At 42.6% G+C, this 57,671-nt stretch carries 41 protein-coding genes and 1 pseudogene (1 of these 42 running past the window's edge); 13 read left to right on the top strand and 29 right to left on the bottom strand.

All coding sequences use genetic code 11. From position 1 onward, the window contains the following. The 24 genes from AB4407_RS03170 to AB4407_RS03055 form a co-directional block, all read right to left on the bottom strand. Window positions 1-217, bottom strand: the 5' end (the start) of a protein-coding gene (locus AB4407_RS03170) for a tripartite tricarboxylate transporter substrate binding protein (RefSeq protein WP_017069360.1). The gene continues 755 nt to the left of window position 1, outside the view; 217 of the gene's 972 nt are visible here — the first part of the coding sequence; its start codon is at window positions 215-217; the stop codon falls past the left edge of the window. 291 nt (window positions 218-508) lie between these two features. Then, the gene (locus AB4407_RS03165) at window positions 509-4,183 is read right to left on the bottom strand and encodes a response regulator (RefSeq protein WP_372118548.1); all 3,675 of its coding nucleotides are present in this window, start codon (window positions 4,181-4,183) and stop codon (window positions 509-511) included. Window positions 4,184-4,215: 32 nt separating this feature from the next. Beyond that, window positions 4,216-5,259 (bottom strand): HD domain-containing phosphohydrolase, encoded by a 1,044-nt coding sequence (locus AB4407_RS03160; protein ID WP_372118545.1) that lies wholly within the window; start codon window positions 5,257-5,259, stop codon window positions 4,216-4,218. Window positions 5,260-5,442: 183 nt separating this feature from the next. Next, entirely contained in the window at window positions 5,443-6,147 is a 705-nt protein-coding gene (locus AB4407_RS03155; RefSeq protein WP_372118542.1) for a protein kinase domain-containing protein, read from the bottom strand. A gap of 114 nt (window positions 6,148-6,261) precedes the next feature. Beyond that, window positions 6,262-9,654, bottom strand: coding sequence for a type VI secretion system membrane subunit TssM (tssM, locus tag AB4407_RS03150; protein WP_372118539.1), 3,393 nt, complete (start codon window positions 9,652-9,654; stop codon window positions 6,262-6,264). A gap of 2 nt (window positions 9,655-9,656) precedes the next feature. Beyond that, complete coding sequence (gene icmH / locus AB4407_RS03145) at window positions 9,657-10,859, bottom strand: type IVB secretion system protein IcmH/DotU (protein WP_372118536.1); 1,203 nt, start codon at window positions 10,857-10,859, stop codon at window positions 9,657-9,659. Next, complete coding sequence (gene tssK / locus AB4407_RS03140) at window positions 10,859-12,190, bottom strand: type VI secretion system baseplate subunit TssK (protein WP_372118534.1); 1,332 nt, start codon at window positions 12,188-12,190, stop codon at window positions 10,859-10,861. The genes icmH and tssK overlap by 1 nt, the downstream gene beginning before the upstream one ends. Window positions 12,191-12,240: 50 nt before the next feature. Further along, a complete protein-coding gene (tssJ, locus tag AB4407_RS03135) occupies window positions 12,241-12,720 on the bottom strand; it encodes a type VI secretion system lipoprotein TssJ (RefSeq protein WP_372118531.1) in 480 nt (159 codons plus the stop codon). Then, window positions 12,717-13,667 carry an FHA domain-containing protein gene (locus AB4407_RS03130; RefSeq protein ID WP_372118529.1) on the bottom strand — a complete coding sequence of 317 codons (951 nt, stop codon included), beginning with the start codon at window positions 13,665-13,667 and terminating at the stop codon, window positions 12,717-12,719. Before AB4407_RS03130 ends, tssJ begins: the two co-directional genes overlap by 4 nt. Before the next feature lie 3 nt (window positions 13,668-13,670). Continuing rightward, entirely contained in the window at window positions 13,671-14,399 is a 729-nt protein-coding gene (locus AB4407_RS03125; RefSeq protein WP_372118565.1) for an ABC transporter substrate-binding protein, read from the bottom strand. Then, entirely contained in the window at window positions 14,386-15,384 is a 999-nt protein-coding gene (locus tag AB4407_RS03120) for an ABC transporter substrate-binding protein (protein WP_372118527.1), read from the bottom strand. Before AB4407_RS03120 ends, AB4407_RS03125 begins: the two co-directional genes overlap by 14 nt. After that, window positions 15,381-17,981 carry an MFS transporter gene (locus tag AB4407_RS03115; RefSeq protein ID WP_372118525.1) on the bottom strand — a complete coding sequence of 867 codons (2,601 nt, stop codon included), beginning with the start codon at window positions 17,979-17,981 and terminating at the stop codon, window positions 15,381-15,383. Before AB4407_RS03115 ends, AB4407_RS03120 begins: the two co-directional genes overlap by 4 nt. 10 nt (window positions 17,982-17,991) lie before the next feature. Beyond that, complete coding sequence (tssH, locus tag AB4407_RS03110) at window positions 17,992-20,604, bottom strand: type VI secretion system ATPase TssH (protein ID WP_372118523.1); 2,613 nt, start codon at window positions 20,602-20,604, stop codon at window positions 17,992-17,994. A gap of 46 nt (window positions 20,605-20,650) precedes the next feature. Then, entirely contained in the window at window positions 20,651-21,583 is a 933-nt protein-coding gene (locus AB4407_RS03105; RefSeq protein WP_372118520.1) for a type VI secretion system baseplate subunit TssG, read from the bottom strand. A gap of 46 nt (window positions 21,584-21,629) precedes the next feature. Continuing rightward, window positions 21,630-23,381 carry a type VI secretion system baseplate subunit TssF gene (tssF, locus tag AB4407_RS03100; RefSeq protein ID WP_372118518.1) on the bottom strand — a complete coding sequence of 584 codons (1,752 nt, stop codon included), beginning with the start codon at window positions 23,379-23,381 and terminating at the stop codon, window positions 21,630-21,632. Then, entirely contained in the window at window positions 23,374-23,796 is a 423-nt protein-coding gene (gene tssE / locus AB4407_RS03095) for a type VI secretion system baseplate subunit TssE (RefSeq protein ID WP_372118516.1), read from the bottom strand. Before tssE ends, tssF begins: the two co-directional genes overlap by 8 nt. Beyond that, window positions 23,793-25,190 carry a type VI secretion system contractile sheath large subunit gene (locus AB4407_RS03090; RefSeq protein WP_372118514.1) on the bottom strand — a complete coding sequence of 466 codons (1,398 nt, stop codon included), beginning with the start codon at window positions 25,188-25,190 and terminating at the stop codon, window positions 23,793-23,795. Before AB4407_RS03090 ends, tssE begins: the two co-directional genes overlap by 4 nt. 37 nt (window positions 25,191-25,227) lie before the next feature. Then, on the bottom strand, window positions 25,228-26,706 hold the full coding sequence (gene tssC, locus AB4407_RS03085) for a type VI secretion system contractile sheath large subunit (RefSeq protein WP_009846606.1): 1,479 nt from the start codon (window positions 26,704-26,706) through the stop codon (window positions 25,228-25,230). Continuing rightward, the gene (gene tssB, locus AB4407_RS03080) at window positions 26,706-27,209 is read right to left on the bottom strand and encodes a type VI secretion system contractile sheath small subunit (protein WP_009846607.1); all 504 of its coding nucleotides are present in this window, start codon (window positions 27,207-27,209) and stop codon (window positions 26,706-26,708) included. The genes tssC and tssB overlap by 1 nt, the downstream gene beginning before the upstream one ends. 19 nt (window positions 27,210-27,228) lie before the next feature. After that, the gene (locus tag AB4407_RS03075) at window positions 27,229-27,750 is read right to left on the bottom strand and encodes a type VI secretion system tube protein Hcp (protein WP_009846608.1); all 522 of its coding nucleotides are present in this window, start codon (window positions 27,748-27,750) and stop codon (window positions 27,229-27,231) included. A 34-nt stretch (window positions 27,751-27,784) separates the two neighbouring features. Beyond that, on the bottom strand, window positions 27,785-29,245 hold the full coding sequence (locus tag AB4407_RS03070; RefSeq protein ID WP_372118512.1) for an ImpA family type VI secretion system protein: 1,461 nt from the start codon (window positions 29,243-29,245) through the stop codon (window positions 27,785-27,787). Window positions 29,246-29,463: 218 nt separating this feature from the next. Beyond that, window positions 29,464-29,763, bottom strand: coding sequence for a PAAR domain-containing protein (locus tag AB4407_RS03065; RefSeq protein WP_372118510.1), 300 nt, complete (start codon window positions 29,761-29,763; stop codon window positions 29,464-29,466). A gap of 27 nt (window positions 29,764-29,790) precedes the next feature. Next, window positions 29,791-30,348 (bottom strand): DUF6931 family protein, encoded by a 558-nt coding sequence (locus tag AB4407_RS03060; RefSeq protein WP_372118507.1) that lies wholly within the window; start codon window positions 30,346-30,348, stop codon window positions 29,791-29,793. Between the two features lie 59 nt (window positions 30,349-30,407). Further along, window positions 30,408-32,390 (bottom strand): type VI secretion system Vgr family protein, encoded by a 1,983-nt coding sequence (locus tag AB4407_RS03055; protein WP_372118505.1) that lies wholly within the window; start codon window positions 32,388-32,390, stop codon window positions 30,408-30,410. A 500-nt stretch (window positions 32,391-32,890) separates the two neighbouring features. On the opposite strand from AB4407_RS03055, the gene AB4407_RS03050 reads away from it, so the two are divergent. The 10 genes from AB4407_RS03050 (at window position 32,891) to AB4407_RS03005 (ending at window position 49,583) form a co-directional block, all read left to right on the top strand. Then, the gene (locus AB4407_RS03050) at window positions 32,891-34,168 is read left to right on the top strand and encodes a hypothetical protein (protein ID WP_372118503.1); all 1,278 of its coding nucleotides are present in this window, start codon (window positions 32,891-32,893) and stop codon (window positions 34,166-34,168) included. Between the two features lie 593 nt (window positions 34,169-34,761). Continuing rightward, window positions 34,762-37,935 carry an HD domain-containing phosphohydrolase gene (locus AB4407_RS03045; protein WP_372118501.1) on the top strand — a complete coding sequence of 1,058 codons (3,174 nt, stop codon included), beginning with the start codon at window positions 34,762-34,764 and terminating at the stop codon, window positions 37,933-37,935. Between the two features lie 425 nt (window positions 37,936-38,360). Then, the gene (locus tag AB4407_RS03040) at window positions 38,361-39,080 is read left to right on the top strand and encodes a GntR family transcriptional regulator (RefSeq protein WP_372118499.1); all 720 of its coding nucleotides are present in this window, start codon (window positions 38,361-38,363) and stop codon (window positions 39,078-39,080) included. A 96-nt stretch (window positions 39,081-39,176) separates the two neighbouring features. Beyond that, window positions 39,177-40,073, top strand: a complete 897-nt coding sequence (prpB, locus tag AB4407_RS03035) for a methylisocitrate lyase (RefSeq protein ID WP_372118496.1) — start codon at window positions 39,177-39,179, stop codon at window positions 40,071-40,073. 147 nt (window positions 40,074-40,220) lie between these two features. After that, complete coding sequence (gene prpC / locus AB4407_RS03030) at window positions 40,221-41,432, top strand: 2-methylcitrate synthase (protein WP_132982493.1); 1,212 nt, start codon at window positions 40,221-40,223, stop codon at window positions 41,430-41,432. 101 nt (window positions 41,433-41,533) lie between these two features. Then, entirely contained in the window at window positions 41,534-44,170 is a 2,637-nt protein-coding gene (acnD, locus tag AB4407_RS03025) for a Fe/S-dependent 2-methylisocitrate dehydratase AcnD (RefSeq protein WP_372118494.1), read from the top strand. Between the two features lie 9 nt (window positions 44,171-44,179). Continuing rightward, window positions 44,180-45,352, top strand: coding sequence for a 2-methylaconitate cis-trans isomerase PrpF (gene prpF / locus AB4407_RS03020; RefSeq protein ID WP_372118492.1), 1,173 nt, complete (start codon window positions 44,180-44,182; stop codon window positions 45,350-45,352). 116 nt (window positions 45,353-45,468) lie between these two features. Then, window positions 45,469-47,373, top strand: a complete 1,905-nt coding sequence (locus AB4407_RS03015) for a propionyl-CoA synthetase (RefSeq protein ID WP_372118490.1) — start codon at window positions 45,469-45,471, stop codon at window positions 47,371-47,373. A gap of 245 nt (window positions 47,374-47,618) precedes the next feature. Continuing rightward, the gene (locus tag AB4407_RS03010; protein ID WP_372118488.1) at window positions 47,619-48,098 is read left to right on the top strand and encodes an N-acetyltransferase family protein; all 480 of its coding nucleotides are present in this window, start codon (window positions 47,619-47,621) and stop codon (window positions 48,096-48,098) included. A gap of 72 nt (window positions 48,099-48,170) precedes the next feature. Then, a complete protein-coding gene (locus AB4407_RS03005; RefSeq protein WP_372118486.1) occupies window positions 48,171-49,583 on the top strand; it encodes an NUDIX domain-containing protein in 1,413 nt (470 codons plus the stop codon). Window positions 49,584-49,688: 105 nt separating this feature from the next. On the opposite strand, the gene AB4407_RS03000 is transcribed toward AB4407_RS03005, so the two are convergent. Next, window positions 49,689-50,498 (bottom strand): Cof-type HAD-IIB family hydrolase, encoded by an 810-nt coding sequence (locus AB4407_RS03000; RefSeq protein ID WP_372118484.1) that lies wholly within the window; start codon window positions 50,496-50,498, stop codon window positions 49,689-49,691. A 184-nt stretch (window positions 50,499-50,682) separates the two neighbouring features. Between AB4407_RS03000 and queE the strand changes: the two genes are divergently transcribed. Then, window positions 50,683-51,351, top strand: coding sequence for a 7-carboxy-7-deazaguanine synthase QueE (queE, locus tag AB4407_RS02995; protein WP_372118481.1), 669 nt, complete (start codon window positions 50,683-50,685; stop codon window positions 51,349-51,351). Between the two features lie 60 nt (window positions 51,352-51,411). Continuing rightward, the gene (queC, locus tag AB4407_RS02990) at window positions 51,412-52,107 is read left to right on the top strand and encodes a 7-cyano-7-deazaguanine synthase QueC (RefSeq protein ID WP_372118479.1); all 696 of its coding nucleotides are present in this window, start codon (window positions 51,412-51,414) and stop codon (window positions 52,105-52,107) included. Here the strand turns inward: queC and AB4407_RS02985 are convergent. The 4 genes from AB4407_RS02985 to AB4407_RS02970 all read right to left on the bottom strand — a co-directional run bounded on the left by AB4407_RS02985 (window position 52,067) and on the right by AB4407_RS02970 (window position 56,666). Then, on the bottom strand, window positions 52,067-54,100 hold the full coding sequence (locus tag AB4407_RS02985) for a diguanylate cyclase (protein WP_372118476.1): 2,034 nt from the start codon (window positions 54,098-54,100) through the stop codon (window positions 52,067-52,069). The two genes, queC and AB4407_RS02985, sit on opposite strands and share 41 nt — an antisense overlap. Before the next feature lie 162 nt (window positions 54,101-54,262). Next, the gene (locus AB4407_RS02980; protein ID WP_017100235.1) at window positions 54,263-54,613 is read right to left on the bottom strand and encodes a DUF2750 domain-containing protein; all 351 of its coding nucleotides are present in this window, start codon (window positions 54,611-54,613) and stop codon (window positions 54,263-54,265) included. Window positions 54,614-54,744: 131 nt separating this feature from the next. Further along, a complete protein-coding gene (locus AB4407_RS02975; RefSeq protein ID WP_372118474.1) occupies window positions 54,745-55,359 on the bottom strand; it encodes an OmpA family protein in 615 nt (204 codons plus the stop codon). Continuing rightward, window positions 55,359-56,666: a TolC family outer membrane protein gene (locus AB4407_RS02970; RefSeq protein ID WP_372118472.1), complete on the bottom strand. Its 1,308-nt coding sequence runs from the start codon at window positions 56,664-56,666 to the stop codon at window positions 55,359-55,361. Before AB4407_RS02970 ends, AB4407_RS02975 begins: the two co-directional genes overlap by 1 nt. Window positions 56,667-57,066: 400 nt before the next feature. On the opposite strand from AB4407_RS02970, the pseudogene AB4407_RS02965 reads away from it, so the two are divergent. After that, window positions 57,067-57,671, top strand: a pseudogene (locus AB4407_RS02965) (hemolysin); the annotation flags it as partial.

Here is a 57,671-nt window from a genome sequence, read left to right as displayed (position 1 = left end):
CGCCGCCACCACCAGATAGGTTTTGGAAAGAGACATTTTCTACGATGTCTGATTTCACCAGTACATCACCAGTACCACGAGCTGTCATATCCCACCCGCCACCCGCACCGCCAGGGATTAAGAAGTGGATTTTCTCTACGTCAGCAGCAAAAGTGTTGAAAGAAAAGGTTGCTGCGATGATAGAAGCCGCAAGAGTAGGTTTCAGTGCCTTGAACATGGTTCACGTTCCTTATGTAGGGGATCTCTTCAATGGAGAGAAACTTATGTTTATATCCAGCTACTAAACACACGAGTAGGGTATTGCTTAGTAGATGAAGCTAAAGTTAACGGTGTGTTAACGAATTGTCTGCAATGCGGCGATATTGAGGATAAAGAACATTGGGTGAATAAAGTTCATAAAGTTCACGGCGCGGTGATGGTGGCGCTACTGTCAGAGGTAGATAAAAAAGAGAGCTACTTGGGCTCTCTTTAACAGTTTGTAATTTATGACATATTTAGTATTTAAGGCTCATGATGATTTGGCTAGTGTTGATCTCTCTAGGAGTTCAGTCGCGGTATCGAAGTCAAATTCCTCTAGCGAGCTTTCCAACCTCTTAAACTCAGAAGGTGTTAATCCAACCACCCCACCGTCCTCAATGTTAAGAATGATGTTGAGTGCTTCAGTGTCATCATTGGCAACGGCTTCTAACAACTGATGGTACAAATCGGTATCTGGCTGATTTGTTGCTGAGCCAGTACCCATAACTTGTTCATTGGAGTTTTCGGTTGTGGTTGCTGTTTGGAATACTGCGTTTGAGATCCCCTGACTGATCTCAACCGTGGTTTTAATAACGTTCTGTTTTAGTTCGTCATCGGTAAATTCGGACTCCAATTTTTCACACAAGCTATGTAAATCGCTCGCACCTAGATTACCAGCCACACCTTTAAGAGCGTGTAAGTAACGCTGCTGAGCACTGCTTGATAGCTCAGCAGTTAAGGTATCTTCGTCAGAATATGCTTCGACAAATCGCTTCAATAACTTCATGTAGAGTTTGTGATTGTTACTTGCTCGCATCAATCCCATATTGCTATCCAGACCATTAATGACAGGCAACGCCTCTGGTTCACTCTCTGAACGGTTGTTATCTTGTGGAGTTGTACTCGACTCTTGCAACAAAACATTGAATTGCACGGGGTTAGATGGTGAAACCCAATTAGCTAAGGTTGCGAACATAGAGCCGACATCAATCGGTTTCGCGATGATGTCACTCATCCCACAGTTGAGTGCTTTCTCTTTATCTCGCTCCATCACATTTGCGGTCATTGCAATGATAGGGGTTTGACTGTCCTTTATTTCGTTACGAATATGCTCTGTTGCCTCATATCCATCCATAATGGGCATTTGGCAGTCCATCAAAATACCATCGAAAGGAATATCGTCAGCGATCGCTTGCTGATAAAGCTCTATGGCTTGTTGTCCGTTCTCAGCAATGGTGACTTTAATCTGTTGTCCCTCTAATAGCTCAGTAGCTAGCTCTTGGTTTATCTCGTTGTCTTCAACCAACAAGATGTTAGCACCAGCCAGTTGTTGAACATTTGCAAGTTGGTTCTGTTGTTCCAATTCGCTGCGAGATACTCGGTCTGAGTCCAGTCCATAAAGGGATACGATAGAGTCATACAGGTGAGATGAAGTAATCGGCTTGTCCAAAATACTTGGAACTTCAAATCCTCTTTGGGTAATGGCTTCGGCTAACTCTTCACGACCATAAGCGGTGAGCATCATTATTTTTGGCTCTTTACTCAATGATAAACCATGATTGAGCGCTTCTAATAGGTCAACACCATCGCGTTTAGGCATTTTCCAATCTGAGATAATCAGATCAAAGGGCTTGTTGTTAGCATCTGCGGTGTGCAGTTCCACTAAAGCTTCATCAACAGAGGCGCTTAACGTTGGAGTCAGATTGAGAGACTCGAGAATATCGCCAACGATCAAGCGCGCACTGGAATTGTCATCAACAACAAGCACTTTCAAATGATTAATCGAAGCAGGAACCACAACTCGGTTTTGAGTAATAGAGTGGCTGACGCGAGTCGTAATCGTAAATGAGAAGGTTGAGCCTTTACCAAGCTCAGTCGTCACTTGGATATCTCCACCCATTAGTTGACTTAGTTCTTTACTGATTGCTAAACCTAAGCCAGTACCACCATATTTACGAGTAGTTGAGCTGTCGGCTTGAGTGAATTTGTTGAACAACTTAGCGGCTTGTTCTTGTGTCATACCAATACCACTGTCTGAAACAGCAAAGTTTAGCTTGATGTCATCGCCATTTCTTTCTTCGACAGAGATTGAAATTTTCACTTCGCCTTTCTCTGTGAACTTAACGGCGTTGTTACTTAGGTTGATCAGGATTTGACCGAGTCTTAATGGGTCTCCAATCAGATTGGTCGGTACGTCTCGGTCTACTTGGATAAGCAACTCTAAGCCACGCTCAGAAGCTCGCAGGCCAACTAGATTGGTAATGTTGTCGAGTACATTCTCTAGATGGAAGTCGACGTTCTCGATGTCTAATTTACCAGCTTCGATTTTAGAGAAGTCGAGAATGTCGTTTATAAGCCCGAGGAGGGTGTCTGAAGAGAGTTTTACTTTGTGTATGTAGTTACGCTGCGCTTTAGTCAAATCAGTCTTCAGTGCCAAGTAGCTCATGCCGATGATGGCGTTCATTGGCGTACGAATTTCATGGCTCATGTTCGCCAAGAAATCAGATTTAGCATGGTTGGCCGCATCGGCTTCGTCACGTGCAACAGCTAAGTTTCTAGCAAAATGCTCAAGGGCTGAGATGGTTTTATTGGCGAATAAGCCCATCAACATAATAATAAAGAAGAAGATCAAGCCACCAATAGCTAAATGAAAAGAGACACTTGAAGAGTCTTTTACGCTGTCACTTTCCGCCATGTAAGCACTGGCAACTAAGTCATGCAGTTGAGAGAAATTAGCGTTCATTTCTTTCAATATTTGATGGCTCAGCAGTTGAGCTCTGGATAGGTTAGAAAACTCAGCTTCATAAAATTTCACGTGTTGATCAAACGCGGTGATTTTCATTTCAGGTGCGTATAACGTCAGTATGTCAGCTGCTCCGAGTGACACAGATTGCATTTCACCGATCAAAGTAAAGACTTGTTCTGATATCGACGATTGATCAGATGATTTCGCTAACGAAAAATCACGATTAAGCTGCTCTGATTGGCTTAACAGCGTTTGAATTACCAACAGGTTTTCACCTATTGAAAGCTGAGATGAAAGGCGAGCTTGAGCATCTCCAATCTGTTCGTTTAGATCAGTTAATAACCCTTGTTGTTGTTCATTAAGTGCTGTTGAAGCGCGCGATAGTTCTATGCCACTGCGAGAAACTTGTTTAGTGATGGATGTTTTGAGTTGTACTGCAGAGCTCGACAAGCCTTGTAGCTGAACTAGGTTAGTGTAGTAACGGTTCTGAGCTTGTTGGACGGTTTGAAGTAATTCAGCGCCTTTAGGATCTTTGACTTCATTTGAAAGCTGCGAGATTAACGAAGCGACCTTCTGAATCTCAATCTTAGTTAAGGTGTATATTTTTGGCGATCCGGTTAGAAGAAACTCTTTTTCTAAGTTTTGTACAGTGGCACTGAGTGTTGTCAGTCCGCCGATTTCCATCACTCGGTTAGCTAGTCCTTCACTTAATACTCTAAGCTGCTTTACGTCTTGGCTAACGGTATTGATTGTGTCTTTGTGAGAGCTTTGCATCTCAGTGAGAAGATCGGTCGCCGCCAGCGATTTTCGATTCATGCGGTCGCGAGCTGTGTCACTTAATTCAATTAGTTCAGTGTATTGACTGAATTGGTCTAGATATTTATCGAGTGACAGTTGTGCATGCTGATCGTCATTATGCACAGAAAAGGTTTTGACTAACTGTTTCGTCAGCTTGGCTTCTTTGTTAAAGAGTAGCGCTGACTGAGGCTTACGCTCGTTACTAAAAGAGAGTTCGTGGACTCGAAGTTTATCAAGAGAGGTCAGCAGCTGAGTACTTACGGCGTAATCCTCAATACCAACAAAACGATTGTTTAGGTTAACCCACGCAGCAACAGCCACCGAAAACAGCACTATGGTGGCGAGGATAAAAGAGATTAGGATCTTTTTAGAATCAGAGGCGAACCTAGAAACAGTATTCATAAAGCACCTGTGTTTATAAAGTACTAGCGTACTTAGTGTTGTTGTTCATCAGCAAAAGAATTTTTGATGGTGAGCATTTCGTCTAGCTTTCTAATGAAGATAGGGACCAAGTTAGGGTCGAAGTGTTGGCCAGCTTGTTCTTGTATTAACTCAATCGCTTTTTCAACTGGCCAAGCTTCTTTGTATGGGCGTTCACTGGTTAAGGCATCGAAAACATCGGCAATAGCAACAATACGAGCACTTAGAGGGATATCTTCGCCTGACAGCTTATGAGGGTAGCCACTGCCATCCCACTTTTCATGGTGGTAAAGGGCGATTTCTTGGGCGAGTTTCAGTAATTTAGAGTCATTGTCTCCGATAATATCCCCGCCAATGGTGACGTGTGTTTGCATGATTGCCCATTCATCTGCATCAAGTTTACCGGGTTTACCTAATATGCAATCGGGGATGCCAATTTTTCCAATGTCATGCATCGGTGCTGCTTGGAACAGTAACTCAACCCAATCTTCGTTCACGTCTAACTGCTGAGCTAGAATCTTTGAGTAATAACTCATTCTAACGACGTGCATTCCGGTTTCATTGTCTTTGTATTCAGCGGCTCGGCCAAGCTTGCGAATGATCTCAAGTCGGCTCATTTCGAGCGCTTCTGTTCTTTGTCTGACTTTACGTGACAGCGCAAGATTTTGGTCGTACAAAGAAATATGGGTCGCGACACGAGCTTTCACTATCGGTGGGCTAACGGGTTTGGTTATGTAGTCCACCGCACCTAACTCAAAGCCTCTCTGTTCATCGATCATATCGGTTTTTGCGGTAACAAAAATCACAGGGATACTGGCGGTGACTGGGTCATTTTTAAGTCGGTGACACACTTCATAACCATCCATTTCTGGCATCATTATGTCGAGCAGGATCAGGTGTGGTTTTGGATGTGAAGAGGCAATCTTTAACGCTTTTTGACCTGATGTCGCAGCTTTGATTTTAAAGTCTTGATTGAGGATGCCTGACAGGGTGTGGATATTATCCGGAATGTCATCAACAACCAAAATAATAGGTTTTTCTGTGGAAATTTGATTCATTTTTGTCCCTAAAAGATTTAAGCCAATGGCGATACCACATAATTAAAGCGTAGTGGGTATAAATGGAAATTCATGGTTCTGAGGGGGAACTTTTGGCTTTGAATCTAGAATGTAAAGTGCAGTTATATAGGTAATATGAATAGAGATTTTATCTGATTAACCATTACATAACAAAGAATAACTTTATATATGCCTTAGTCTTGGGCTCCTACATTTACTTAACAGCATGTGATACCTGCTAGGTAGACTCGTGTATTGTAAGGATTGTTTTGAGCTACTTTTGTTATCAAATTGGTCAAAGTACTCTTCTAGTATCACTGCAAGAGCGAACCAGTCATCGAATTTGCCTAAGATTGAACTAGGTGTTGAATACCTTGGTGTATAGCTTTCAAAACGCAGCTCGGAACGTAGAGTTCCGTTCTTTATGGCTGAGCCGAAGTCAATCAGATGCACTTGCCCTTGAGGAGTCAATACGATGTTAGATGGCTTAATGTCACCATGAACAAACCCAAGTTTGTGGATTTGATGAATCGAACGCTCTAGCAAGGTAATCCAGTTGGCAGGGAAGTTGTTTGACTTTGTCGGTTCGGTTTGGATTTGTAATAGTGTTTTTCCACTAATGTGGGAAAGGACTAGGTAGTCACTCTGCTGGTTAGAGAAATAATCGCAATATTCTGGCCAGTTATAATTGGAGTTGGAATAGAGAAACTCAGCCTCTTGTTTGAGAAAGTGACGGTGCTTTACTGTTTGAGCATACTTTATAGTAACGACGCCCCAGCTAGGGTGCTGAGCTTGAAGTACACGTCTACTTAATCGAGAGAGATTAGTATAGCCACGGTTAGTTAGCTCCTGCTTGAGCTTTGCATCGTCCGAAATTTTTCTCTTCAAAGTAACTCTGCCAGAGTGTTGGAACCAAAGGAGTAGCAACTTATCGACAGAGAATAATTGTTATAAGGTTGAGCTCGCTTTGATGTACAAAGCGAGCTGCTTAAGGGGGCTTTACTAAATATCACTTGGTAACGAGAATCCAGAGAAGAATCCGGGAACAAACGGGTTCGACTGACCCTGAGTTTTGATGGTCAGTTTTACTTTACTCTCACCATACACAAACTCAACTTGTGTATCTTGAGCGGATGAAAAACTCACGTTTGGACCGAATAATCGGAACCAACTCCATGTACCTTTGACTGTACTTTGGCCAATTGTAGAGTCTTGTGTGTTCAATTGGACTCCTAGTTTCTCGATGAACTCGGAGTCTCCTTGCCATGATTGCTGACTCCATAAGGTCGGCCCGTGACGGTAAGTGAAGATCGGTTTGTCCGAAATGATTGAAAAATCGGTAATATTTGGTGTCATATCAATAGCTTTTACTTGAAAGTCGATCTGAATGTTTGATGGATCAGCTAAGAAAAGAGCATTTTTAATATCCGAAGCTTTGTCCATCATTGTCCATACATCTGGCGTGATAGATAGCGCAGTACCAGGCAGCAGCCCTGGTAAGTACGGTGCATCTTCATTGTTTTTAACGAATCCATTGAGGCGATTTTGAGAGAACTTATCAACTATACCGTTTGTTACGAAGAAGGCCTTGAGATCAGCAACGCTCGCATCCAGTTTGGACTGTCGGTTAAATGGATAAAAAGACGCCAATCGTTGTTGGTATGGTTGATAAACTTCGTTTGACCATGCTGTATTAAGGTGTTCATGAGCTAATGACATCACCATTTCGTTACTTTGATGAACAATCTTACTTATCACTTCTTCAGCTACAGCTAAATGATCGTTTGATAAGCTAGATAATGAAGCAATAGGGTTACCAGCTTGCAAAGTCACAGATAAAGTATCGAAGGCTACTTTTTGAGGTTCTTTGGTTTCGTAAAACTTGTCTGCCCATTTATTTGCGGTAATAACCGCATTCAGCAGATTGTCTATTGGCTTCTTCCCTTGATCGTTGGCAGATACCTGCTTCTTGTATGCTTGAAAGCTTAAACTTATCTGGCGTGCAGATTCTTTTTTATCTTGGTCTTGAATTGGTATGATCGCAGGATCTGGCGATTTACCTTCCTTATCTGGTATTGCGAGTTCTACATAGGTGTACTTAGCAACTGTTGAGTACAGGCTGACCAGTGGGTTATTGTTTGCACTTGATAGACTAGCGAATGCTTTTTTTAGTTGTGCAGGATCCGCTATTTCATTGACTTTTACATTGCTAATGAGATCTCGCCAATAATTTATGTAGTCATTTTGATAAGTTTGCTTTAGTTCACGGCTGATTCTGTGCATTTCGAGTGCACTCGGATAGGCCCCTGCAACCCCTTCATATGATTGTAAGGCTGCTTTTAGAGTAGGTGAGTTGACGGATAAGTCGAGCTCATTAAACCCCGCTGGTGTATAGATATATGGAACCAGGTAGCCCACATAACTTGTTGGGAATTGTAGAACTGAACCCCAATCATCGCCTAAATCACTTCGAATATCGACGCGCTTTGAGTAGGTTTCTGAACTTTGAATGTGTTCATACAATAGAGTTCCGATACCTGTTTGAGTAATGACTTTTTTCGCTAGATTCTCTAAATCGTGATTTGATTTCATTGGTGTTAGGTTACGCGCGAAGATGTCATTCAGTAGTACCTCTAGTTGAGCAATATTGACACTATCTGCTTCACCTTGGTCTTGGAATGTACGCATGTAATAGTTTTTAAGCTCATGAAGGTTAGTCCTATTTTTACTGAACAATAAACGGTAGTTATTCAGCAAAGTCAGAGTTTTAGATTGATCTTCGAGATTAACGTACACAAATAGATCTTTCTCTAGGGTGTTTTCCATAGAAGGAATCAGTACTTTCTGTAACGCTGAAAAATATGCCTCTTCGACCTCTCCTTTGATACTAGAGTTAGGCATAAATGGCAGCGTATACCATGGCTCAGGCTCATTATAGAGGTTATAAATTCGCTGTAATGAAAACAGATTAGGTATGTTTTCAGCCATGTTTTCGATGTCGTAAGGAGATGCTGATATCGCTTCTTTATAGCGCTCAAGCATTACATCGGCTTCAGTTTCTCGTTGATTCTGGAAATCAAAGTCAAACTTAATCACAAGTAATACGGCGGTTAGTAAGCTAGCCCAAGATAGCGTGAAAATCACTTGGTTAACTAACAATGCGTTTTCTTTACGCTTGTTTACCCCAACCAGTTCGTGTTCGGATAAAATCACGTGTGTCATAAGGTATTGAGCAAAAAGGGTCTGGTTAACCGGAATCTGCTCATTGTGTTGATAATGCTCATGACCTACCGAATAAGATACAGTGCTCGCCAACAAGTCAGACTGAGCTGAGCTTTGACCATCATGAGTAAAGTAAAATCCGCGGAATTGAAGAGCGTCACTAAGCTGCTCTCCACGGTACAAGCGGTTGAGGAACAACCAAAGGTTTTGTTTCAATAATCCAAACTGGAAAGGGGCGCTAGCAATTGAGTTTCGATAATCCTGGTTGAGTTGACCTGCAAGCGCGTTGCTCATGTTGGCTATCAACTCACTGATTAAATGGTCGTATTCATCATTAAACCAGTCTGCGTCGATACCACCGTGTTTAGAATAAGGAGCCGTGGCACCGAATACTTCGTCTCTTTTTGATTCGTCAAATGCTGAGAAAAACTGACAAAAATCGCTGATGCTACCCATGTTAGAGATAACGTTATAAATAGGTAAGCTGACCCCAAAAGCCTGATTAAACGTTTTTATTGTCGATTTTAGTTCATCAGCTTTTTGTGTTATTTGTTCGTTATTTTCCAACAATGAAGCTACGTCAGTCGTGAGTAATAAACCATTCGCGGCCTGCCTCGGGCGCCATGCTGTTAGGGACTGACAGAGTGTTTTTAGGTATTCTGGGTGTTGATCTTCGCCAGTGCTTACCGAAATTAAAATGGAATGCTCGCTGACCCAAAATAGGATTGGAAATTCAATATCACTACCAAAATGGTCGAGCTTATATGACTCATAACCCATTTGAGTGATGATACTTTTGTCTTTATTCGGATTTTGACTCAATAGTAGGTAGATTGGCAGGTCGTAACGACTTGTTAAGCGAGCTTTTGGTCGCTGTTTGCTGACCATACGTTTGAAATGGTATGCCAGTTGCTTTTGTCTTTTCTGAATCAGCGATTTGTCGAATGACTCTTTTTGTGATGGTTCACTGCGGTTGATAAGAACCCAGTAACATACTAAGCCTACAAGCGTCGATATAATAGCGGTGGTAGCTAAAGCCCACGTCAAATATGCGTTGAGAGGTGTTAGTAGAATTATGCTAGAGACGACGGTAAAAAGGGCAAAAGATACTAGGATCGAGATACCTACTGTTTTTTTTGTATTGCCCGATTTGTTTGATTTAGTTTTCGGCATAATCAGTTTGATTCTTCCTTGTTTAAGTCAGGCGCAGAAGTACGAACAATAATGGCGTTTATTTGGTCGTTTTCTACGTACCATTCTTTTGTACTTCTTGCTTCTTCTTTTGTGTTTACTCTTAATATCACGCGGTAATATTTTTCATAAGGAGAAGAAATAGGCTGATAAACTGATGGTGACAGGTTATCAATAAAAGCGTCAGCGCTTTGCTTACTAGAGAAAGTCGCAAGTTGCACCAACCAATGTGATGAACTTGGTGTTAACTTGTTGCTTTGCAATACTTCTACAGCATCAACTTTACTTGCGTAACGAGGAAGAGTCGCTAAGTCTTTATCTTCGCTTATAAAGACAATATCTTTTACTTCGCCGGAGACGATGTAACGCTGACTGAAATTAGGCAAATACGTGAAGTCACGAGCTCGTTGAGCGTGGGTGTTGGTATACCAGAAATCGGTTAAGCCAATGCTCGTTGCGATTAAACAAAAGAAGAAAAGGCTAGTGATTAAGTAACGTTTGCGCCTTGTTGGCTTCCTTACTTCCGGGAGCTTCACTTTGATACGGCAATGAACGCCACTAGTATTGCGATATTGGCTGATGGTTTGCTCTAACTGATAGGTGAATGCTTTCAATTGGTCAGCATTACCTTCACGATATTGGCCTTTGAATCCAATATTTATGAAGAGGTAAATTATCTCTAGAAGGTCAATCAGTTTGTGAGGCTGTCGTGCTGCTTTCTCTGCAACAGAGAAAAACAACTCACCACCATTGCGCATGCCGAAGAGCTCGCTAAGTAGTGTTTTGTTTTCCCAACCGTTTTTTTCTCCCCACTCGGAGTAGATGATGAATTCATCAATGACCACTGCATACAAAAAGCAGAGTTTATCGATAACAGCAATAGGGTAGGTAAGCTCGGTTGCTTGAGCTTTTATGTCGTTTATACCCTGTATCAACTGTTCTCTAAAAATTGTTAAATCTTCAGGTTCAGATAAAGTTGAGAGCTTGAGCGTTTTGGTTAGCAAATCGCTACTGATATTGAATAATTGATTTTCTGCCTTATCAAAGTGACGCAGAAACTCTTCTTGGGCGCTGGTGGAATGCACAGCGACCAATTTAGAGGCTACCTGATCAGTTTCGGTATCCGTAGAGCCTTTTGGCGCTTTGTCGATAATGAGTGTTTCTTCATCTAAGTAATCCATAACCATTATCTCAACGCATATAATACGACTTCAAGGGTTGGTATACGAGCATCGACATGCAAAGCGATGGCATCGCGAGTATCGAGCATATCCAACCAATTTCTATCTTTGGTATCGACTTCAAAATAAGCCACACCTTGCATTGGCTTAAGCTCACTTGGCGCAATAGGTAAGGGTTTCAAAGAGATACCCGACAGAGAGCTTCTTACTAATTCGACAATTTTATTATTACTGCTTAGCTTAGCGGAAATCGGAAATAGTTCATTGAGCTCAGTGCTACTGATATCAGATTTAACGCTTAGAACGAAACGTCGGTTATAGACGCTACTAGGATCTTTGATCAACGTACGCAGTAACCTACGCTTTTCAAACAGTGATATATCCCACTTGAACTCGATAACAGAGTCTTGTTGAACCAATGTTAGCAAGTTTCTAAGACTCGAAAACAGCGGATTAAAGTTGTCATATAATTTGTCATACTTTAAAGGCGGGCATTCATCAGGAATCGCCGGTGTTAGTGCCATGACCTGAGCCTCAAACTGCTTCAATTTAGAGTACAGTTCGTGAGTCGGGTATTTGGTGTTGCTGATGGTTAATTCGAACCACGGTAACCATGAGCTCAGAGTTTGAAGCCATAAAAAGTCTTGCATCATAGATTGAGGACTTTTTTGGTCTTGTCCGGCTTCAAGACGTTTCAAAAGGTTTTGAGCTCGGTTACTGACGAGTGCGTGAATCTCTTTAACTCGTTCGACAAGCAGAGTTGAAGCTCCGTAATGTAGACATGCGGGAATAAAAGATCTGTCATAGATCACTTCGTCTGAATCACTGACTTCTAATATCTTAGCAACAGGAATCAGAGTAAAGCCAGACGTATCTTCACCGGCGAATTTTAGCCCGATATTAAGCTGTGCGACATCGACTTCAACGGTCGAGTTTTCGGATGTTGATGTGTCAAATACATTGATTGATTGGGTGATATAGCGACTTTGCTCTTGTCCATCTTCACAATAATCATTGTTACCTTGTAAAGAAATCGGTAAGGCGAGGTAAACGATGGTTTCTATGGTGCCTTGAGGTATATCGACAACGATTTCTTGCTTAAGGTTGAACTGAGTTCCATCGGGAAAGACACCGGAGCAGCTCGGTATAGACAGTTTACCAATCTTCAATAGATCGTGATTAAGTACTAATTCGGTGATGCCATAAAAAGGAGAGAAACCAGCTAGTGTCTCGATATTCTGACGAATGTAGTTCTGCACATAGCGATCTTGTTGCTGAAAGTGCTGAGGTGCTATAAACATTCCTTCTTGCCACACTACTTTTTTGAAAGCGTCCACGTAATGTCCTTTTCTATTATTTTCATATATTGGCTTGTGCATTTAAAGATTTACCACCAGCTAGAGTCTGGCTGAATTGCGGTTAACTCCGCTTTCTTACCAGTAATCGTTAACTCTAAAGTTTGCTCTGGATCTGCTGGCATAATTAAAACAGTTTTCGCTGTGCTGTTTTGGTAATCGGCGAATTCAATCAATGCAGCAATATATTGTGTGTTCTTGTTAATATCTAACGCGAGTTGTTGCTCTGAATTCGGTAGTACAATAGGCAATACTTGTTTTGATACTAAGTTTGCAGCCAACAACTGTAGATCATTATTGTATAAATCAATAAAAGGCAATTGTTTAAACAGTTGCTGATCTGTGAGTTGGTAAAGCCTAACGACAACGGGGTTGGCTTGGGCGTTATTGTATTGGTTGACTGTCGTATCCGCTTTAACTGTCAGTGAGTACTGAGTAACAACCGGGGCGGGGTCTGACGATGAGCACGCCGTTATCATTAAACAAAGAGACAATAGCATTAAACGTTTCATTCTTGCCTCTCACTTTGCTTTTGCATATTCTCCATAAATAATGCTTTGAACTGACGTCTGAAATCACCATTATCTTGACGGTGTTGGAAGTGCTTTCGATAGATCTTCCAATATTTTTTATCCTTGTTAGAAAAAATGCCGTCACTTACATATTCGCTAAACTGGTTTTCAAGTTGCTTTGGTGCAAATTCGTTTAGAAATTGGTCTACCGTTTGTTCTAATGCCTCAAAAAGAGCTTTTTGTTGTAGTTGTGGGTTCTGTAAGTATTGTTGGTTTTTTTCCGTCAGTGTGATGAGTTTGTCTATCGACTCTTCAATTCGTGTATTGTTCTCGGCATTGACAGGAAAATATTCCAACTCAGGAGAGGGCAGGGAGCCACCTCTGTTGTTAACGACTTCATCTACTTCAATGTTGGGAACGACTTTATCGCTATCTAAATCTTCAAAGGGGTCTGACGAAAACGGATCGTCACTCAGAACATTCGTTGAAGAGAAGTTTGAGGCTTTCTTAACTATCGTGACCTCAGGCGTAGTATCCAAAAAGTCTGTGTCATTGTCGTTAAGCTTTAAGTTGAAAGGTTCTATAAAAAGATCATCCGGCTTGGTGTTATTCGTAGCATCCACTTTAGGTGCGCTTAACAGGCTAACTAACAGTGTGTAGTGACCTAATTTTATAATATCGCCATCGGAAAGTATGTATTCTTTCTCTTTTATCAATGATTTATCGTTTAACGTAGCCCCATTGTTACTAACGTCTTTGATGACGTACCCGCGTTCAGTGGGGTAGATTTGGCAATGAGTTCTTGAGACCCATTTGGTTTGGTCAGGTAGCGCAATATCACATGATGGCGAACGACCTAAGCTTCCGCCATTTTCAGGCAGGTAAACGACTCTAGAGGTAACGACCTCTTCAGCAGGTATGGAAATCATGTGGACACTGATAGACAATGGTTACTCCTTGCACTTGGATATAGCTGAGTTAAAACTATCTAAAAACCCGGAATAGGTTTTAAGGAATCGATTTGAAAAGTAGACCCCCATATTTTTGGTATCTAAGTTCATCGAGTTGAAGTAATCGAGTGGCAATGAGGCCTTCTCAAGTTCTCTTTCGAAGACTAACCCATCTTCTAGAACAACATCAATTTCCCTTTGCTTTAAAAGCTTTAGTAGTACTTTAGCATCTCGTGGCTGCATTACGACGTTAAACCCGTTTCGTTTGAGCCAAAACCATTTACTAGAGCCAAATTTTGCAGAAAAATTCAGATTTAACTTTGATAGTTCATCAATATCAGGCTTTACTCCTGGGCCAAAATACCAATTTAAAGTCTGTTGTGCGATTGGTTCGGAGAGTGTTGCATACTCGTCACGTTCAGAGGTTTGGGTCGCAACGAAGAAACCGTGTTGTCCGCCACCATGAACACGTAGTTGTGCGTCAGACCAAGTTGTCATGGTCAACTGATAAGGTTGGCCCATTACGCCTAATGCACATTTAACCTTGTCTAAAGCAATTCCTTGCATCTCAGAATTTTCATAGGTTTGGTAGGGAGGCCAATCTTGCGTCGTGAGCATTAATCGAGATGGTCCAATTTGAACTTGAGCAAAAGTATTCATTGACCAAACGGTAGCAATGAGCAGAGTTGCCAACGGTAATTTAATTGCAGAGGCTCTAATTAACATCAGTAGAGTGTCCTATTAGCTCAGAGATTTTCAAGATAGAGACTGGCGGGTAATAATCGAGCTTATGTGCAGCCTCGATATTAACAATATATGAATATTGGCTTAGTGATTCTATTGGAATGTCCGAAGCTTTTTGGGTTCCTTTTAGTATGTTTTTCGCTTTGTATCCGGCGAATTGGCCAACATTGTAGTAACGGCTAACAATACCAAATAAGGCTTTATGGCTTCTTATTGGGCTTTCGGTTGCTGAGAATGTGGGGATACCTTTTGAATGTAGCCTTGATACTACCTCGCCTCCTTGTGCAATGATGTATGAATCAGGCGGCAAATATGCCATATCAATACCTTCTTGTTTCATATTATCAATTGTGAGGCTAATTAGGTTGCTGTTTGACCTGATTTTATCAATATTTAGCGGGTACAAGATAACACGCTTGTTATGAATTTCCGATAACTTAAGCATCTTATTTGCTGTGATAATCGAATTATTTTCTTCGGCGTTATATATCACCCCAATACTTGAAACGTTAGTCAGCTTTTCAATCGCTTTAAATTGTATTTCATGAGGTACGATATGGGATACCCCGGTAAAGTTTCTTTCTTTTGAAGATAAATCAGTTACCAATTTAGAACCAACAGGGTCGGTAACAATACTGAAAACCACCGGTGTAGAGTTCGTCTTTCTAAATTCGCTTGGTTCATTATAAGTACCTAGTAGCTCAAGGGTGATAGTAGTACCGAATGAATAAATAAGGTCAGCGTTCTCATATTTTAAATCTCTAATATTTTGTTTAAGTTGATCCTTATCGCTGTTTGCATCGAGAACCGTGAATCGCACATCAACGTGTTGTGTTAAATAGTCCATAAAACCTTGCTCTGCATCAGTTACTCCTCGCCACAATAAAAGGACAACGTGTTTATCATCACTTTTGGCAAAGCTGAAGGGAGTCATTAAAATAAAGGTGATAACTAAGACTAAAAATCTCATGATTGAACCCCTAATTTCTGTTTATCGGATTCTAGAAATAATGAAAAGAACAGAATTAGACTGAATGAACTTAGGAGTAATGAAGCCCCAAATATAAGGATGGTATTATCGTAACCAAAAATACTCAAGCATACGCCTGCTAGCATAGGTCCCGTAATATTTCCGATGCGCTCGGTGAGCCTGAAGATACCGATAATTTTTCCTTTTTCAATTCCTTGGCCGGAGAGTAGTTCGATGACCAGCGGTATTTGAGGCGAAACACAAATGCCATGTGCAATACCGATAATGATGACGATCAATAACACTCCCAATGTTCCTTGGAAGAAGTAGAAGTTGAGTAATGCAAGAGAAGAAAGTAGCCCACCAATAAAAATGAACGCCATTTTATTTTTGAGTTTGTCGACTAGAATTGCGCTCAATGGTGAAATGACGATGATTGCAAGACCGTAAGCCATAATTACGCGGCCAGAAACTGAGCTACTTTCGCCCAAGAATTGAAGATAAACCGGGCAAATATAATAGAGGAAACCAGTAAGTACAATCTTCGCTGGTATCGCACTGAATAGCGTAATTAACGCAAAATATTTGTTGCTTAACAAGAGTTTAAAATCTTTTAAGTTGAGGGGTTTACTTGAGTTGGTTGTGCTCGATTTATCAAAAAACACATAGACAAGTAAGACACTGAGCGTTGCGATTAATCCTGCGAGCATAAACGTCTCTGAGTATCCAAGCTTCTCCGCAAGGATTCCCCCAATCGCGGCTCCACATAGAGAGCCAGAGAAAAATGATGACAAGAAAGTCGCCATTCCTTTAGTACGATTAGAATCGTTGGTGGTATCTGACACATAGCCCTGTGCGGAAATAAAAACGATACCATAGCCAACCGCAGTGAATGCACGTGCTATCAATAAGAATTCGAGGGATTGAACGAAAGCAGTAGCGATTAGCCCTATGCTTGTAATTAGCCCTCCTGTCATCAACGAATGTCTTCTGCCTACTTTGTCTGACCAGTATCCCGCAAATGGGAGTGAGATCGCCCAACACAACATGAACAGTGAAATTGGCAGGCTAGTCACTAGGTTTTCAGGAATCCAACCCGTTATGTTGTCCAGTGAAGACACGAACCTAGGAAAAAAGGCTAGTGAGGACGCTTCCGAGAGTACCAATAAAAATAGTGGTAAGCGAATGAATCGAAAGTCTTGTTTATCAATATCTTGTGAAGGCTGAGCTGGCTTTAGCTTAATAATTGCTTGGTTAGCTAGATGAAGCAGTTTGCCAAACTCGTCTCGAGAAGAGGTTTTTGCCAAGTGATTTACTATGTCTCGGTTCACAAGCATGAATAGTTTCTTTACTTGGTTCCAAGGGGAAATAATCATGAAGTTACACATGAACAGAATTATTTCGGAGACGACAAGGCAAGAGGCGACCAAAACGGTGATCATATCCATGACGCTTTCTTTCAGCATATTCATGATCAAGTTGTTGTCGGTTGTCACCTTCAGCTGCATTGTGTGACTTCTGCTATTATTGTTGTTGTTGCTATTATCGAGGTTGTCGCTATTAAACGTTGATACGCGTATAGACGCGTGTTTAACATTTCCCTCAGGATAATGATAAGAGCTACCAGACTCCCCGTTAAAAGTAATAGATAGAATCTCACTGTGGTTATCAACGAAGAAAGCAAATTCGTCTTCTAAGCCATGCAGTCTGTTGTCAGGAACGCCTTTATTGAGTAACCCTTTAATCATCTGATTTAGTGAGTCACCAATCAGGGTTGATTTCTGCTCGAGTTTAACTTCATAAATCTGCGAAAACTTGTCCAGAGATTGATAAGAAACACCTAAATTAGCAATAATCGTTAACAGGATAGCAAGAGAAATGATAAACACGGGAAAGTGTTTTGTTTTCAATTTCTCGAACTTGGACAGTGAATCGGGAGATTGCAGTGCCTTATGTGCTTGAGCTAACGTAGGAAGTAAATCGCTAGCTCCATCAGAAGTTTCGATTATCGCAGTTGCGCCTTTAACACGGTCTACAATCCCTTCTAACAGATATTTCAATGCTATAAAGGCAAATACGCAAGACAGCACTATCCATATGACTGAATACAAGAATTGATCCTTTAGCAAGGACGCTTTTTGTTGGTCTAATAGTGACGTAGAGTAATAGAGCTTTATTTGGCCTTCAACTAAGCCGAAAGAGTTGGTTATATTAAGTGATAGCTGACGATCGTTTGCTTGGTTGTGTACACCTGTGCCAAATAGTTGTTCACCAGAGGTAGACACCACCATTAATGCAGTAATGCCATCAACAAACTTTAGCCTACGATCCAGTATACCTTGTATGTTCGATATAGCTGGAAGCGGCAGGCCTAAACTGATCGCTTGATTGATATCATTATGTGTTTCTTCTAACACGATTCTATAGCTAGAATCGGAAGTTTCCGTCAGCCTTTTCTCGAAATTAAAATAGTTCAGCGTTGCATTTAACGTGATGGAAAACAGCAAAACCGCCATGATGGCGAACATCAATTTGACCCTAAGTGACAGGCTAAATGATGTCGGATTGGTGGAGGTTTGGCTGGTCTTGCTGTTCATTGGTTAAGGCCTACTTAATAGATAAATCGAAGTCAGCACTGTTGTTCGTTGCGCTAACTGTTACTTGAGTAATGGGTTCGCTGCGGCTTAATCGCCCGATACATTCTTCGGCCAATCTTGGCATCAGTGAACGGTTAATAATTTGTTCTACAGCACGACCGCCAGTAGTTGGGTCGGTATTACGGTCGACCACGAACTGGATGAAATTTGCATCCCAAGTGAATGAAGCCTTATATTGCTCCGCAAGTTTCTTTTTGATTCGATTTAGTGATATTTCTGTGATTTTCGCTAATTCTTCATCGTTAAGTGGGTAGTAGGGAACAATGGTAGTTCGGCCTAAAAATGCAGGTTTAAAGTATTGTTGCAGATCCGGACGTATTGATTCGAGTAGCTTGTCATTATCGATGCGATCGGTAGTCTGAGCACATACATCGCAGATAGCTTGGTCGGCAGCGTTCGATGTCATAATAATGATGGTGTTCTTGAAATCGACGGTTCGACCTTCGCTGTCTTTGATATGACCTTTATCGAAGATTTGATAAAACAGATCATGTACGCCAGGGTGAGCCTTCTCCATCTCATCCAATAGCAATACAGAATAAGGGTTGCGTCGAATCGCTTCCGTCAATACACCACCTTCGCCAAAGCCTACGTAACCTGCTGGTGAGCCGAGTAGCATGGAAATTTTATGCTCCTCTTTAAACTCGGTCATGTTAATAACGGTAAGATCGTTGCTTCCTCCGTACAGTTGCTCCGCAAGTGCCATGGCAGTTTCAGTTTTACCGACACCACTTGGACCACACATTAGGAACACACCAATCGGTTTTCGATTATCCGTTAAACCCGCTCGGGAAATACGAATTGCTTTTGCTAGTTCGTTCTTTGCGACATCTTGTCCTATTACTCGAGTATTAAGTTCATCTTCCAAGGTCAGCAGCTTAGCGATTTCATCGCTCATCATGTTACCAACCGGGATACCAGTCCAATTCGCAATCACCTGAGCGATAGTGTTATCGTCGACCATGGCATAGACGAGGGGCTCCTCACCTTGTACGTTTGCTAACTCGATACGCAGGCCGTCGAGTTGTTGCTGCTTGTTGGCGTCAACCGCATTTAGCTCTTGTGCTTCAGTTATCTCTTGCTGAATCACTTTAATTTGGTCTACTAATTCAATCTCTTTTTCCCAACGCGTGTAATACGCAGCCAACGTTTGTTGGTTCTCTTCTATCGATAGTGTGAGCTCTTTAATCAACTCAGCGCTGTTGGAGAACAGTGCCTCTTCTTTTTCTAATGCTGATTTTTCGTTTTCTTGATAACGAATCGTCTGTTCTAGTGTTTCCAATACTTCTGGCTTCGCGCCTTGTGTCAGTGCGATTCGTGCACTGGCAGTATCAAGTAGGCTAATGGCTTTGTCTGGCAGTTGGCGACTTGGAAGGTAACGGATCGATAAGTTGACAGCTGCTTCAATCGCGGATTCAGCAATAAAAGCGCCATGGTGAGCTTGCAATGAAGCAGCTACACCACGAAGCATTTGCATCGCATCTTCTGCGTTAGGCTCTTCAATGGTTACAACTTGGAATCGGCGTGTTAGAGCTGGATCTTTTTCGAAGTACTTTTTGTATTCCGCCCATGTTGTCGCAGCGATGGTTTTGAACTCACCACGCGCCAGGGCTGGTTTTAGAAGGTTTGCCGCGTCGTTTTGTCCAGCAGCGCCGCCAGCACCAATAAGGGTGTGAGCTTCATCGATAAATACAATGATGGGTACTTCTGAGCTTTTTACTTCATTGATGACGTCTTTTAAGCGGTTCTCAAACTCACCTTTAACGCTAGCACCGGCTTGCAGTAAGCCAAGGTCTAAAGAGTGGATTTGTACGCCTTGTAGAGCACTAGGGACTTCATCGGCTGCAATTCTTAACGCTAATCCTTCAACAACAGCGGTTTTACCTACGCCTGGTTCACCGACCATGATCGGGTTGTTTTGGCGCTTACGACACAAGATATCAATCGCTTTTCTTACTTCTGCATTACGGCCTGAAATTGGGTCGATGTTGCCATCAATAGCCTGCTGAGTAAGGTTTACCGTGTATTTGCTTAGAGCGGCGTTACCCGCGGGGGTACTATCGACCGCGCCATTAGCTGAAGGTGCTGAAGAGTTACGTGCAATAGGAGTTTTCTTGATGAGACCTTGCAGAGACTCAAGTGAAACATTGCTTAATGATTCAAGTTGTAAGGTCGTCACACCTAATACATTTTGCTGCATTAGAGCTTGAATAAGGTGTAGGCTGACGATCTCTCCATGCCCGTAGTTAACTGATGCAATCATCCAAGCGTCTTTGATTAATTCCGTTAAGCCGTGGCTTAACGTCGGTTGACCTTCATTGCCTTTTGGTAGCATTGAGATTTTCTTTGTCAATTCACTGACTAAGGCATCTATTGAAAGTTTCTGAGATTCACACAATGTCATTAGCATTGGGTCTTTCTGGGAGATAAGCTGAAGAATCCAGTGTTCAACCTCTATAGCTCCAACACCTTGATTCATTGCTGAACCAGCAGATGCTTCGAGCGCCTGCTTTAGGGCAGGTGCTAGCTTGCCTACTAAGTTAGTGAGCGTTACTTGTGTCATTGTTTATTCCTTATATTTCTATAATCTACACGAACCATATTGCGAACTATAAAAGCAAAATGTTTACAATTTTATCAGGACTATGCTGAGGGGCAAGATAATCAATCTCCCCTAGGCGAGCTGCAATAGAAACGTTGCTTGATAAACGGGGTTTGGTTAAATATGAACGCTTAACGTTCAAATAGATGGCAACTGGCGTGTTGTCTTTTAAGTAATGCTGAGTTAAAGACCACATGGATTTCGCTAATTGGTCATCTTGCTGAATTTCTAGGAATTCAATCCTGCTTTTTGGAGTAACAAAAATACTCAAATTGTTGAAATTAACGAGGCAGGTTCTTCCTACTAAGAAACCTTGGCCTAAACGGCTATTGAAATCCTGATTTGTACCTAGTCGTGTCAATGAACCTGTAGGCAATAGGCGACGTTCAAATGCCTTACATTCGACATCGATTGAGTAAGGAAAAAAATCATTAAGTATCTTTTTTAGCGTTGTAAGGCTACGGCTTTGTTGGCTAAGTAATAGTGAGTATTGCAGGTATTCTTTGTGTTCTTTCCCAAGTGCTGAAAAATGATTCAATAACGCCGATTTTTTGGAATTCTGTTCGTTTTCAACGAGTAACCAACGTTGCACATTAGTTCGATAGGTGATTTCAAAGTGGCGTTGATTAAACACATCCAGAAAGTCTTGAAGTGAATGATCGTCGTTGTGTATCGAGCTTAACAACTCTTCATAAATATAATTGGGAATTACCCCTTTTACACCAGAAAGCGCTTCTTTTGCCAATCTCAGCTTTGCCTTGTTTCCCTTTAGCGAAAAGTACTGAATTTCTTGAGGGTTTCCGGTTGGCATTGCCTCAGACTTCAATTGGATCTGTACCTGAGTAGAGCTGTGAGACTGGAGTCGTTCCAATAGTCTTATTGCTTGCGAGAAGTCGTACTTTTCGGGTTGAGTCGTTAGATCTTCGATGAAATGCTTCATATCGGCTTCCTATAACGATCGATCCAATTGTGCTTATTTTTTAGAGTTACAGGCACAATTGACTACCGTGAATCTTAGGGTATGTTTTTATGAAACCATCTCGCCCATAGAGACGAATCTTAAGTTGAATGTATCTATCAAAACTGCAAAATTGCTGGAAGAAGCGATTCAACACATCGGCAAATGCTAGGTAAGGTGAGGTGGCATCAAGCGTAAGTTCAATCTCGGTTCCGGGCGAGAACACATTCTTACCCAACACACGAATTGCAGACACTTGCGAATTGAATGTAATTGAGTGAATCATCTGAATTTCTGTGCTTGATACCTGGTCGCGACTGCACAAACTCAACATATGTTTGAGTTCAGCTACCGGGTTGCTAGATTGCACCAATGATGTGAAGTTGGTGTTCAATAAGCTAATAAATTCCCAGTGGATGTTTTGGTCGATTTCTTTTTTAATCGGCGCAGACGGCGGGTAAATAGGTGAGAAATCACCGGGTAAATCAATACTCTCTAAGCATTCCAAAGTGCCGATTACACCACAAGCTTGCTTCCCATTAGTACACAGTAACTTGGTACCAAGTAGCTTGCTAAATTCTGTATTTGTCGTGTCCGATAACGAAATCGCTATGCTTACTTCACCAAAGTGATCGTGTTTACTTTGCCAGTAGTCGTAACTTTGATTATGTGAATACTTTTCTTTAAACAGTGGAATTAAAGGAACTTCTCCGTTCGGAGTGATTTCATAGACGTTCTGAATTTCAATAATTTCTATATTGTTGTCACTATGAGCGTCGGCATTGACAGGAACGGATAGAGTTCGGTGGTCATAGGGGATCGGTTCGCCAGTTTGATCGAATAAATTAATCGCAGGCACGACATTGAGCTTGAATACGTCTCTATTAAATAGACGAATGAACTCCGATGGCAGTGATGACATAAACAAATTAATCACGATTTCAGACTCGTCAAATTTGTTCGCGTGTTCAGCAAAGTTTTTTAGTCTAAAGAACTGTCGCTTCTCTTTGAAAAAGAAGAATTCATTGATCAGTTGATAACCGGTGAATTGATTGCCGTGTTCAGGTAAAAACTTAAACTCGAGATCACTGATTCGATTTTTTAGTTGAAGATTATTAACTGTCGAGTGTTGGGCACACTCGGAGTCGGAAATGGAAATCGACAAGGTATTGTTGAGAAGCAAATCGACGAGAGAGTCTGCATTATTTTCGAAACCTTTGACAAAGAAATCGAGATCACCTAATTCCAAATGGCTGAAGTAAACATCCGGGTCACCAGTACTCAGAGATATCTGAACAACCGCGGAGCTTTGGTTAGCTGTTGAAGGTCTGTTGAAACTAAACGGCGCACTCAATGCTCTGGCATTGCTTAAATTAAATGGTGCTATATTGAGTTCATCAACGGTCTTAAATAAGCACTCGTTTTTCGTGTTTGTACTTGAAAAAAGTGAGCCTTTAGGCAAGCGGCTTGATTCAATAGGACCGTCTTCAGTATGAAGTTCAAGATAAGCAACACTAGGAACAGTTTGAATATAAGAAGGGTAGAGAACACTCAAAATACCTTCGATAACTTCAGGCAACTGTTCAGATAGTTTCTTTTCTACCTTTGCGTTCAATAGTGCTACACCGTCGAGTAAGCGAGCCATGCTGGGGTCTTCGATCTTACCTTGATGGATATTGAGGTTTTCGGCATGAGTAGGGTATTCCTGACCGAACTGACCTAACGAACGGCGCACAAAGGCCAGTTCTTGCTCGAAGTAACGCATAATGGGTTCAGTCATAGCTATCTTCTTCTATAGATGTAGTTAAATCGCTTAGTGCGATTCTTGAATCAAAGATTAGGTCTCGTTCACCATTATTGGTCTTCACTTTAGCTATGATGTTGAACGTTAGTGAATTGTCACCTTCTTTACGCTGCTCGAGCTCAACAGATATGTCGTGTAATCGAGGCTCGAAGCTTTTTATCCAAGCCTCGATACGTAAAGTGATCTGAGTGTTTTCTAAGGTTGCGCTCAGTAAATGAACATCTTCGATACCAAATTTAAAGTTCGATCGGTTTACTTCAACGAGCCTATTATCAATTTCTGCTAATGAAGCCTCTGCCTCTAAAAGCTTGGTGAGGTGGAACTTAATATCTTCAATCTCGGCGTCCTGATAGGGCTTTGCATCGCTGATAAAGGTTTTCCAAAAACTCATGATGCTACCTCGTTTAGATCGGTAGTCAGCACAACCTCGCCACTAAAGTAATCAAATTGGTATTGAGGAACGATACGCAGAGTGCAGGCAAAACTGCCAGCTTGAGAATGAGATTCCCTAACACTAACTTTGGCAAAGCTCAATGGATATTTGGACAAGGTTTCTTCATTTGCAAATGAGACATTGCTGGAAAACTTTTCGATCCAGTTTGTTAAAAATAGCTCACACTCGTTGGCACTGTTGAAACTACCGACCATCTCACGAACTTGCACTTTTAGATAATGGGCAATTCTGCAAGACATTAGCGTAGTCTGAATCTGAGTTAACACTTTGTCATTATCGCTCTGTCCACACTGCCAAATAGAGTTATTGCCATTGAAGTAAAACTTATCGGTTAACGGGCTTTTGGTTAATGGAATAAAGCCACTTTGCGCGTAAAAATTAGACAGTTGCCCGAATAAACTAACATCCGCTACTGGTTTTTGCAGGTGGCTGTCAAAATAGTGGCTCGTAGGGAGGTTAATAACAGAGCCTTGCAGCTTGTCATTCCAGCGAGATTTCAGAAAGCCGAACCAGTTCACACGATGAAATTCCCGCATGATTGTGGTCGCTAGTACCATATTGGCTAAGCCCCATGAGCCTTTGCCTTGTTCATTATAAACAAAGCCGACTCGTCGATTTTTGTATGCATCACGAAGACGAACCTGAGGTAGCGCCATGCCAATAAAGCGTGAGCTCGGCTTATTGCGTAGGTCTTGCCATGCTTTGAAATCAGGACCGGATAGAATTTTATTGATTCGCGTTATATCAGAGAGCCAGTCTGCACCATTTTCACCAAAAAAGGTTGGTACTGGAGAGAAAAGCATCGGGCAAAGCGTCGCTTCTCCTAATTTACCTAACAGTTCTACGGTAAATAGGTCGTCATAATTGGCATCAAAATCGATGTCCATCGAGATTGGGTGGCTAAATGTGATGCATCCAAAGGGGTGACCCCCTAAAGTATTTAGCTCGCTATTACCTATCTTGTTATACAAATCGCTGGATTTTGTTGAGTACGCTTGATTGACATCGCTGGATATCTCAGTCCAATTCATATCGAGTAATTTTACATGAGCTCTTTGGTAGCTTATGGGCAAAGATACAAGTTGCTGAAGACTTAACCAGTTGCGTTCTAACTTTTGAAAATCAGGCTCATGAATTATTGCATCGAGCTGTAAACTGAGTGCAGTATCAATCTTCGATATTAGTGTGGATATCAATGAAATCAATGAGGATTTAGAGCGTAAAGAGTGTTGGTCTAGCTCAGATAATAGAGATAAAGCCTCTTTTATAAAGGTATTATCTGTATTATCTAGTTGGTTAAATTTGTTTTGCCATTCCGTATCTAACTTCATAAAAAATTTTGGCCGGATTACTCCGGCCAAATCCCTATTAACCAGGAATCTTAGCAACCATTCGAACTGAGGTTGTCAGCTCTTCAAGTTGTAACCAAGGTCTTAGGTGAGCCACAGCTGAGTAGGCACCTGGCTTACCAGGTTGCTCAACCACTTCGATGCGAGATTCACAAAGAGGGGTTTTTGCGCGTTGCTCATTACCAATAGCACCGGCGTTGGTGTATTGGTCGATCCATAGTTGTAGCTCTCGTTTGATATCAGGAGCTTCAAGGTTTGAACCTAGCTTGTCTCGACCCATTACTTTCAGGTAGTGGGCGATACGGCTACTTGCCATAATGTAAGGTAGGCGAGCAGAGATAGCAGCATTCGCTGTTGCGTCTGGGTCTGTAAATGTTTTAGGTTTCTGAGTTGTTTGGCCACCGATGAACACAGCGTAGTTAGAACTTTTATAATGAACCAAAGGAAGGAAACCAAGGTCTGAAAGCTCTTTCTCGCGCTCGTCAGTTAGATTCACTTCTGTTGGACACTGCTGAAGTAGATCGCCAGCTTCAGACTTGTAAGTTAAGTTAGGTAGGTTTTCTACTTTACCACCGTTATCAAGTCCACGGATAGATGTACACCAACCCGAAGCAGTATATGCTTGAGTCATTTTAAGACCCAGTTCATATGCAGCATTCGACCAAACTAATTGGTCATTGCTGGTTGGCTTTGGACTGCCATCCATATCGGTTGCAAGCTCTTCGTATGCGAATACATCAGTACTTAGACCTTTATCACCATACGGTAGACGAGCAAGAGTGCGAGGCAGCGTTAGTGTTACGTAACGTGCATCGTCACTTTCACGGAATGAATTCCATGCTGCGTATGCAGGAGAGTCGAAGCCTGCTGCTACAGGTTTGCCTTCAGAGAAAGTTTGGAAGCTGTTGAACTCGAACATTTCAGCATTTGCAGCGGCAATGAACGGTGCATGACATGCTGCAGCAACTTCACCCATGTAGCGAAGTAGAGCAACGTCTTCATCTTTTGCGCTAAACTCGTAATCACCAATGAAAGTACCGTAAGGCTGACCACCAGCAGTACCAAACTCACCTTGATAAACCGCATTGAATAATGGGCTTCGGTCAATTGCTGGTGCGTCTTCAAATTGGTCAAGCAGCTCTTCTTGTGTGAAATCAACCATTTTAATCTTTAGATCACGGCCAAGTTCACTCTCTTTAACAAGCTTTTGTAGACCACGCCAAGAGCCTTCAAGTTTCTGCAAGTCTTTCTGCTGCATGACTTCAGATAACTGTTGAGATAGTTTCTTATCTATCTCAGAGATTGCATTCTCAATCGTCTTAGTAACGTTTTTATCCCACGTTACTGTTCCAGAAAGTGCTTGCTCTGTAAGTACAGAAAACAGTTCTTTCGTTGTATCTGCCGGAGTTTGAGTGGTTGCTTCAATCGCTCGGTCTAGAAAGCTGAGTGAGCCTTCTGTCGCTTCTGCTTGCGCTTGATTCTCTGTTTCAGTACTCATTACTCAGCTCCTTCTTCTTTTATACCTAGCTCATCAGAAAGCGCATTAATCGTGTCTGCACTTTGTAGAACTTCTTTAAGCAGTTTTTCTAGGTCACGAGAACGATCGGCTTTAGAAAGAAGTACTTTCAGTTGGTTGCGGGTTTCAACTAGTTTTTTTAGCGGTTCAACTTGCTCGATAATTGCTTCAGGTTCGAAATCTTTCATCGAGTCAAATTTAAGGCTTGCTTCAAACTGGCTGTCATCACCTGCAAGTACGTTGTCTACTTTTAGGGATAACTCAGGGCCAACGCGCTTCATTACAGTATCGAAGTTGTCTTTATCAACATTGTAGAAAGTACGGTCTTCTACTTCTTCTTTGTCTTGCTTATGGCCTGAGTAGTCACCAATAACCCCAACAACAAAAGGGAGCTCTTTGGTTTCTACAGCGCCATTAGTCTCAACGTCATAGGTAATACTTACGCGGTTCTTACTTACGCGTTTATGTTGGGAATTTAGTGCCACGTTAACTCTCCTTGATTAATTACTTAGCAGTTGAAGTGACTTTAGCTGTAGTCGCGTCGAAGCCAACTTCAGGGCCTTTCTCGATCTTACCGCCGTCAGCTTCAATGTAGTAAGCCTTAGAAATTTGAGTGTAGGTTAGGCTGAAAGATTCGCTAGGAAGTGAACCGTCTGTACCTGACATATTGTAGCTAGACATACGAGCCATTTTCATCGTTAGAATTAGGTATGGATCTGCACCAGAACCTTCACGGTTTGGTTTTGTCATAACGATTTCAACAGTGCGACCTTCTGGACCCGGAGCGTACAAGAAAGTAGTTAGATGTGGCGACGCACCATCACAGCCGCGAGAAATGTTAACTTCGCCAAGAGCAACCATGCCTTGGTCAGCATTGTTTGCGTTACCTACATCGATGCCAACACCACGGACAGCGCTCCAAGAAATACTATCGAGTGCGAAGAAACCATCTTTGCCCCCAATTTTTTCTACCGTTGCTGCACCTTTTGGTGTCGTACCTTCAATTCTCATAAAAATAGAAGCCATAATGTTTCTCCTTGCTAAATGCAATTAATGGGCTTTACCACTCAAAATCTTGCATGCTGCCTGATGATGAGTTGGAAGTAGATTCAGATGCTTGGTTGGTATCTGCTGTGCTATTTGGACTAATAGGAATTGGCGTTACTTTGGTTGGTTCCTCAATAGTCGGTTTCGACACCGGAGCGAGCTCTGGTGCTGAAGTTATTACTGGGACGGGCTTGCCTGATAAGTCCAACTTGTCTAGGTTATCCATCCCAGTCATTTGATTAATTTGAGCGATCACACTTTGCTCATTACCAATCATTTCTTGGAGTAGTTCTGGGAAACTCATGTAACCCCAACGAATTGAACGCTCCAATAAAAAGGCGATTGGGCTATGAGGTTCAGTCTCTTTAAAATACTCAGCAATTTTTCGAATTTCCTGAAACGCATGATCACGATTAACAATACCGTTAATACTCGACACGTTTTGAACAATCGTCTGAGTTTGGATTTGAGAGGGTTGGCCATTTGATGATTGAACCTGACCCTTATCTACAATGCTCCCGTTACCTTGATTCACTGGCTCTGAATTATGGCCTGTTCCTGTTGCGGAAATAGGTTCACTTGTGAAGGCAACTGCCGGTTCCGATGCCGAAGGTATTGAATCGCTTTGCTCACTCGTTTCGGTTGAATTTTGGATAACGTGAAAGTTGTCGTCCAAAGGCCAAGGAGCGAATTTTTCTCCAACTAGGAAATGAATCGCGTTGATCAGGTCACGCACGTTGGTTTTGATAAAGTTGAAACTGATCACAGAGGCGCCAACAGCTTGGCACTTTTCAAACAGGTTTTTCTCTGCCATTTCCAGCTCACTAAAGATACTAGCTAAATGTAAGAGTGTCTCTGAAACGCTGTGATCAAACGCGTTCAAGGCTGATTCTTTCAGTTCAGCGATGTTACCTTTTCGTTCAGCTGTGAGGTAATCCCCAAAAGTCACACCTGAACAAAAATCAAGCATTTGAAAAGGTATATAAAGGGAGCTGGAGTCAAGGGATTCACCAACTAACTGAAGTAGAGCCTTAGCTCGGAACTCAGTGATTTCTTTTGCTTTTCCCACATCATCAGAAGCTTTTAATTTAGCGTCTGGCAGCATTGGATTTAGCGTATCCCAAAATTGGTTGATGAAAAGGTTTAAAGCTGGGATAGCTGTAGCAAGGTTATGAAATGGCTGTGAAGTAAAAAGCTGGCTAGTAATGTACCAACCTAATATTTCTAAATCTTTAGACTGAGAGGTGAGTGTCTCTTCAGAAATTTTTCTTAACTCAGCCCAGTTTTGAGTATTTGCATCCACAATTGCTGGGTCGGAAGATGCATCAGGTGTTTCAACTAACTGACGAAATGAAGATTGAGCGCTATTGTAAACGTTTCTTAAACTGCGGTATGCGCTTCGATCTAACTTCAGGTAAGAGCCGGAGGGTTCATTATCCGAAATTGGAGTCAGTAAATGAGCAATATCTGTCATACAGGCCCTGTTAAAGTTATTTGATATCTCGATCGCATAAGGAGTCATTTAAAATTATTATTGGTTATGTTTCATATATTATATTTAACATTTGTATATTCTATCGTTTTTTTTTAAAAAAGTCCTATGCTAAATAGTTATTTACTCAAAAATTTGTACTTTATTCAGAAAAATTGTCCAACAGGTCGAATTTAAAAAACCTTATAAAGCATAATGATTTAACCTCCAATCATTACGGTAGGCATTCCTAAGACAATAGTACCCCCGTGAGCGGTTATATCACCCATACGTGCAGCAGGCTTATTCATGATAAGTACGGTAGCACTGCCTTTGATGATGCTATCTGGGGGACCAACACAAACACACATATCCCCAAGTGTTGCTGCAGGCATATTGCCAATGAGAACCGTCGGTACACCAGGACCAACGATTGGGCCACCGACATGGGGGATTGGTGGAAGTGCGGGTGTCTGCATCGGGCAAACATGCATGTCTGTTAATCTTGCGGCTAACGTCATCGGCCACTCCTGTCATCTGTGACTTTATTATTGGCTGCCTTTGGCAAGCTCGAGAGCAATATCAATGGATTTCTTATAGTACTCGTTGGTTTTATCCCAATTGGGTAAGGCTGCGGAATGGTTGATTGCGCCCGCTACCGCTTTGGAATATAAGAAAGGGTCGGGAAGGACATTGGGTAAATCAGGTGCAACAATACTGCCGGATCCGTTCCAAAATACGGCTTGAGCTAACCAAGATGGCCCACAATTTAGTTGGAGCTTATTCGCAAAGAGTTCACTCTTTCTTCTCTGTTCTTCCGAAGGGGACTTGACCCAATCTTTGGCTGTTGAAATACATTGTTTTTGCATTGTAGACCACACATCGCTTCTCGCATCGAGCGTATGTGCGCCCCACCAAATGGCCTCTCGAACAGGCAATCCGTGAGCAAGGAGCTGAACTAAGTCGAAATATAGCTCGCTTTCCAATAAAGCTTGAATAGAATCATCAATGTTGAATTCGTCATTAATCAGTGCTTGTGCTTCGTCGGAGCTCGAAAATCTGTCGAACAACTGTCTGCCAGTTTGATATGGAATTTTTTTATACATGTTTCTGTCTTACCTGAATTTGTGCTTTAGTGTGGTTTAAATGCTAGCGATTGAATTCACTAATTCACCTTTACAATAGCACCCTTTAATTCACCAAGTACGCCGCCATTAAAAGTACCTTTTAGGCCTGATTTAAACTCGGCACTTAAAGACCCTTCTGCTGTGAGTGTAGTATCCGCTTTAATCGCGACACTGAGTCCTTTAATACTGTTGGAGCTTGTCGCTTCGAGAGCGGTTTTTACACCTGATATCTTGTTCGCGGATGTCGCCTTACTTGTTACGTTCATGCCTTCAAGGTTGAGTGCGCTACTGGCTTTGATATCAATGTTACTTGCTTCAATACTAATCGAAGATGAAGACATAGTGATTTTGCTCGAACCAACCTTTAGCTCAATCTTGTCATCCGCTTCTAGGGATATAGATTTACCTTTGGCAGCGATAGCTTTGTTTGAGTTGAGGGTGTAATTATCTTCTGTTGATACGTTAACTTGTTTGGTGGTTTTCTGGATCAGTTCACCTTTAATGGTCTCTGTCAGGTTGTTCTCTATTTCTTTCGTGAAGTCTTTGGTTGCATGCATGTACAAGAGCTCATTGTCTTTCTTATCGTCAAAATAGAGCTCGTTAGCCAATCCGCTTAACTTGGTGCTAATACCTGTTTTCGTTGAGTTAGCTTCTTTGTAAGGTGGTGGGTTTTTACTATTATAAACGCTTCCTGTGATAATCGGTTGGTCTGGGTCACCATCAATAAAACTGACCAGTACTTCCTGTCCTACTCTTGGAATAAACTGAGCACCATAACCATTGCCAGCCATCATCTGAGCCACGCGCACGTAACAACTCGTTTTGTCTCCGGATGTTTGTGTATCCCAATGAAATTGAATGCGAACTCGACCTTGTTCATCTTGATTAATCTCACCTGCGGTATTACCGGCCACGATGGCGCTTTGTAGTCCGTGTATTTTTGCCTTATCCGTCGGTGATGGATAATTAGGGGTTGACGTGTCAAGAAGGGTAAGGCGTGTTTTACAATGGTTTTCTTTGCTATAACTCGTGTGAAGTTCTACGACTAAATAGTCACCGAGTTGATCTTTGTCTAAATGGGATGATAGTGAAAACCACTTACCCAATTCAAATGAATCGTGTTGCGCTTCGGCTTCTACGGTTTGATAATTTTGCTCGAGCTGTTCAATGCGTCTTTTCACTAGGTTACTGGCAAGGTCTTCCATCCCACCAGTGATACCAAGGTTAGGGTAAAACTGTTTCGTTAGCTTTGTGTTGTTAGCTATTTTGTGACTGGATTTTTTCTGTTTGCTGCTCACGAGTTTAGTTTGTGAGTAATCATAGCTAGTCAGTTCGATGCTGGCGCCATGGAATTGACTTTGTGGCATCCATTTATCGAGTAATGGATTGTTGCCTGAAGGGACTTCAATCATGTCCAGCTTACTGGTATCTGACTTTTTATAAGGGCTCTGAGCGTCCTGTAGCATCATCACATGATCTGAGTCGCTGTGTTGGAAAAAGTAATGAATCCCTTCTTCAGCAAGCAGGCGAGTTACGAAGTCAAAGTCGCTTTCATCATATTGAACACAATACTCTCGTTTGGATGAGGGCATGGTGCCAGCCTTAAACGAGCCACTGAAACCTGCTTGGGTTAACACATCTGAAACGATATCTTTAGTCGATTGGTTTTGATAGACACGGAAAGAATGAGTGTGTATCAATAACCAAAACCACGGCCTTAGTGTGATGCGATAGCTAGAATACTGCAGGTTACTGTCCATACCTAATAACTGAACTTGCGTAACAATGCCGTTGAATACACGCGTGGCTGCTTGGTTGTTAGTGTCGTTAATAAATCGTGTAATCGAAAGCTTTTGACCAAGTTGGTCATCAATTGAAAAGTTTTTTGAGATGAGTGTTAGTTCGATTTTAAAAGGCTTCGATAGGTACTCAGAAATAGCAAAATCGCTGACTGCATGCTCATTGCTTTTAGAATCTTTTGCCACAATCGCACTGGCAGAAGGGGAGAAATTATCCGTCATAGGCTCGCCTGATAATGCTCGAAGATGTTCTAATATTGTGTGGTATCAATATTAATGAACTGACTTGATTTGAAATTATGAGCCTAAATTTATAGCATAAATTTGATAATATATTAAGGTGTATTATAGCTTTCTTTGGAAGGCTGCTTCCTAATTTTGAAGTTGCCTGTATACCGAATCAACTTGAAGGTGCAGGCTTGAGTACCAAAATTTACCGATTCATCCCCATCACAACTTGCCTTAACAGCTTCATTAGCCTCTATGAATCTAATTATATTTGCGGTAGAGCTATATTAGCCGATTGTGACAAAAGATTAGATATGGCACACTATGTTAGAGTAAATAGAATTTAATTATATATGGGCGCTAAAGTTCAATACGCTGGCTGCCTAAGCTCAATTTAACTTTGAAAAAATATTGCTTAATGTGTTGTCCTTTCTTGCCAAAGCAGAACACTTTCGTTTCTGAGCTAATACAGCTAAATAATAAGAGTTTTATACATGCAAAATCAAAATCCAATGTATGCTGATATGTTGAGAGTCTTCTCTAAAGCGGAGCTTGAGGGTGGATCTCTTTTTTCCAAACTTATTGTTGTCGGTAAAACAGCAGGCAAATTAAAGCAAGTTAAAGGGTTAGCAGATGATAGTATCGGGCTCGGTAAGGCTCTTAACTACGCTGGAACTCATGGGATGTCATCGATCAATTCAAGTGCCGGCTATAAAATAGCTTCAGGTGCGACTAAATCAGTTGCTAGCAGCGCAGCTATGAACAATAGTGCGACAGGCGGAGCGAGAGCTGTAATATCAGTATTAAAAGAGAAGTTAACTGAATATTTGTCATCATTGACAGACTTTGGTAATGAAATGAAACAGAAGATATTCGAGCTTCTACCACAAGTTGTATATCAAGCGCTCGGTGCTGTATTACTGAATGCGGCAAAAATCTACACCGCTGTGCACTCTGCTTATAAAGTCATAACCAAGACGATGCATTACCTAAAAACCGAGGGGATAGCAACACTAGCTACTAGTAAGGTTGGTTCTTACGCGATCGTATCGATCAGAGAGCAAATAAAAGCAGTCGTAGTCTCTAACTCACTCGTAATGTTACAGTCTGGTGGAACAATATTAGTGAACTCGCTGAGTGCCGGAGTAGGAGCGGCAGTAACTGGTATTGCCAACGCTATCGTTTCCATTTTTCAGTTTTTTGTCTCGTTTATTAAAAAATGGAGAATGGAAAAAGCATTTATGGAATTCAAGAAAAAATGTACGACTTACCTTACTAACATTCGAGCAATGAGCGACGAAAGACTAGAACAATTCTTTGCTAAACACATACATACAATTCCTATTTTGGCCGCTTACATAGTACGCAATCCGATGTACGGTTCACATTATAACTTTCTAAAAATCCTTGATGTCTCCCCACCAGATCAGTTGAAGAGAATAAGCTTGAGTCGAGGAGTTCGCAGACTAAAATCTAAGATATTGGGGACTACATTTGATAATGATACGATGGCGCACCATAAGAATCTGATCTCAGCTTTCGAATTATTAAAGGGAGATGCAAAAGAATTCATTGATAATTGTCCGATACAACTTAAAAGTAATGATCCCGGTGCACTTCAAGCTTTTAAAGCTGCAAGAGGTGAATTGAACTTTCTTCCTAACAGTCACCTAACTGACAACATAGTCGCACAAGCCTTGCACTTAAGTACTCGAGAAAGATTGTCCAATAGTAACTTCGAAGGTTTTTACTCGAGGAAGATTATCAGATAGTAAGTTCGAAGGATTTTGAACCAGAGTTTCCAGAGTGTCCTTAACTCTTTGTAGCTGATAAGTTTAAGCCGTAATGCTAAGGATGGACAACATGGATAAGAAAGCAGTTAGAAGCTGTTGCTCTTGAAGTTGCTACATTATATTAATTCTGATTAGATCTGATACTTCAATTCGAAACGTAGAGAGTTACTCACTTTGATTAAAGGTGCTAAGTCCGTAATCAAACACAATAAGGGTAACTCTCATGTTTCATATTAGCAATCCAATCATCAAACGCAAAGCCGAGTTACTCTATCTGGGTTCGAAATGATTTAGAAAAGTTTAAGATACGTCTTATTACCTTGATGACAATGGCGTGAGGCGTTTCCATTATATGAAAGCTAATACCATTGAATTAATTATGGTATTAGTTTACTGACGTATATAGTTAATTATCATTTAAAGACATGATTATTGAGATTCAGGACAGAATGTTAGGAGAACTTGAATAATATATAGAATAATGTGTTGCTAGGTTGGTTATGCTACTGTAATAATATAAATATTGCTGGCATGTTACATTTCTGGGCTAGTGGTTATTCAAGGATCGAATAATGACAGACAAAAGAATTTCTTTACGATTTACTGTTGGAGGAATGTTTTTACTCGCGACTTTTCTTACCGCTGTTGTTGCGGTTTCACTGCAATATTACTTCAGTAAAAAAATGGCGACTGAGAATACCTTATCCAAGTTGACGATGGTGTCCCAAGAGTTAAGTAACTATATCGGCGCGGTTGATTCTGACGCAGCCAACACCGCGCGTTTACTTGCTTCAGTGAAACGGTCTATCAGTAACAAAATATCAAAAGAAGAGTCGCGTAGTATTCTTTCTGAAGCCATTAAAGATAACCCTCTCTTTTATAGTATTTACATTGGCTCATCCAATGAAAACTTCTTCCAAATTATTAATCTAGAGTCTGCCCCTGTCGTTAGAGAGAAAATCGGTGCACAACAAACGGACCGTTGGGTTGTGGTTGAGATTCATAATAGAGGGGAGGAGCGCGTCCGTACGACGAAATATTTTGACCAAGAGTTTACGCTAAGAGACTCAACTACGGAGCAGAGCAACTACTTTCCAACAACCAGGCCTTGGTATGTTTCTGCCAATGTTCAGTCGGTCGAAAAAACTCAGCCATATCTTTTTCAGCATTTACAAATTACCGGGCAAACTTATTCTTTAGCGTTTGATGCGAAAATCGAATCTGAAGTTCAACATGTGATTGGTATTGATATTGTGTTGTCTTCTTTGGCTAGCAAACTCTCAGGTACGGCGCTTGGTTTAGCAGAAGATAGTAAGGTTGAGTCTTTCTTGTATTCGAAATCGGGTAATATTATTGCGTCTAACCTCAAGGTTAACAATCAGGAATTGGAGTTTGATGTATCCACATTGATGCTATCGTCTGAACAACAAACCTTGGTTAACGATACCCCTCCGCTGTTAGTGTCTAATCAAAATGATTGGGGGCCGATGGACTTTTCAGTGGCGGGAAAGCCAAACGGCTATGCGATAGACCTTCTTAACATGATTGGTGAGATGACAGGGATCAGGTTTGAATTTGTTAATGGTTTCTCTTGGGGCGAGCTTGTCAGTAAGTTTCAAGAAGGAAGTATTGATGGCCTGCAATCGGTTCAAAATTATAAAAATAATGGCATAGATGGCCTATACACGACTCCAATTTATGAATTGCCATTTTCTGTCGTGACAAGGGTCGGTGCGAAGGTTGTCACTAATTATGCCGAGCTTGAGGGTAAAAAAGTTGCCATTTTATCTGGGTGGTCAATTATTCCTAAGTTAAGAGAGGACTTTCCGAACATTGATTTAGTTGAATTTGAAAACCTAGAGTCTGCATTTAATTCAATTGAAAGCGAAGAGAACTTTGCTTTCTTAGAAGCTGAACCCGTACTCTCGTTTGCATTAGATAGGTTTTTCCAGCCAGGCCTTGTTGTCAATGGGACTCTAGAAGATCTAAAACAGAACTACTCAAATCAATTCCATTTGGTGCTGCAGAGCAAGCATAAACAATTGCTTCCAATTATTGATCAAGCTATCAGCAAGTTAAGTGGTGAACAACTTGATGCCTTAGCAAAAAAGTGGCTGCATGATACCGGCTTTAATACGAATACGACGGTTCCTTATACTGAACTTTATGATTTGACTAAGGAAGCAACGGTTGAAGGTAGTATGGTAAGGGTCGAGTTGAATGGTGAGATTAAGCATCTCTATTTAAAGAAAATAGACACGGGCGAACACTACTCTGAGTATTTTGCGGTATTGATTCCCGAATCTGAAGTCTTCAGTACAGTCAATAAGCGTCTAGCAACCTCTGTTGGTGTAACGATTTTACTGATGAGTTTAACCTTGCCTGTGGCTTGGGTCTTTGGTGCACCGATAGTACGTCCTATTCGCCAATTAGAGAAAGAGACTCACAAGGTTACGTTGCGTGACTATGACAACGTAGCTGTGCTTAATACTCGTATTAAAGAAGTGTGGGAGTTATCTGTTGCTGTAAAAGAAATGGCAATGGAGCTTAAACGACATGAACAGAGGCAAGAGGCGTTTGTAGAGTCGTTTATCAAGCTTATCGCCCAAGCTATCGATGACAAGTCCCCTTATACGGCTGGGCACTGTAACCGTGTACCAGAGCTAGGTTTGATGCTAGCTGACGTGGCTGAGAAATCACAATCTGATCATTTTAAAAATTTTGAGTTTAAAAATGATGATGAGCGCCGTGAGTTTAGAATTGCGGCTTGGTTGCATGACTGCGGAAAAATAACAACGCCGGAACACATCGTCGATAAAGGTACGAAGCTTGAGGCCAACTACAACCGAATTCACGAGGTGAGAACTCGATTTGAGGTATTGTGGCGTGATGCTGAAATAATAGCATTAACGAAACAGCTTGAAGGCAAGCTAGCGAACAAACAAATCCAAACAGAGTTGGCTGAAGCGCAACAGAAGCTACAAGATGATTTTGAGTTTATCGCGACGTCTAATGTTGGTGGTGAATTCATGAGTGATGACAAAGTTGCTCGTATTCGCTTGATAGCTGAAACGACTTGGACGCGTAACTTTGATGATCAACTTGGTCTATCACCGATAGAGGCGTTGAATCGAGCACCGAGTTCAGGCTTGCCAGCGACAGAGCCACTGTTAAGTGATAAACCAGAGCATATAGTGAAAAGAGATAGGCCGTTAGAATTTGACCCGAAACATCAAATTAAAATGGATGTGCCTGAGTATTTATACAACCTAGGCGAAGTCTACAATCTGAGTATTGCACGCGGCACATTGACTGCTGAAGACAGATTTAAGATAAACGAGCACATGCTTGCTACGATTAAGATGCTTGAGAACTTGCCATTCCCGAAAGAGTTAAGCCGCGTGTCTCGTTATGCGTCGACTCACCATGAAACCCTTAAAGGTACAGGCTATCCAAGGAAGTTGACTGGTGACGACCTTTCAATCCCAGAACGCATTCTGGTGATATCAGATATCTTTGAGGCGTTAACCGCTGCCGATCGACCTTACAAGAAAGCGAAGCCAATCAGTGTTGCTGTCGACATCATGCACAAAATGGCGCTGGATGAGCATATCGATATTGAACTGTTTAGGCTGTTCTTAACCAGTGGGACCCACCTGCGTTATGCAGAAGAGTATCTGAAGCCGGAACAAATTGATTTCGTTGATATCAACAAATACCTAGACGTTACTCGTCAGATTGCTTGACTAAAACTTGCTTCGTTAGAGCGAGTTCTATGAATGAAAGGCGCACATGAGTGCGCCTTTTTCATACCTGTGGTTTGGAGTTAAACGGAGAGGAAAGGTGTTGATGCCTATATCTTGGTTGACATCATTGATGGATGGATCTGCGTTTTAAAAGTTGACTGTCAGTTGTCGACACATTGCTTTCGACCAACTTTGGGTCGGCAAGGGTTTTGTTTACTCATTTATGTTTAAGCTTATGAATAATATGTTTTTACTTTCTTTTGTTGCTTCGTTTTACTATTTGTCTGCCGATTAATAAAAATACTACCTTAGTCTAAATTGTCGACAATTAACTTGATTGTCGACAATTCAATCGTGTATTTTATGTTCATGTTATGGAATTGTTGACAATTAAGAATCAGCAATCAGAAGTGAGCAGCGTAAATATGAATACTGCGATAAAAGATCTCACCTTAAGTGCAAACACGAAAACTCGTGTTGGCGACAAAGAAAACACCAAGTCGGAAAGCCTGACTGAATACCTAGTCGAGGCGATTGTTAGCGGTGAATTAGCTCCGGGCAGTAAGATCTCGGAACCTGAACTGGCTAAACGCTTTGAAGTAAGCCGAGGTCCATTACGTGAAGCGATAATGCGTGTGGAAGGGCTAGGGCTTATTGAGCGAATTCCTCATGTCGGCGCTCGAGTTATTGCCTTTTCGGCAGACAAACTGCTAGAGCTTTACGCCGTGCGAGAGGCATTGGAAGGCATGGCGGCTCGATTAGCGGCGAGACACATCACACAAGAAGAGTTGATCGGGCTTGAAGGCTTATTGTCGACACATTCTAAACATATCGATGAAGTCGAAGGCTCTTCTTATTTTCATCAACATGGGGATTTTGATTTCCATTACCGCATTATCAAAGCGAGTCGTAACAGCAAACTCATTTCGCTGTTGTGTGATGAGCTTTATCACCTATTACGCATGTACCGCTACCAATCGCCTAGAGCACAGTCTCGACCAAAAGAGGCGCTTGATGAACATAAATACATTTTACAAGCTATTCGCAACCGTGATGAAGAGCTAGCAGAAATGCTAATGCGAAGACACATCTCGGGTAGCCGATTGCTTATAGAGCAACAAATTCAATCCAAAGGTCTTGATTAACCGGCGACTGGTATTTGCTAGCGGTTCTTCGCTGGCGAGAGCTAAACATCATTAGTCATAAAGATTAGAAATAAACAATTAACAGGGAGCGTCATTATGAAGTTATCAGCAGGATCTAAGTTCCGACAAGCTGTGCAAGACAACGACCCATTGCAGATCGTCGGCACGGTGAATCCGTATTGCGCGATGATGGCAAAGAACTTGGGACATCAGGCGATCTATTTGTCTGGTGGAGGTATCGCCAATGCGTCTTACGGTTTGCCTGACTTGGGCATTACGACATTGAACGATGTGTTGGTGGATGTGGAACGTATTACCAATGCGTGTGATTTACCTTTGCTGGTGGACATCGATACGGGGTTTGGTGGTGCATTTAACATTGCACGAACCATTCGAGCGATGGAAAAAGCGGGTGCTGCTGCCATTCATATGGAAGACCAAGTGGCTCAGAAACGCTGTGGTCATCGACCAAATAAAGCGATTGTAAGTCAGCAAGAGATGGTCGATAGAGTCAAAGCGGCAACAGATGCTAGAACCGATGACAGCTTCGTGATTATGGCGCGTACCGATGCATTGGCTGTTGAAGGCATTGATAGCGCGATTGAACGAGCGATTGCGTGTGTTGAAGCGGGCGCAGACATGATTTTCCCTGAGGCTATGAATCAACTCGACCAATACGTGAAGTTTTCGGCGGCGTTGAAATCAGCAACAGGTAAACATGTGCCTATTCTTGCGAACATCACTGAATTTGGCCAAACACCCCTCTACAACTGTAACGAGTTAGCCCAATCAAGTGTCGACATGGTGCTTTACCCACTGAGTGCGTTCCGTGCGATGAACAAGGCCGCGGAGAATGTTTACAAACACTTGTTAGTTGAAGGCAATCAAGAAGCTCTGTTGGATTCAATGCAAACCCGTAAAGAGCTTTACGGACACCTGAATTACCACGACTACGAGAACAAGCTTGATCAGTTGTTTTCAAGCGAAGGGTAAAACCAGTTTCAACTCATCAAAAATCAACTTAATCCAATAACGTGAAATGGTTAGTCGCCATATCCAGTACCGATGATAAAGATCACCGGACACATAAACAGGTAGCACCAAAGAGTGCGGGCGACTAACACAGAAAAGGAGTTCACCATGTCTGTATCTTTGAGTGATAAAGCCGCTGTCGAAAATGCTTCAAAAGTAGAACAACAAAGTGAAAAAACAGCAAACAAACCAGCCAGCGCACCGGCAATCGGTGGTGCTGGTCTACGTGGCCAAAGTGCAGGGTCGACTGCGCTATGTACGGTAGGAAAATCAGGAACAGGTTTAACTTACCGTGGCTATGACATTACCGACCTTGCTAACCACGCTCAGTTTGAAGAAGTGGCGCATCTGCTACTAAGAGGCCATTTACCCACTGAAAAAGAGCTAGACGATTACAAAACATTATTGGTTGGCCTACGTGGTTTACCTAAACCTTTGAAAGCAGCGTTGGAGCTTATCCCTGCAGACGCTCACCCAATGGATGTGATGAGAACGGGTTGTTCGATGCTAGGTAATCTAGAGCAAGAGTCTGATTTTTCTGAGCAACTGCCCGCGACTGAACGAATGCTCGCGCTTTTCCCTGCGATTATTTGTTATTGGTACCGCTTTAGCCATGATGGCGTGCGAATTGATACTGAAGATCAGAGCGAAGCATGTTTGGGTGGCTATTTCTTGAAGATGCTGACTGACAAAACGCCTAGTGAACTGCACAAAAAGGTGATGCACTGCTCGCTAACCCTTTATGCGGAACATGAGTTTAATGCCTCTACCTTTGCCGCTCGTGTTTGTGCCTCAACACTGTCGGATATTCATTCTTGTGTAACAGCTGCGATTGGCACACTAAGAGGCCCACTGCACGGTGGTGCGAATGAAGCGGCAATGGAAATGATCCAAGATTGGAAAACCGCTGATGAAGCCGAAACCAACATCATGCAGATGCTTGCTAACAAAGACAAAATCATGGGCTTCGGTCATGCCATTTATCGCGAAAGTGATCCTCGAAATGCCTTAATCAAACGTTGGTCAAAAGAGCTAGCTCAAGAGGTGGGAGATGAACAGCTTTATGCCGTTTCAGAACGTGTTGAAGCGGTAATGAAGCGCGAGAAAGGGCTGTTCTGTAATGCTGACTTCTTCCATGCATCGGCCTACCACTTCATGGACATCCCAACCAAATTATTTACTCCGATCTTCGTGATGAGCCGCCTCACAGGTTGGACAGCACACGTGTTCGAACAAAGAGAAAACAATCGCATCATTCGTCCAAGTGCAGACTACACAGGGCCAGAGCACCAAGACTGGCTACCTATCCATTTACGTTAGTCCTCTATATCGAGCCGACTTAAATCTCGAGGTGACTGTTATCTTCATGTGATAAGGCCTCGTGAACCAACGAATAGAATTTAACAGATAATGGTGGATGTATGTCTGATGTAAAACTTGAAAGAAACCAAGAGCTTGATGAAAACAAGTATCGAAAGGTTTTACCGGGAACGGGTTTAGAATATTTCGACGCTTGCGAAGCGGTAGAAGCACTATCTCCGGGCGCTTATAAAACCTTGCCTTATACGTCGCGAGTGTTGGCAGAGCAATTAGTAAGACGCTGTGATCCTGAAACCCTTGAAGACAGCTTAAAGCAGATCATTGAACGCAAGAGTGACTTAGATTTTCCTTGGTATCCTGCGCGAGTGGTGTGTCATGACATTCTAGGTCAAACAGCCCTAGTAGATTTGGCTGGATTAAGAGACGCGATTGCCGACCAAGGCGGAGACCCTGCCAAGGTGAACCCAGTGGTCGAAACTCAACTGATTGTTGATCACTCTTTGGCAGTGGAATATGCCGGGTTTGATAACGAAGCATTTGATAAAAACCGCGCGATTGAAGAGCGCAGAAACGAAGACCGTTTTCATTTTATTGAATGGTGTAAAACGGCGTTTAAAAACGTGAGTGTGATCCCAGCGGGTAACGGGATCATGCACCAGATTAACTTGGAGAAAATGTCCCCAGTTATTCAATCTAAAGAAGGCATCGCGTTTCCTGATACCTGTGTTGGTACCGATAGCCATACACCGCACGTTGATGCTTTGGGCGTTATTGCGATTGGTGTGGGGGGCTTGGAAGCTGAGACAGTGATGCTCGGTCGTCCGTCGATGATGCGATTGCCTGATATTGTCGGCGTTAAACTGACGGGTCAACGACAAGAAGGGATAACTGCAACGGATATTGTGCTTGCGATTACTGAGTTCCTTCGCAATGAGAGAGTGGTCTCAAGCTATTTGGAATTCTTCGGTGAAGGGGCTCGTGCACTGACCATTGGTGACCGCGCAACCATCTCCAACATGACGCCAGAGTATGGTGCAACAGCCGGTATGTTTTACATCGATGAGCAGACCATTCAATACCTGAAGCTCACCGGTCGAGAGCCTGAGCAGGTTGAATTAGTTGAACGCTACGCTAAGCAAACCGGGCTATGGGTTGACGATCTAGACTCTGCTCAATACGAACGTGTATTAGAGTTTGATTTATCGAAGGTAGAGCGCAATCTTGCAGGGCCATCCAACCCCCATCGTCGTTTGCCAACCAGAGAGCTGGCTGAACAAGGCATCAGTCAAGCATCTTGGAAAGAGCAGCATGCTAAGCAGTACAGCGATGATCAGATGCCCGATGGTGCCGTAATCATTGCGGCAATTACTTCTTGTACCAACACCAGCAACCCAAGAAACGTAGTCGCTGCTGCTTTGGTCGCGAAAAAAGCCAATCAGCTTGGATTAGTGCGAAAGCCATGGGTGAAAACGTCATTTGCTCCAGGTTCTAAAGTTGCCAAGTTGTATCTCGAGTCGGCAGGTTTGCTTCCTGAACTTGAACAATTAGGCTTCGGTATCGTCGGCTATGCGTGTACGACATGTAACGGAATGAGCGGGGCGTTAGATCCTAAAATCCAACAAGAGATCATCGACCGTGACCTGTACTCAACCGCTGTGTTATCGGGGAATCGAAACTTTGATGGTCGAATCCACCCCTATGCAAAACAAGCGTTTTTAGCCTCACCGCCATTGGTGGTTGCTTACGCTTTGGCTGGCACGATTCGCTTTGATATCGAGAAAGACAGCTTAGGCACCGACAACAATGGTAAGCCAATCTACTTAAGTGATTTATGGCCGAGTGATGCCGAGATCGATGCCGTTGTCGGTGAGCATGTTAAACCTCAGCAATTCCAACAAATCTACGTGAAAATGTTCCAGCCAGACGAGGAACAGGTAACGACTGAACCGCTTTATGACTGGCGACCTCAAAGCACCTATATTCGCAGGCCACCTTATTGGGAAGGGGCTCTTGCGGGAGAACGAAGCCTTTCAGGGATGAGACCTTTAGCGATTCTGGGTGACAATATCACTACGGACCATTTATCTCCTTCAAATGCGATTCTCGCTTCGAGTGCGGCGGGGGAATACCTCACCAAAATGGAAGTGCCGGAAGAGGATTTTAACTCTTACGCGACCCATCGAGGTGATCACTTAACCGCGCAACGAGCAACATTCGCCAACCCTAAGCTGTTCAACGAAATGGTGAAGGACGCAGGAGAAGTCGTTCAAGGTTCATTAGCAAGGGTTGAACCCGAAGGTCAAGTTACGCGAATGTGGGAAGCGATAGAAACCTACATGAACCGTAAACAACCTTTGATTGTTGTTGCTGGTGCTGATTATGGACAAGGTTCATCACGTGACTGGGCAGCCAAAGGGGTGCGCTTAGCGGGTGTTGAAGTGATTGTTGCCGAAGGCTTTGAACGAATCCATAGAACCAACTTAGTCGGTATGGGTGTGCTGCCCCTGCAATTCAAAGCAGGAACGGATCGAAATACTTTAGAACTGGACGGCACCGAGCTTTACGACGTGTACGGTGACATTGAAGCGGGTTCAGATTTGGCTCTAGTCATCACTCGTAAAAACGGTGAAAAGCTGGATGTGCCTGTAACCTGCCGACTAGACACGGCAGACGAAGTGAATGTGTACAGCGCTGGTGGCGTATTGCAACGTTTCGCCAAAGACTTTCTTGCACAGTAGGACCTGGTTATGAACATCAAACAGATAAAAGTACCTGCTACCTACATGCGGGGCGGAACAAGTAAAGGCGTTTTCTTCAACCTAAGTGACTTACCTAAAGCGGCGCAAGTTGCTGGAGAAGCTAGAGATACATTGTTGTTGAGAGTGATTGGCAGTCCAGATCCTTATGGCAAACAAACCGATGGTATGGGTGGAGCAACATCAAGCACCAGCAAAACCGTTATTGTATCGAAAAGCAGTAAAGCCGATCACGATGTTGATTACCTCTTTGGTCAAGTGGCAATAGACAAGCCGTTCGTTGATTGGAGCGGTAACTGCGGAAATCTGTCTGCTGCAGTAGGCCCATTCGCTATTCATAGTGGATTGGTCGATTCGAATCGTATTCCAGAAAACGGCGTGGTCGAGGTGCGAGTATGGCAAGTGAACATAGAGAAAAGCATTATTGTTCATGTACCTATCGCTGACGGGGAAGTCCAAGAGTTGGGTGACTTTGAGCTCGATGGTGTCACTTTCCCAGCTGCTGAAATCCAAGTTGATTTCCTAGATCCGGCCGATGCGAGTGGCTCTATGTTTCCAACAGGGAATGTTGTCGATTTTTTAGATGTTCCCGAATTGGGCTGCATCAAAGCGACATACATCAATGCAGGAATACCAACCATTTTTGTTGATGCAGAATCGGTGGGTTATCAAGGCACAGAGCTTCAATCGGATATCAACAGCGATTCAAAAGCCTTGGCATTGCTTGAATCCATCCGAGCACATGGCGCAGTTGCAATGGGGCTGATTGATTCTTTAGAACAAGCGGATTCACGCCAACACACACCGAAAGTCGCGTTTGTTGCTAAGCCTCAAGCGTATCAAGCTTCAAGTGGTAAATCAGTATTAGCTGACGATACCGACCTTCTGGTGCGAGCTTTGTCTATGGGGCAACTGCATCACGCCATGATGGGCACAGCTGCAGTCGCCATTGCTTCAGCGGCGAGTGTTCCGGGTACGTTAGTGAACTTGGCAGCTGGTGAGGGTTCCCGTGATTTTGTAACTTTTGGTCATCCATCAGGAACCTTAAAGGTGGGTGCTAAAGCTCTACAGACGGAAAGCGGTTGGAAAATAGAAAGGGCGATTATGAGTCGTAGTGCCCGAGTGATCATGGAAGGTGCCATTTGTGTGCCTTTTCCCAATTAAAGCGGTTGTCGTGAACGGTTAAATGTTCCGAAAACAACGCTGAGAAAAGAGTGCAACCAAGTGCTACTGCAAGAGGCTAGGCGCTTGGGAAATGGATAAATCATGGAGGAGGCACTATGTCTGCTACAAATCGAATGACTAGAAAAACGGATTACATCACCGAGTATCAATGGGCGAGGGAAGACCCAAATTCGTTCTGGGAAACACAATCACAAGCCATTGATTGGTTTGAGTCTCCAAAAACGATATTACAAACGGACGATAACGGTATTGAACGCTGGTTTCCTGATGGGGTGATGAACACTTGCTGGTTAGCGTTGGATTATCATTGTGAAAATGGCCGTGGTGATAAAGTGGCACTGATTTACGACTCTCCAGTTACAGGGACTCAATCATCGTACACTTACAATCAATTGCGTGACCAAGTGGCAAAAGTCGCTGGTATGCTAGCTATGCAAGGCGTTACTAAAGGCGATCGTGTTGTTATCTACATGCCAATGATTCCTGAAGCGGCGATGGCAATGTTGGCCTGTGCAAGACTAGGCGCGGTTCACTCGGTGGTGTTTGGCGGGTTCGCTCCTCATGAGCTCGCCGTTCGTATCGAAGATGCCGAGCCGAAGGTGTTGATTACTGCCTCTTGCGGTGTCGAGATAAATAAAGTACTGCCATATAAGCCTATGGTCGACAGAGCGATCATGGACAGTCGTTGGAAGCCTGAGAAAGTCGTCGTATTTCAAAGAGAGCAAGCTTTAGCTGAATTGAGCAATGAACGCGATGTACTTTGGCAGCAAGCGGTTAACGATGCATTGCCGCACAGTTGTGTTCCTGTCTTGGCAACCGAACCGTTGTATATCCTTTACACATCAGGCACTACAGGTAAGCCAAAAGGTGTTGTGCGTGACAATGGCGGCCATGCGGTTGCGATGAAATACTCAATGAGCACTATCTACGACATGCCGCAAGATGGTGTATTTTGGGCAGCTTCTGATGTCGGCTGGGTCGTGGGACATTCCTATATTGTTTATGCACCATTGATTCATGGTTGTACTACGATTCTGTTTGAAGGCAAGCCAGTACGAACACCCGATCCCGGTGCGTTTTGGCGTGTGTGTGAAGAGTACAAGGTCGATGTATTGTTTTCTGCGCCAACAGCGTTTAGAGCAATCAAGAAAGAAGATCCTGAAGGTGAGTTGCTCACCCAGTATGATTTATCATCGCTCAAGTCGATTTTCATGGCTGGAGAGCGTTTGGACCCGCCAACGTTGGATTGGGTAGAATCTCACACCAATAAACCGGTTATCGACCACTGGTGGCAAACCGAAACGGGTTGGGCTATTTCTGCCAATCCGACAGGGCTGGAATCTTTGCCAGTGAAAGCGGGTTCTTCGACTAAACCTGTGCCCGGTTACCAAGTGGAGATTCTTAATGAATTGGGTGAGACGGCACAGCCTAATCAGCAAGGCTTTGTTGCACTCAAACGTCCACTACCACCCGGTTGTCTGCCAACGGTTTGGCGTAATCATGATCGATTTGAGTCTGGCTATCTGAGCCAATTCCCGGGCTATTATGTTTCGGGTGATGGCGGCTACCTTGATGAAGACGGTTATCTGTTTATCATGGGGCGTATTGACGATGTGATAAACGTAGCGGGGCATCGTCTTTCTACCGGTGAAATGGAAGAGATCGTTGGCGGTCACCCAGCTATTGCAGAGTGCGCGGTAGTCGGGATTCATGATGACTTAAAAGGGCAGCTACCTCTTGGTTTAGTTGTGCTGAAAGATGGCGTAAAAGTCGATGGCACTGAGTTACAAGCGGAGTTGGTTGGTAAAGTTCGTAATGAGATTGGCGCGGTAGCCTGTTTTAAGCAAGCCTTGGTTGTTGAAAGGTTACCTAAGACACGCTCCGGTAAGATTTTACGCAGAACCATCCGGCAGATCGCCGAAGGCGAGCAGTACGTGGTGCCTTCGACGATTGATGACCCGACTAGCTTAACGGAAATTGCTGAAAAGCTCGGCAAGTAAGGAAAGCTAGGTAAATAAGGAAAGCCGCGCTAGACAAGATGAAGCTTCCATAGGTGTGCTTCATCTTGCGCTGCTTTTATTCATATTGTTCTCTTTTAATTCCAACCAGTTTCTTTTTGTGGTCAGGTCTCGGGTGTCGAAAAGCTGATAATCAAATGAATTCATTCAATAGCTTGTATCGATACACGCGGCAAGTAAACTAGACTCAGTTTAGATATTAGTTTGGTTTGAGAAGCGCAATAGTTATGAATGTCACCTTAAGGGCCGCAAAGCACGCGGATTTGGAACAACTTAACGAGTTAATGTTCGATCTCCACCATCACCACCACGTTGCTAGCCCAGAACACTTTAAAACGGCAGAAGAGATTGAGCAGGAAAAAAGCATTGCACGATACTTAGATGATCCTGAATGCTTGGTTTATGTGGCATTAAAAGGCGATCTCATTGTTGGTTTTATCTCTGGACATTTTTGTGAGCTTATCTCAACGGTGAGTAAACCAGTGCCGATGGGGAGTGTCGATGAGCTGTTTGTCTTACCTGATTATCGAAAAGAATCCATTGCTGAAAAGTTGTTTAACAAAGTTGAAAGTACTTTTGATGATTATGGGGTAGAACAAGTCTTTGTAGAGGTTTGGGACTTTAATTCACCTGCCAAGGACTTCTATCAAAAAATGGGGTTCACACCTCACATTCAATGGATGAGGAAGGCTTTGCACAAAACGTAGACAGCGATTTTGTGCGTGTTTGATTACACTAGAGCAGTCTTTAACTTTTTCTCTCATTTTTAGGTAAACTCGTTGGCTATTCGATATTTATTAGTTTTCATACTGTCTCTTTTGAGTACGACTTCCGCTTGGGCAAACAATACTTTGCCCGATCATATCGCGGGCGCTTTGTGTGTAGTACGTGCTGATAACCAAATCGTGTTGGTTGATGAGTTGATCACAGGTCAATTGTCTCTACCGGGAGGCACTGTGGTTTCAGGTGAGCCGCCAGCCGTCGCGGCGCAACGTGAAACGTGGGAAGAGGCGGGTTTGTCGGTAACGGTTGGTGATGTACTAGGTTACACCGATAGCGCCGTTGTGTTTGATTGTATCTCTGACTCTGAAGTGATCAGCTACAAAGCTCGAAATGAGTTAGGTGGCTTTGAGCTTCCTATTTGGTTTGCTCCTCACTATGGAGTCGAGGTCAGCAGAGCGATGTTACTTCCTCCTACTGAGTTAGAAGCAAACCAATACCGTTACCCAGAACAATGGTCAGAGATTAATGAGCTGTTTTTATCTGCGACAGATCAACCTGTGACGTATGTGACTGAGCTAGTGGGCGCGGCACCCAAAGTTCATCAAGTTGAATTAAATTGGATTGTGTCGCTTCAAAATGCGTTCGATAAGATGCCAAGCGTGTTTGCAAATACAGTGCTTTTGACCGACTTGTTAACGAAGCCATGGCTTTTTATCGTGATATTGCCGTTAATTGCTTGGTACTTTGGCCGTAACTTCGCATTGAAATTTGGCTTCACTTTGATCTCGGTGACGTTGCTTACTTTAATCGCACACCAAGGTTTTGGTTTTCCACGTCCACACGCTTACTTGCCAACATTGAAACTGGTGACGAGCAGTGGCTATAGTTTTCCAAGTCTGCTAGCTGCCTTGTGGGTGAGTTTAACTTTGTTAGTCTTTTGGAAACTAAAGCGCCTCTTGGATCAAAAATCTATTTTGATAGTGCTCACGGGTCTGCTCTGGATCATTCTATTTAAGTCTTATTCAGGCAGTGCGTTTTTTAGTGATGTCTTAATGGGGGGCGTATTGGGCGCGCTAACAACCTGGCATATCGTGAGATTAGACGCGAAACCTGATGTTGATATTAGTGCTTTATTGAGTTCTAAAGGTGTTTGGTGGGCATTGTGCTTATTGTCGATTGTTCTAACGGTTATATGGCCACTGCCAACTTTTTCTTTCTGGGTAGCAATTTTGATGACAATTGCATGCTTAGTAACGTTAACGGATTCGAAGCCTTTGAACGGGCAGTTCTCATTCAAGATTGTATTTGGAGTGATCGTGATGTTGTTAGCTGGGAATCTGCTGATTAGTTGGGCAGCAAGTTTTGTCTCATTCAGTGGTATCGCTTCATTTATTGTTGAAACGTTACGTTTCCCAATCTTGATTCTGTTTGGTGTGGTGGCATTTCGTCTGCCTTGGGCTAGACAATAATAAGTGGAACGACTTATGTAAAAAGAAGGCTGTGCAATGCACAGCCTTCTTTATATCAATGTATTTTAGGATGAGACAGATAAAGCAAAGGGCTCTATCTAGTGCTTACGAGTTGAAGATAAACTTTTCAATCGCGACAGCTACACCGTGCTCGTCATTGCTTGCTGTAATGTAGTCAGCGAGCTTCTTGGTTTCTTCCATTGCGTTTTCCATCGCAATACCCATGCCCGCGTATTCAAGCATATGGTGATCGTTTTCAGCATCGCCCATGCAGATCACTTCTTCCGCAGTAATCCCCAAATGTTTAGCAATAGCCTCAATACCGACACCCTTGTTTGAATTTGGGTTTAAGAACTCTAAGAAGAATGGCGCACTTTGCACAATAGTAAACTGAGTCTTAAGCTCTTGTGGCAACTTGCTAATGATTTCGGTGAGTTTACTAGGCTCAGCAACAATCATAGTTTTGATGATTTCGTGGTCGTCTTTTAGTTGAGAAAAGTCGAACTCGGTAATCTCTAAGCCGTTAATACGCGCTTCAATAGCGGTGTACTCATTGTTTTCAGGGGTGATTAAGCCATGAATCTTGCTGAATGCATGCACATAACCACCAAGCTGCTCAGCTAGTGCTGCGATCTCTTTCGCGGCTTTACCATTGCTGATTTCGCTATGAATGAGTTCTTTTGTAGAGACGTTTTGAACCATAGAGCCGTTGTAGAAGAGTACAAAGTCATCTCCGTCGTTGATCGAAAGCTCGTCTAACTTACTCTGCATGCCTTCTAAAGGACGACCAGAAGCCAGAACCACTTTCACACCTGCAGCACGTGCTTTGGCAATCGCGTCTTTGTTCTCTTCAGAAATCACTTTTTCACTGTTGAGCAGCGTGCCGTCCATATCAAGAGCAATCAGTTTGTACATGTTGTTCCTTACTAAAAAATCAAAGCTAACGAAATCTAATGGGCGAAAGGATAAGGGAAGTTGAAAGTTCAGGCTAGGGCTTTGATCAACTCATTTATCAGTACTCATTTGTTTGACCAAAAGGGGCAAGTGCTTTAAGGTCTGCGGTTGATTAATTTCATCCAATGATTGAGCTGAGGGTAAGTTGTACAAGATTAATGAAATGTTTGAAACCATCCAGGGCGAGGGCGTATTTACCGGCGTTCCTGCTGTTTTTGTTCGACTGCAAATTTGCCCTGTAGGCTGTTCTTGGTGTGATACCAAACAGACTTGGGAAGCGTTGCCGGAAGATGAAACGAGCCTTGGTGATATTATGGTTAAGACAGAGGATTCACCGACTTGGTCTGCAATTGATGCGCAAGGAATCGTGAATGAATATATCAAGCAAGGTTACACCGCGAAGCACATTGTGATTACTGGTGGTGAGCCGTGTATTTATGATCTTGTCCCTCTTACTGAAGCATTTGAGCAGCACGGTTGTCGCTGTCAGATTGAGACCAGCGGAACATCAGAGGTCAAAGCAACAAGTGATACTTGGGTTACGGTGTCACCAAAGGTCGCAATGAAAGCAAAGTTGGATATCCTTGATAGCGCACTCGTTCGTGCGAATGAAATCAAACACCCTGTTGGTACAGGTAAAGATATCGAGCAGCTTGACGCTCTTCTTGCTAGAGCCGATGTTCCTGCAAAGACCATCATTGCACTTCAGCCTATTAGCCAAAAAGAACGTGCAACACAGCTGTGTATTGACACTTGTATTGAACGTAACTGGCGTTTATCTATTCAAACCCACAAATATTTGAGCATCGCATAGATCGTATTTGTTTACTGGCCTAGATAAGTCGCTAGTAAAAGATTCTCGTAAGGATTTAAGATGAAAAAAGCAGTCGTAGTATTCAGTGGTGGTCAAGACTCAACAACGTGTCTTGTTCAAGCTTTAAAAGAGTATGATGAAGTTCATGCGATTACGTTTGATTATGGTCAGCGCCATAGACTCGAGATCGAAGTTGCTGAGTCATTGTCGAAAGAACTTGGTGTGAAAGCGCACAAAGTAATGGATGTGACTCTGTTGAATGAACTGGCTATTAGCTCTCTTACTCGTGACGATATTCCCGTCTCTCATGAACTACAAGAGAATGGGCTACCGAATTCTTTCGTTCCCGGTCGTAATATTCTATTCTTAACTTTGGCGGGTATTTACGCTTACCAAATCGGTGCAAATACCGTAATCACGGGTGTATGTGAAACAGATTTTTCAGGCTACCCTGATTGTCGTAATGACTTTGTGAAAGCGATGAACTCTGCGCTTGTACAAGGTATGGATAAGCAGCTTGATATTAAAACACCGTTAATGTGGCTCAACAAAGCTGAAACATGGGCGTTGGCAGATCAGTATTCAGCACTCGAACTTGTTAGAAACAAAACACTGACCTGCTACAACGGTATTATCGGCGATGGCTGCGGCGACTGTCCAGCGTGTGAACTACGCAAAATAGGCCTTAACGATTACCTAGGTGATCGCGAAGGCATTATGGCTGAGTTGGTTCGTAAACAGACTGAGAATAAATAACATCAGGTAAGTCGATCGGGTCATTATAAGCATCGATGATGCAATTTCGGCCATTACTCTTCGCTTGATAAAGTGCTTGGTCAAGAACTGAGTATAAGTCATCAAAGTCACTTAATGCGTTTGAGGTTGCTAGATAAGCAAAACTCGCGGTTACATTAAGTGGCTTTTTGCTTTCTGATAAGAAGACAGTGCTTGATATTGCGTAGTGCAATTCTTCAACACGCTCGCGTACTTCAGAAGGTTTAGTGTCGGTCAGCATGATAAGAAACTCTTCACCGCCTAAGCGGCCAAACAATTCATCACTCATTAAGTGCTTTCTAATTTGCTCACTGATATGGACGAGTGCTCGATCACCAGTAGGGTGGCCATATTCGTCATTTATCTTCTTGAACTTATCAAGGTCTAGCAAAACCAGAACGTGTTGTTTATACGCGCCTTTACAGCGTTTTACGCGTTTGATTCTTCGTATTATTTCGGTGCGGCCGTACGCTTTTGTCATTGCGTCAATGGCTGCTTTCGCACGAACCGTTTTGTTCACCAATATCGTAAAGCTAGCAGTACACAACAATAAAATGATAAGGATGTTGTACATCAATCGCTGGTGTTCCATTTTCTCGATTTGAAAGCGGTCAATTCGTGTTTGATTGGCTAAGAACGAGCTTTCTAGTTGTTGCTCATATTTAGCGTGAGTTAGCTCTAGTGCTTCAAAAGCTAATCGATTATCGATGTCTCGCGCTTCCATCTGTATCGATGAATATCGTTGGTAAAAATAAAACGCCTGTTGGTAATCGCTCAGAGCTTGATGAATGTCAGAAAGCTGAAGAAGGGCTTGGGAAATGTACTTATGTCTTGTGACTTGCTCAGCTAACTCTAAAGCTTGTTGTGCATAATTGAGCGCTTCCTTCGTAAGTTTTCTCTCTTCGAACATGTCGCTGATCGCTAAGTAGGCGTTGATGCGAATGACATCGTTGTTTAGTGCATTGGAGTTGGACAGTGACTCGATTAAATAGTCTCTCGCTAAATGATAGTTGTTGGTTTGTGTGTAGGCTTTACCTAAACCAAGGTTTGTCAGAGCGATGCCGTAGTTATGGGATGAGGTACTCAACAGTACTTTGGCTTGCTTAAAGTGGGTAATCGCTAGGTCACTTTGACCTTGACTAAGATACAAATCAGCCAAGCTATGATGCACTTGTGCTTTCATCAAATCTGAAGCGTCGGCTCTGAGTTCGAGTGCTTGTTCTAGGTACTGCGCTGATTTATCGTATTGCTTGAGCTCTTTAAGCAAATTACCCACATCGTTATAGATACCAGAAATATCATGCCCTTGTGGGAATACATTAATCAATGCGAGATAGGTGCTGAGCGCTGCTTGATAGTCACTACGGAAATGGTGATTGTTGGCGATGACTCGATAAGTTCCAAACTTAGGCAGTACTGGATCTGCAATGTCGTGTAGGTCGGATTGAAGAGCAGAGCAGTAATAGTTCGCTTGATGGTATTTTGCTTGCTCGTTCAAAGACCGACATAGTTGGTACTTTAGTAACGCTCTTCCAGTCAAATCACTGCGCGATTGCATTTTGGCTAATAGACTTAAAAAGTCTTGTTGCGCTTCTTCATATTGGCCTTGGCCGTCTTTCATCAATGCAGAAATAAACGCTTCTTCTATAGCTTGATATTCACTGTCGTTCGAAGCTATTCCATAGAATGGCTGATCGCGCTGGCTCATGTATTGATACAGAAGAGACGATAGATAAAGCTTATCCCCATATGACGTTGAGCTGGTATAACGAGTTTGCAGCATGTTTAGTGCACGCTCAGGGGAATGATTTAAAGTGGAGAGATAAAGTGCGTTCCAATCTGCGTTGGGAGTCGCATTGACGTCTAAATTGGAGGCATAGATTGATGAATTGTAGTCACGATCTAAAGTCGATACTTGGCTATAAGAATTAAAACTAATGAGAAGTAGAAAGGTAACAAAAACGGAGTGAATCACGAGAGGCTGTCAATCAGATAAAGAACGACATGCTATTATTAGTTTGATGTTGCTTCAATTCTTGATTGGTATGAATGGTAGTTTATGCGAGTTGTATCTCTTATTTATCGGTGGATATTAGAGAGATATCGGTCGTACGTGTCGTACGACCGATATTGGAAATTAGATGTATAATTTCGCTAGATCAGAAGGCTCAAGTTCTTTGCCTTCTAATGTTGCATTCCAGTTAGTACCAACAAGAACGCCGTCTTCAGCTAGAGTAAGCAACCAATCTTCTACAAAGATATCTAGTGGAATTTCTAATACTTCGAAATCAGCCCACTCTTCGACATTGTGAGTCTGAGCATCTTCTTTTGAAGACCAGAACGGCATCACTTCACTGTTTTCGAATTCACTTGAATCACATGCTAGCCAACCTTCATCGTTGCGAAGGCCCCATACCAGTTTAGTTTCTTGTGTTTCAGAAACGAAAAGTTCAAGATTTGCTTGAGTATCAGCGGTTAGTTTGCTCATGAATAATTTCTCTATGTTGATAACGAGACAAGATTAACATTATACAAGGGTTAGGTATACGCCGATCAGGGAATTATAAAGATACTGAAACGCTTAGGTAGCGTTTCAGTATGGTTTGAGTGCGGTAGAATCTATTTACCGATTTTAGTAAATATATGCCACTCTTCTTTAATGTTACCTTTAAATCCGACAACAGAAGCTACAACTTTTCTGTTCAGTGCATGATTAGTTTCGGTGTCATTATCACGGAAGCCGACATCACCGTAACCTACGGTATAGGCTCTAGACGGTGGAATTCCATTGCTGATAAGTGCACGCCTTACATTGTCCGCTCGCTTTTTTGACAGTTTCAGGTTGTGTTCAGCATTGCCCACTTTACTGGCATAACCTTGAAGTTGGATACTTGTATTCTCGTAACGTTTTAGAAACGCTGCCATTTGGCGGATTTGGCCTAGGAATACAGGTTTGATTTCTGCAGAGTCGTTAGCAAACAAAATATGAAGTTCTTTTTCTTCACTAGACTCGAAATACGAGCCACAGCCATCGTTGTCTATCTCAGCGCCTATTTGTGTATCAATACATAAATCACGGGCGTTGATAACACCATCATTGTCGTCATCTTCGAGATCATAACTTTGTGTGATGTCGGGAAGTGTACGATAAGTGAACTCATCGTTTGTTTCAGCCATGATGTTGGCAGAAGCAACCATAAAGCATAGTGGAAGTATAGTTTTGAGCAGCTTCATTAATATTCTACCTTTTCGTTCCATTCTTGAGGAGTCTCAACACGTAACCCTGTCAACAAATTACCTGTCGCATTCATGACTCTATATTTCGCGTACTGTACATCGTACTTAGCATCCAAAAAACCCTTACGAGCTTCGAAGAGTTCATTTTCGGTGTTAAGTAAATCGAGAAGGGTACGCTTACCAATTCGGTATTGTTTTTCATAAGAGATAACTGTGTCAGAAGCGGAATCTACGTGATCCGACAAGAAATCTTTCTGCTGAACGGTTAAGTCAAGAGCACTCCATGAAAGGCGTAAGCTTTCTTCTACATTGCGGTAAGTACTCTCACGTAGGTCTTTTGCTTTGTTGAGTTGATAAGCAGCACTTTCAGCACGGTCTTGATCGGCCCCACCGTTATAGAGATTGTACTTTAAGCGGAGCATCGCAGAAAATTCATCGCTGTTGCCTTTCGTACCACCTGCATCATCACGCCACCTTTGAGCGGCTTCAAAAGAAACAGTTGGGTAGTTGGTACTCTTCGACTGCTTGTATTGGAACTTCGCTGAATCTACGTCAGCTTGTGCAATTTTAATAACCGGGTGTTGGTTAAAGGCTTTTGCCAAAGCACTGTCGATCGTATAAGGAATAGAGCCTGCGTCAGCACGTGGATATACCAAGCCTAGTGGGGCTTGGCCAACAAGGCGTTTGAATTGAGTATGGGCATCAAATAAATTATTTTGAGCTGCCAGCAAATTACCATGAGCTTTTGCAATACGAGCTTCTACCTGAGACATGTCTGCCGTAGATCCAATGCCTGAATCAACTCGTTTCTTGATATCTATATAGATATTTTTGTGCGTCGCCAGATTGTTTTCAGAAAGTGTAAGCACTTCGTAAGCTTTAACGGAATCAAGATAGACTTTGGTTACTTGCAGTGCAATATCTTGAGCGCTAGATAGCAATTGATAACGGACAGACTCTGCATCAGCAGCGGTACGATCGATGTCGTTAGAAGTATTCGCGCCATCCCAAATGAGTTGTGTCAACGTAATTGCTGCTTCTTTACGTGTTAGATCTGTTGAGCTCGAATTCGTCGCTAAATCCGTATATTCGTAACCAATGCCACCGTCTAAATCTATACTCGGGCGGTAAGCTCCACCAGAAGCATCGTTAAGGTAACGTTGACTAACGTACTGGTTATATGCCGCTTTGATTTCAGGGTTACTTTCTAAAGTAAACGCGACGGCTTGCTCTAAGGTTTGTGCGCTAGTCGGTAAACTGAGTGCAATAGCCAACCCTAATGTAGTCGTTTTAATCCAGTTCAATTTCAATCTCCCAAAAATGGAGTATCACCTAAGTTTGTCGCTTTTAAGCTTGAATATATCAAATTTAGATGAACCGCCAAAAAAATAACGAATACCCAATGAGCATTCGTAAATGGTTGTAAAGTTGTTAACCGATCGCCGTACAATTTAAGTCGATTTTGAGTGCTTAAATTTGATTTGAGTGTTTGGGTTATCTTTCCCTAAGACAATAACTTATATGGAAGTTTTCGTCATCTTAATTATCACTCAGTGACCGTTATCATTCGTTTACATTGTAAGTTATTAAACATGCAATTCATAGCTAGGAATTATATGACATTAGATGTTATATTGTCACTAGATTATAAAATTGACGTCACTATTTTGACATCACAAACAGAAAATGAGCTTAGGGATTTATATGGACATGACAGTATTGAATGCGAGCGGTGCATTAGCATTAGGTCAACGCATTGTTATTTCGATAGATGGCACAATCAAGGTCCTAGAAGACGGCCAGCCATTACAAGCTGGGGATGTCGTTTTAGAATCCCAAAATGCAAATTCTGAATCCCAGATTTCAGTTAAGCGCTTTACGCCACAAGGAAAAGATGGCGATGAAGTCGATCTAGACCAAGATATTGAAAATATTTTTGCCGCTTTAGAAGAAGGGCAAGATCCTACAGAGTTAGGCGAAGAGTTCGCAACTGCAGCAGGTGTACGTGGATCGAGCTTAGTGAGCAGCGGGACAATTGAGCGTGATGGTGACGAAACCATCCCAGTTACCGAATTTGTAACAACAGGTTTCGAAGGCTTGGGTTTGTCTCGAACTCAAAGCTTGAGCTTGCTTGATCTGTTCCGATCAGTTGAAGTTGAGCCAACCGTAACTATTGAAGACAGCAAAGTGATTAACGAAGGCTCAACCGCAAGTTTCGATGTGAGCTTAAGCAAAGCCGCATCCGTTGATGTGAGCGTAACGCTAGAGACGCTTTACGGCACCGCAACTGCGGACGACATCACCAGCAT

Source organism: Vibrio sp. 10N.261.46.E11 (assembly GCF_041472735.1).
In the GTDB taxonomy this organism is placed as follows: Bacteria; Pseudomonadota; Gammaproteobacteria; order Enterobacterales; family Vibrionaceae; genus Vibrio.
This window is presented reverse-complemented; position numbering and strand designations above follow the sequence as displayed.

Bases quoted from the DNA above. Each gene is read 5' to 3' on its own strand.
- AB4407_RS03165 (WP_372118548.1), bottom strand. From the start codon at position 4,183: ATGAATACTGTTTCTAGGTTCGCCTCTGATTCTAAAAAGATCCTAATC.
- AB4407_RS03160 (WP_372118545.1), bottom strand. From the start codon at position 5,259: ATGAATCAAATTTCCACAGAAAAACCTATTATTTTGGTTGTTGATGAC.
- tssM (WP_372118539.1), bottom strand. From the start codon at position 9,654: ATGCCGAAAACTAAATCAAACAAATCGGGCAATACAAAAAAAACAGTA.
- icmH (WP_372118536.1), bottom strand. From the start codon at position 10,859: ATGGTTATGGATTACTTAGATGAAGAAACACTCATTATCGACAAAGCG.
- tssJ (WP_372118531.1), bottom strand. From the start codon at position 12,720: ATGAAACGTTTAATGCTATTGTCTCTTTGTTTAATGATAACGGCGTGC.
- AB4407_RS03120 (WP_372118527.1), bottom strand. From the start codon at position 15,384: ATGAGATTTTTAGTCTTAGTTATCACCTTTATTTTAATGACTCCCTTC.
- AB4407_RS03115 (WP_372118525.1), bottom strand. From the start codon at position 17,981: ATGAACAGCAAGACCAGCCAAACCTCCACCAATCCGACATCATTTAGC.
- tssH (WP_372118523.1), bottom strand. From the start codon at position 20,604: ATGACACAAGTAACGCTCACTAACTTAGTAGGCAAGCTAGCACCTGCC.
- AB4407_RS03105 (WP_372118520.1), bottom strand. From the start codon at position 21,583: ATGAAGCATTTCATCGAAGATCTAACGACTCAACCCGAAAAGTACGAC.
- tssF (WP_372118518.1), bottom strand. From the start codon at position 23,381: ATGACTGAACCCATTATGCGTTACTTCGAGCAAGAACTGGCCTTTGTG.
- tssE (WP_372118516.1), bottom strand. From the start codon at position 23,796: ATGAGTTTTTGGAAAACCTTTATCAGCGATGCAAAGCCCTATCAGGAC.
- AB4407_RS03090 (WP_372118514.1), bottom strand. From the start codon at position 25,190: ATGAAGTTAGATACGGAATGGCAAAACAAATTTAACCAACTAGATAAT.
- tssC (WP_009846606.1), bottom strand. From the start codon at position 26,706: ATGAGTACTGAAACAGAGAATCAAGCGCAAGCAGAAGCGACAGAAGGC.
- AB4407_RS03075 (WP_009846608.1), bottom strand. From the start codon at position 27,750: ATGGCTTCTATTTTTATGAGAATTGAAGGTACGACACCAAAAGGTGCA.
- AB4407_RS03070 (WP_372118512.1), bottom strand. From the start codon at position 29,245: ATGACAGATATTGCTCATTTACTGACTCCAATTTCGGATAATGAACCC.
- AB4407_RS03065 (WP_372118510.1), bottom strand. From the start codon at position 29,763: ATGACGTTAGCCGCAAGATTAACAGACATGCATGTTTGCCCGATGCAG.
- AB4407_RS03060 (WP_372118507.1), bottom strand. From the start codon at position 30,348: ATGTATAAAAAAATTCCATATCAAACTGGCAGACAGTTGTTCGACAGA.
- AB4407_RS03055 (WP_372118505.1), bottom strand. From the start codon at position 32,390: ATGACGGATAATTTCTCCCCTTCTGCCAGTGCGATTGTGGCAAAAGAT.
- AB4407_RS03050 (WP_372118503.1), top strand. From the start codon at position 32,891: ATGCAAAATCAAAATCCAATGTATGCTGATATGTTGAGAGTCTTCTCT.
- AB4407_RS03045 (WP_372118501.1), top strand. From the start codon at position 34,762: ATGACAGACAAAAGAATTTCTTTACGATTTACTGTTGGAGGAATGTTT.
- AB4407_RS03040 (WP_372118499.1), top strand. From the start codon at position 38,361: ATGAATACTGCGATAAAAGATCTCACCTTAAGTGCAAACACGAAAACT.
- prpB (WP_372118496.1), top strand. From the start codon at position 39,177: ATGAAGTTATCAGCAGGATCTAAGTTCCGACAAGCTGTGCAAGACAAC.
- prpC (WP_132982493.1), top strand. From the start codon at position 40,221: ATGTCTGTATCTTTGAGTGATAAAGCCGCTGTCGAAAATGCTTCAAAA.
- acnD (WP_372118494.1), top strand. From the start codon at position 41,534: ATGTCTGATGTAAAACTTGAAAGAAACCAAGAGCTTGATGAAAACAAG.
- prpF (WP_372118492.1), top strand. From the start codon at position 44,180: ATGAACATCAAACAGATAAAAGTACCTGCTACCTACATGCGGGGCGGA.
- AB4407_RS03015 (WP_372118490.1), top strand. From the start codon at position 45,469: ATGTCTGCTACAAATCGAATGACTAGAAAAACGGATTACATCACCGAG.
- AB4407_RS03010 (WP_372118488.1), top strand. From the start codon at position 47,619: ATGAATGTCACCTTAAGGGCCGCAAAGCACGCGGATTTGGAACAACTT.
- AB4407_RS03000 (WP_372118484.1), bottom strand. From the start codon at position 50,498: ATGTACAAACTGATTGCTCTTGATATGGACGGCACGCTGCTCAACAGT.
- queC (WP_372118479.1), top strand. From the start codon at position 51,412: ATGAAAAAAGCAGTCGTAGTATTCAGTGGTGGTCAAGACTCAACAACG.
- AB4407_RS02980 (WP_017100235.1), bottom strand. From the start codon at position 54,613: ATGAGCAAACTAACCGCTGATACTCAAGCAAATCTTGAACTTTTCGTT.
- AB4407_RS02975 (WP_372118474.1), bottom strand. From the start codon at position 55,359: ATGAAGCTGCTCAAAACTATACTTCCACTATGCTTTATGGTTGCTTCT.